The organism is Nocardia halotolerans, assembly GCF_042650145.1.
Taxonomy (GTDB): Bacteria; Actinomycetota; Actinomycetes; order Mycobacteriales; family Mycobacteriaceae; genus Nocardia; species Nocardia halotolerans.
In genome coordinates this window covers 1-55,890 of sequence record NZ_JBHSDL010000030.1, presented here as the reverse complement: position 1 = coordinate 55,890, position 55,890 = coordinate 1, and the positions used below count along the sequence as shown (strand labels likewise).

58 protein-coding genes (1 of these 58 only partly in view) are annotated in these 55,890 nt (G+C 68.5%); 19 read left to right on the top strand and 39 right to left on the bottom strand.

Going from position 1 to position 55,890, the window contains the following annotated elements:
- A protein-coding gene (locus tag ACFO5K_RS23610; protein WP_378567122.1) for an acetaldehyde dehydrogenase (acetylating) crosses the window boundary here: on the bottom strand, positions 1-153 show its beginning. Its footprint begins 753 nt before the window's first position; only the first 153 of its 906 coding nucleotides appear in the window; it begins with the start codon at positions 151-153; its stop codon lies beyond the left edge, outside the window.
- A 19-nt stretch (positions 154-172) separates the two neighbouring features.
- A complete protein-coding gene (locus ACFO5K_RS23605) occupies positions 173-958 on the bottom strand; it encodes a 2-keto-4-pentenoate hydratase (RefSeq protein ID WP_378567119.1) in 786 nt (261 codons plus the stop codon).
- Between the two features lie 123 nt (positions 959-1,081).
- Between ACFO5K_RS23605 and kstD the strand changes: the two genes are divergently transcribed.
- Positions 1,082-2,764: a 3-oxosteroid 1-dehydrogenase gene (gene kstD / locus ACFO5K_RS23600; protein ID WP_378567116.1), complete on the top strand. Its 1,683-nt coding sequence runs from the start codon at positions 1,082-1,084 to the stop codon at positions 2,762-2,764.
- Between the two features lie 46 nt (positions 2,765-2,810).
- A complete protein-coding gene (locus ACFO5K_RS23595; RefSeq protein WP_378567113.1) occupies positions 2,811-3,671 on the top strand; it encodes a MaoC/PaaZ C-terminal domain-containing protein in 861 nt (286 codons plus the stop codon).
- A gap of 76 nt (positions 3,672-3,747) precedes the next feature.
- On the opposite strand, the gene ACFO5K_RS23590 is transcribed toward ACFO5K_RS23595, so the two are convergent.
- From ACFO5K_RS23590 to zapE, 6 genes are all read right to left on the bottom strand, one after another.
- Positions 3,748-4,206 carry a hypothetical protein gene (locus tag ACFO5K_RS23590; RefSeq protein WP_378567110.1) on the bottom strand — a complete coding sequence of 153 codons (459 nt, stop codon included), beginning with the start codon at positions 4,204-4,206 and terminating at the stop codon, positions 3,748-3,750.
- Positions 4,203-5,477, bottom strand: coding sequence for a DUF58 domain-containing protein (locus ACFO5K_RS23585; protein ID WP_378567107.1), 1,275 nt, complete (start codon positions 5,475-5,477; stop codon positions 4,203-4,205). The genes ACFO5K_RS23590 and ACFO5K_RS23585 overlap by 4 nt, the downstream gene beginning before the upstream one ends.
- On the bottom strand, positions 5,474-6,436 hold the full coding sequence (locus tag ACFO5K_RS23580; RefSeq protein ID WP_378567104.1) for an AAA family ATPase: 963 nt from the start codon (positions 6,434-6,436) through the stop codon (positions 5,474-5,476). The genes ACFO5K_RS23585 and ACFO5K_RS23580 overlap by 4 nt, the downstream gene beginning before the upstream one ends.
- A 17-nt stretch (positions 6,437-6,453) precedes the next feature.
- A complete protein-coding gene (locus ACFO5K_RS23575) occupies positions 6,454-6,972 on the bottom strand; it encodes a hypothetical protein (protein ID WP_378567101.1) in 519 nt (172 codons plus the stop codon).
- Positions 6,969-7,904 (bottom strand): DUF4129 domain-containing protein, encoded by a 936-nt coding sequence (locus tag ACFO5K_RS23570; RefSeq protein WP_378567098.1) that lies wholly within the window; start codon positions 7,902-7,904, stop codon positions 6,969-6,971. The genes ACFO5K_RS23575 and ACFO5K_RS23570 overlap by 4 nt, the downstream gene beginning before the upstream one ends.
- Positions 7,905-8,043: 139 nt before the next feature.
- Positions 8,044-8,982, bottom strand: a complete 939-nt coding sequence (gene zapE / locus ACFO5K_RS23565; RefSeq protein ID WP_378567095.1) for a cell division protein ZapE — start codon at positions 8,980-8,982, stop codon at positions 8,044-8,046.
- A 67-nt stretch (positions 8,983-9,049) separates the two neighbouring features.
- Between zapE and ACFO5K_RS23560 the strand changes: the two genes are divergently transcribed.
- Positions 9,050-9,619, top strand: a complete 570-nt coding sequence (locus ACFO5K_RS23560) for a TetR/AcrR family transcriptional regulator (RefSeq protein WP_378567092.1) — start codon at positions 9,050-9,052, stop codon at positions 9,617-9,619.
- A 58-nt stretch (positions 9,620-9,677) separates the two neighbouring features.
- On the opposite strand, the gene ACFO5K_RS23555 is transcribed toward ACFO5K_RS23560, so the two are convergent.
- The 8 genes from ACFO5K_RS23555 to ACFO5K_RS23520 all read right to left on the bottom strand — a co-directional run bounded on the left by ACFO5K_RS23555 (position 9,678) and on the right by ACFO5K_RS23520 (position 18,515).
- The gene (locus ACFO5K_RS23555; RefSeq protein ID WP_378567089.1) at positions 9,678-10,109 is read right to left on the bottom strand and encodes an NUDIX domain-containing protein; all 432 of its coding nucleotides are present in this window, start codon (positions 10,107-10,109) and stop codon (positions 9,678-9,680) included.
- Positions 10,110-10,174: 65 nt separating this feature from the next.
- The gene (locus tag ACFO5K_RS23550; RefSeq protein WP_378567086.1) at positions 10,175-11,311 is read right to left on the bottom strand and encodes an alkaline phosphatase PhoX; all 1,137 of its coding nucleotides are present in this window, start codon (positions 11,309-11,311) and stop codon (positions 10,175-10,177) included.
- Between the two features lie 110 nt (positions 11,312-11,421).
- Positions 11,422-12,639, bottom strand: coding sequence for a lipid-transfer protein (locus ACFO5K_RS23545; RefSeq protein WP_378567083.1), 1,218 nt, complete (start codon positions 12,637-12,639; stop codon positions 11,422-11,424).
- Positions 12,636-13,058, bottom strand: a complete 423-nt coding sequence (locus tag ACFO5K_RS23540; protein ID WP_378567080.1) for a MaoC family dehydratase — start codon at positions 13,056-13,058, stop codon at positions 12,636-12,638. Before ACFO5K_RS23540 ends, ACFO5K_RS23545 begins: the two co-directional genes overlap by 4 nt.
- A 121-nt stretch (positions 13,059-13,179) precedes the next feature.
- Positions 13,180-14,166, bottom strand: a complete 987-nt coding sequence (locus ACFO5K_RS23535; protein WP_378567077.1) for a bifunctional MaoC family dehydratase N-terminal/OB-fold nucleic acid binding domain-containing protein — start codon at positions 14,164-14,166, stop codon at positions 13,180-13,182.
- Positions 14,163-15,326 (bottom strand): acyl-CoA dehydrogenase family protein, encoded by a 1,164-nt coding sequence (locus tag ACFO5K_RS23530; protein WP_378567074.1) that lies wholly within the window; start codon positions 15,324-15,326, stop codon positions 14,163-14,165. The genes ACFO5K_RS23535 and ACFO5K_RS23530 overlap by 4 nt, the downstream gene beginning before the upstream one ends.
- Complete coding sequence (locus tag ACFO5K_RS23525) at positions 15,311-16,390, bottom strand: acyl-CoA dehydrogenase family protein (RefSeq protein ID WP_378567071.1); 1,080 nt, start codon at positions 16,388-16,390, stop codon at positions 15,311-15,313. The genes ACFO5K_RS23530 and ACFO5K_RS23525 overlap by 16 nt, the downstream gene beginning before the upstream one ends.
- A gap of 4 nt (positions 16,391-16,394) precedes the next feature.
- Positions 16,395-18,515: an acyl-CoA dehydrogenase gene (locus tag ACFO5K_RS23520; RefSeq protein WP_378567068.1), complete on the bottom strand. Its 2,121-nt coding sequence runs from the start codon at positions 18,513-18,515 to the stop codon at positions 16,395-16,397.
- 153 nt (positions 18,516-18,668) lie between these two features.
- Here ACFO5K_RS23520 and kstR point away from each other — a divergent pair, with 153 nt between their 5' ends.
- From kstR to ACFO5K_RS23485, 7 genes are all read left to right on the top strand, one after another.
- Positions 18,669-19,283, top strand: a complete 615-nt coding sequence (kstR, locus tag ACFO5K_RS23515; protein ID WP_378567065.1) for a cholesterol catabolism transcriptional regulator KstR — start codon at positions 18,669-18,671, stop codon at positions 19,281-19,283.
- Positions 19,284-19,483: 200 nt separating this feature from the next.
- Positions 19,484-22,078 (top strand): trehalose-phosphatase, encoded by a 2,595-nt coding sequence (gene otsB / locus ACFO5K_RS23510; protein WP_378567061.1) that lies wholly within the window; start codon positions 19,484-19,486, stop codon positions 22,076-22,078.
- 608 nt (positions 22,079-22,686) lie between these two features.
- A complete protein-coding gene (locus tag ACFO5K_RS23505) occupies positions 22,687-23,550 on the top strand; it encodes a metal ABC transporter solute-binding protein, Zn/Mn family (RefSeq protein WP_378568289.1) in 864 nt (287 codons plus the stop codon).
- A gap of 92 nt (positions 23,551-23,642) precedes the next feature.
- A complete protein-coding gene (locus ACFO5K_RS23500; protein WP_378568287.1) occupies positions 23,643-24,404 on the top strand; it encodes a metal ABC transporter ATP-binding protein in 762 nt (253 codons plus the stop codon).
- The gene (locus tag ACFO5K_RS23495) at positions 24,404-25,270 is read left to right on the top strand and encodes a metal ABC transporter permease (protein WP_378567058.1); all 867 of its coding nucleotides are present in this window, start codon (positions 24,404-24,406) and stop codon (positions 25,268-25,270) included. The genes ACFO5K_RS23500 and ACFO5K_RS23495 overlap by 1 nt, the downstream gene beginning before the upstream one ends.
- Positions 25,271-25,410: 140 nt before the next feature.
- The gene (locus ACFO5K_RS23490) at positions 25,411-26,583 is read left to right on the top strand and encodes an acyl-CoA dehydrogenase family protein (RefSeq protein ID WP_378567055.1); all 1,173 of its coding nucleotides are present in this window, start codon (positions 25,411-25,413) and stop codon (positions 26,581-26,583) included.
- Positions 26,584-26,642: 59 nt separating this feature from the next.
- Positions 26,643-27,446: an enoyl-CoA hydratase/isomerase family protein gene (locus ACFO5K_RS23485; protein ID WP_378567052.1), complete on the top strand. Its 804-nt coding sequence runs from the start codon at positions 26,643-26,645 to the stop codon at positions 27,444-27,446.
- A 2-nt stretch (positions 27,447-27,448) separates the two neighbouring features.
- Here the strand turns inward: ACFO5K_RS23485 and ACFO5K_RS23480 are convergent, their stop codons facing one another.
- The 6 genes from ACFO5K_RS23480 to carD form a co-directional block, all read right to left on the bottom strand.
- A complete protein-coding gene (locus ACFO5K_RS23480) occupies positions 27,449-27,727 on the bottom strand; it encodes a DUF4190 domain-containing protein (protein WP_378567049.1) in 279 nt (92 codons plus the stop codon).
- A 775-nt stretch (positions 27,728-28,502) separates the two neighbouring features.
- Complete coding sequence (gene rlmB, locus ACFO5K_RS23475; RefSeq protein ID WP_378567047.1) at positions 28,503-29,486, bottom strand: 23S rRNA (guanosine(2251)-2'-O)-methyltransferase RlmB; 984 nt, start codon at positions 29,484-29,486, stop codon at positions 28,503-28,505.
- Positions 29,486-30,889 carry a cysteine--tRNA ligase gene (gene cysS, locus ACFO5K_RS23470; protein WP_378567044.1) on the bottom strand — a complete coding sequence of 468 codons (1,404 nt, stop codon included), beginning with the start codon at positions 30,887-30,889 and terminating at the stop codon, positions 29,486-29,488. Before cysS ends, rlmB begins: the two co-directional genes overlap by 1 nt.
- A gap of 119 nt (positions 30,890-31,008) precedes the next feature.
- Complete coding sequence (ispF, locus tag ACFO5K_RS23465; protein ID WP_378567041.1) at positions 31,009-31,476, bottom strand: 2-C-methyl-D-erythritol 2,4-cyclodiphosphate synthase; 468 nt, start codon at positions 31,474-31,476, stop codon at positions 31,009-31,011.
- A complete protein-coding gene (gene ispD, locus ACFO5K_RS23460; RefSeq protein ID WP_378567038.1) occupies positions 31,473-32,231 on the bottom strand; it encodes a 2-C-methyl-D-erythritol 4-phosphate cytidylyltransferase in 759 nt (252 codons plus the stop codon). The genes ispF and ispD overlap by 4 nt, the downstream gene beginning before the upstream one ends.
- 1 nt (position 32,232) lies before the next feature.
- Entirely contained in the window at positions 32,233-32,721 is a 489-nt protein-coding gene (gene carD / locus ACFO5K_RS23455; RefSeq protein WP_019044685.1) for an RNA polymerase-binding transcription factor CarD, read from the bottom strand.
- 351 nt (positions 32,722-33,072) lie between these two features.
- On the opposite strand from carD, the gene ACFO5K_RS23450 reads away from it, so the two are divergent.
- Positions 33,073-33,768 carry a hypothetical protein gene (locus ACFO5K_RS23450; RefSeq protein WP_378567035.1) on the top strand — a complete coding sequence of 232 codons (696 nt, stop codon included), beginning with the start codon at positions 33,073-33,075 and terminating at the stop codon, positions 33,766-33,768.
- Between the two features lie 107 nt (positions 33,769-33,875).
- Complete coding sequence (gene radA / locus ACFO5K_RS23445; protein ID WP_378567032.1) at positions 33,876-35,276, top strand: DNA repair protein RadA; 1,401 nt, start codon at positions 33,876-33,878, stop codon at positions 35,274-35,276.
- A 145-nt stretch (positions 35,277-35,421) separates the two neighbouring features.
- Here the strand turns inward: radA and ACFO5K_RS23440 are convergent, their stop codons facing one another.
- Both ACFO5K_RS23440 and ACFO5K_RS23435 read right to left on the bottom strand, forming a co-directional pair.
- On the bottom strand, positions 35,422-36,102 hold the full coding sequence (locus ACFO5K_RS23440; RefSeq protein ID WP_378567029.1) for a hypothetical protein: 681 nt from the start codon (positions 36,100-36,102) through the stop codon (positions 35,422-35,424).
- An 82-nt stretch (positions 36,103-36,184) separates the two neighbouring features.
- On the bottom strand, positions 36,185-36,808 hold the full coding sequence (locus ACFO5K_RS23435; protein ID WP_378567026.1) for a carbonic anhydrase: 624 nt from the start codon (positions 36,806-36,808) through the stop codon (positions 36,185-36,187).
- A gap of 91 nt (positions 36,809-36,899) precedes the next feature.
- On the opposite strand from ACFO5K_RS23435, the gene ACFO5K_RS23430 reads away from it, so the two are divergent.
- Positions 36,900-37,781 (top strand): A/G-specific adenine glycosylase, encoded by an 882-nt coding sequence (locus ACFO5K_RS23430; protein ID WP_378567023.1) that lies wholly within the window; start codon positions 36,900-36,902, stop codon positions 37,779-37,781.
- Between the two features lie 15 nt (positions 37,782-37,796).
- Here the strand turns inward: ACFO5K_RS23430 and ACFO5K_RS23425 are convergent, their stop codons facing one another.
- A complete protein-coding gene (locus ACFO5K_RS23425) occupies positions 37,797-38,567 on the bottom strand; it encodes an alpha/beta fold hydrolase (RefSeq protein WP_378567020.1) in 771 nt (256 codons plus the stop codon).
- 53 nt (positions 38,568-38,620) lie between these two features.
- Here ACFO5K_RS23425 and ACFO5K_RS23420 point away from each other — a divergent pair, with 53 nt between their 5' ends.
- The 4 genes from ACFO5K_RS23420 to ACFO5K_RS23405 all read left to right on the top strand — a co-directional run bounded on the left by ACFO5K_RS23420 (position 38,621) and on the right by ACFO5K_RS23405 (position 40,631).
- Positions 38,621-38,944 (top strand): antibiotic biosynthesis monooxygenase family protein, encoded by a 324-nt coding sequence (locus ACFO5K_RS23420; protein WP_378567017.1) that lies wholly within the window; start codon positions 38,621-38,623, stop codon positions 38,942-38,944.
- A 227-nt stretch (positions 38,945-39,171) separates the two neighbouring features.
- A complete protein-coding gene (locus tag ACFO5K_RS23415) occupies positions 39,172-39,372 on the top strand; it encodes a CbtB domain-containing protein (RefSeq protein WP_378567014.1) in 201 nt (66 codons plus the stop codon).
- Entirely contained in the window at positions 39,363-40,142 is a 780-nt protein-coding gene (locus ACFO5K_RS23410; RefSeq protein WP_378567011.1) for a CbtA family protein, read from the top strand. The genes ACFO5K_RS23415 and ACFO5K_RS23410 overlap by 10 nt, the downstream gene beginning before the upstream one ends.
- A gap of 36 nt (positions 40,143-40,178) precedes the next feature.
- Entirely contained in the window at positions 40,179-40,631 is a 453-nt protein-coding gene (locus tag ACFO5K_RS23405; RefSeq protein ID WP_378567008.1) for a hypothetical protein, read from the top strand.
- 52 nt (positions 40,632-40,683) lie between these two features.
- Here the strand turns inward: ACFO5K_RS23405 and ACFO5K_RS23400 are convergent, their stop codons facing one another.
- Positions 40,684-41,121: an OsmC family peroxiredoxin gene (locus ACFO5K_RS23400; RefSeq protein WP_378567005.1), complete on the bottom strand. Its 438-nt coding sequence runs from the start codon at positions 41,119-41,121 to the stop codon at positions 40,684-40,686.
- A 79-nt stretch (positions 41,122-41,200) separates the two neighbouring features.
- Entirely contained in the window at positions 41,201-41,647 is a 447-nt protein-coding gene (locus ACFO5K_RS23395; protein ID WP_378567002.1) for an SRPBCC family protein, read from the bottom strand.
- A gap of 241 nt (positions 41,648-41,888) precedes the next feature.
- Between ACFO5K_RS23395 and ACFO5K_RS23390 the strand changes: the two genes are divergently transcribed.
- Together ACFO5K_RS23390 and ACFO5K_RS23385 are read left to right on the top strand one after the other, a co-directional pair.
- On the top strand, positions 41,889-43,205 hold the full coding sequence (locus tag ACFO5K_RS23390) for a sensor histidine kinase (protein WP_378566999.1): 1,317 nt from the start codon (positions 41,889-41,891) through the stop codon (positions 43,203-43,205).
- 88 nt (positions 43,206-43,293) lie between these two features.
- The gene (locus tag ACFO5K_RS23385; RefSeq protein WP_378566996.1) at positions 43,294-43,752 is read left to right on the top strand and encodes a DUF1877 family protein; all 459 of its coding nucleotides are present in this window, start codon (positions 43,294-43,296) and stop codon (positions 43,750-43,752) included.
- Positions 43,753-43,843: 91 nt separating this feature from the next.
- Here ACFO5K_RS23385 and ACFO5K_RS23380 read toward each other — a convergent pair whose 3' ends face one another.
- The 12 genes from ACFO5K_RS23380 to ACFO5K_RS23325 form a co-directional block, all read right to left on the bottom strand.
- Positions 43,844-46,411, bottom strand: a complete 2,568-nt coding sequence (locus ACFO5K_RS23380) for an ATP-dependent Clp protease ATP-binding subunit (RefSeq protein ID WP_378566993.1) — start codon at positions 46,409-46,411, stop codon at positions 43,844-43,846.
- Between the two features lie 266 nt (positions 46,412-46,677).
- Positions 46,678-47,613 carry an esterase/lipase family protein gene (locus ACFO5K_RS23375; protein WP_378566990.1) on the bottom strand — a complete coding sequence of 312 codons (936 nt, stop codon included), beginning with the start codon at positions 47,611-47,613 and terminating at the stop codon, positions 46,678-46,680.
- 79 nt (positions 47,614-47,692) lie between these two features.
- Complete coding sequence (locus ACFO5K_RS23370) at positions 47,693-48,286, bottom strand: anthrone oxygenase family protein (RefSeq protein WP_378566987.1); 594 nt, start codon at positions 48,284-48,286, stop codon at positions 47,693-47,695.
- 127 nt (positions 48,287-48,413) lie between these two features.
- Positions 48,414-49,034, bottom strand: coding sequence for an FHA domain-containing protein (locus ACFO5K_RS23365; protein WP_378566984.1), 621 nt, complete (start codon positions 49,032-49,034; stop codon positions 48,414-48,416).
- A 76-nt stretch (positions 49,035-49,110) separates the two neighbouring features.
- Positions 49,111-49,473 (bottom strand): histone-like nucleoid-structuring protein Lsr2, encoded by a 363-nt coding sequence (locus ACFO5K_RS23360; RefSeq protein ID WP_378566981.1) that lies wholly within the window; start codon positions 49,471-49,473, stop codon positions 49,111-49,113.
- Positions 49,474-49,588: 115 nt separating this feature from the next.
- Complete coding sequence (lysS, locus tag ACFO5K_RS23355; RefSeq protein WP_378568285.1) at positions 49,589-51,055, bottom strand: lysine--tRNA ligase; 1,467 nt, start codon at positions 51,053-51,055, stop codon at positions 49,589-49,591.
- Positions 51,056-51,174: 119 nt separating this feature from the next.
- Positions 51,175-51,606: a rhodanese-like domain-containing protein gene (locus tag ACFO5K_RS23350; protein WP_378566978.1), complete on the bottom strand. Its 432-nt coding sequence runs from the start codon at positions 51,604-51,606 to the stop codon at positions 51,175-51,177.
- Positions 51,606-52,196: a cysteine dioxygenase gene (locus ACFO5K_RS23345; protein WP_378566975.1), complete on the bottom strand. Its 591-nt coding sequence runs from the start codon at positions 52,194-52,196 to the stop codon at positions 51,606-51,608. Before ACFO5K_RS23345 ends, ACFO5K_RS23350 begins: the two co-directional genes overlap by 1 nt.
- A 162-nt stretch (positions 52,197-52,358) precedes the next feature.
- The gene (locus ACFO5K_RS23340) at positions 52,359-53,141 is read right to left on the bottom strand and encodes a type III pantothenate kinase (protein ID WP_378566973.1); all 783 of its coding nucleotides are present in this window, start codon (positions 53,139-53,141) and stop codon (positions 52,359-52,361) included.
- A gap of 19 nt (positions 53,142-53,160) precedes the next feature.
- Complete coding sequence (gene panD, locus ACFO5K_RS23335) at positions 53,161-53,580, bottom strand: aspartate 1-decarboxylase (RefSeq protein ID WP_378566970.1); 420 nt, start codon at positions 53,578-53,580, stop codon at positions 53,161-53,163.
- Between the two features lie 14 nt (positions 53,581-53,594).
- Entirely contained in the window at positions 53,595-54,551 is a 957-nt protein-coding gene (gene panC / locus ACFO5K_RS23330; RefSeq protein WP_378566967.1) for a pantoate--beta-alanine ligase, read from the bottom strand.
- On the bottom strand, positions 54,551-55,501 hold the full coding sequence (locus ACFO5K_RS23325) for a Rossmann-like and DUF2520 domain-containing protein (protein WP_378566964.1): 951 nt from the start codon (positions 55,499-55,501) through the stop codon (positions 54,551-54,553). The genes panC and ACFO5K_RS23325 overlap by 1 nt, the downstream gene beginning before the upstream one ends.
- Positions 55,502-55,890 lie beyond the last annotated feature (389 nt).

Here is a 55,890-nt window from a genome sequence, read left to right as displayed (position 1 = left end):
ACCGAGCCCACTTGCGCGCTTCAACCCCTCGGAGTCGGGGTCGATGCCGATCATCCAGCGCGGCTCGATCTTGTCCGAACGCAACAGCTTGTACAGCAGATCGGTGCTGATATTGCCGGACCCCACGATCGCGGCGGTGACTTTACTGGTCACGGAATACTCCTAGGGAAGGTCAGCTGAAACGCAAACGGACCGAACCGAGTCCGGTGAATTCGGCGTGGAAGTCGTCGCCGGGGCGGGCGTCGATGGCGCGGGTGCAGGAGCCGGGCAGCACGATGTCACCGGCTTTGAGCCGCACACCGAAGGTCGCGACCTTGCGCGCCAGCCAGGCCACCGCGATCACCGGGTCACCGAGGACCGCGTCGCTGCGGCCTTCGGCGACGATCTCACCGTTGCGGGTCAGGACCGCGTCGATGGCGGTGATGTCGATATCGGCGGGGGCGACGCGTTGTTTGCCGAGGACGAATCCGGCCGAGGAGGCGTTGTCGGAAATGGTGTCGGCCAACCCGATCTGCCAATCGGTGATCCGTGAATCGATCAGCTCGATCGCGGGGGCGTAGGCGACGGTCGCGGCCAGCACGTCGGCTTCGGTGCAGTCCTGGCCGGGCAGGTCCTTGCCCAGGACGAACCCGACCTCGACCTCGACGCGGGGCAGCAAATACCGGGAGGTGTCGACGGGGACGTCTTCGAACACTTCCATCTCGGCGAGCAAGTGCCCGTAGTCGGGTTCGTCGACGCCCATCATCTGCTGCATCGCCTTCGACGACAGCCCGACTTTGTGCCCGACCACCTGGGCGCCGTCACGCAGCCTGCGCTGGATGTTGAGCAACTGGATCTCGTAGGCGTCGACCACGTCGATCCCGGGGTACCGGTCGACCAGCGGCGACACAGCCCTCCGGTCGTGTTCGGCGCGCGCCAGTTCGTCGGCGATCTCACTCCGCTGCGCGTCGGACAGCACGGGTACCTCCTGGGAAATCTGCTCGGCTGGACAGCCAAACTGTAACCGGTTTCGGAGCTGAATATCTGCTCTTCTTCCAGACAACATAGCGCAACCGCGCCCTGATTCTATAACGTGTTCTACATGAGTGATCGGGAATACGATGTGGTGGTCGTCGGTAGCGGCGCCGCCGGAATGACCGCCGCCCTCACCGCGGCGCACCACGGGCTGAGCGTGGTGGTGCTGGAGAAGGCCGCCCACTACGGCGGGTCGACGGCCCGGTCCGGCGGTGGCGTCTGGATTCCGGGGAACAAGGCGCTGCTCGCGTCGGGTCGCCCGGACGATCGTGAGGACGCGCGCACCTACCTGCACAGCATCATCGGCGATGTGGTGCCCGCCGAGAAGATCGACACCTACCTCGATCGCGGCGCCGAGGCGTTCGACTTCGTCCTCGAGCACAGCCCGCTGAAGATGAACTGGGTACCCGGCTACTCCGACTACTACCCCGAGGCGCCGGGCGGTCGCGCGTCCGGACGTTCCTGCGAACCGAAGCCGTTCAACGCCAAGGTGCTCGGTGCCGAGCTGGCCCACCTGGAACCGGCGTACGCCAAGGCCCCGCTGAACGTGGTGGTGACCCAGGCGGACTTCGTGCGGCTCAACCTGATCCGCCGCCACCCCAAGGGGATCATGCGCGCCATGCGGGTCGGGGCGCGCACCTACTGGGCCAAGTTCACCGGCAAGCACCTGCTCGGGATGGGTCAGGCGATCATCGCCGCGCTACGCAAGGGCCTGCTCGATGCCGGGGTGCCGGTGCTGCTCGACACCCCGCTCACCGAACTGGTCCTCACCGACGGGCGGATCACCGGAGTCAAGGCCGTGGCCGACGGCGAACCGGTGACCTTCACCGCCCGCTACGGCGTGGTGCTGGGCAGCGGCGGATTCGAGCACAACGCCGATATGCGCGCGAAGTATCAGCGTCAGCCGATAACCACTGAGTGGACCACGGGGGCCGCGGCCAACACCGGTGATGGCATCGTCGCGGGTATGGCAGCGGGCGCGACGGTCGGGTTCATGGAGGACGCCTGGTGGGGTCCGACGATCTTCAAGGGCGGCAAGCCCTGGTTCGCGCTGGCCGAACGCAATCTGCCCGGCACCATCATGGTCAACGATCGCGGCGAGCGGTTCGGCAACGAGTCGGCACCCTATGTCGAGGCGGTGCACACCATGTACGGCGGTGAGTACGGTCAGGGCGCGGGCCCGGGCGAGAACGTGCCGGCCTGGCTGGTGTTCGACCAGCGCTACCGCAATCGCTACATCTTCGCCGGCCTGCAACCGGGACAACGGTTCCCGTCGCGCTGGCTGGAGAACGACAACATCGTCAAGGCCGACACCGTCGAAGAGCTGGCCGCCCGCATCGGCGTGCCCGCCGACAAACTCGGCACCACGGTGGAACGCTTCAACGGTTTCGCGGCCGCGGGCAAGGACGAGGACTTCGGCCGCGGCAACAGCCACTACGACCGCTACTACGGCGATCCCACCGTGAAACCCAACCCCTGCCTGGCCGAGATCTCCCAGGGCCCGTTCTACGCGGCCAAGATCGTGCCCGGCGACCTGGGCACCAAGGGCGGCCTGGTCACCGACACCGCCGGACGGGTACTGCGCGAGGATGATTCGGTGATCGATGGTCTCTACGCCGCGGGCAACAGCAGTTCCCCGGTGATGGGCCACACCTACGCGGGCCCCGGCGCCACCATCGGCCCCGCCATCACCTTCGCCTACCTCGCGGTGCTCGACATCGCCGCGAAGAAGAAGGCGCCCACCGCATGATGCCCCGTATCGCCCACACCTTCCGAGTACTTCGCAGGAGTTAGACATGCCCATCGACCTTCAGACCGCACTCGGCGCGGAATTGCCCGCGCGCGAGTTCAGCTGGACGCCCACCGACGTGCAGCTCTACCACCTCGGCCTCGGCGCGGGCGCGCGTCCGACCGATCCGGCCGAACTGACCTACCTCGACGACGACACCCCGCAGGTGTTGCCGAGTTTCGCGACGGTGGCGCCGACGCTGGGGGAAACCCGCCCGCCGAAGGTGAGCTTCCCCGGCATCGAGATCGACCTGGCGAAGGTGGTGCACGGGACGCAGGAGGTGGTGGTGCACCGGCCGATCCCGGCGGCCGGCAAGGCGGTGTCGACCGGCCGGATCGCCGAGATCTGGGACAAGGGCGCGAATGCGGTGATCGTGCAGGAGCACACCGTCACCGGGTCCGACGGCGAGCCGTTGTGGACGGTGCGGTCCTCGATCTTCGCCAAGGACGAGGGCGGCTTCGGCGGCGAGCGCGGTCCGAGCACCAAGGCCGCGCTCCCCGACCGGTCCCCCGACGCGGAGCTCATCACCGCGACCCTGCCGCAGCAGGCCCTGCTCTACCGCCTGTGCGGCGACCGCAACCCGCTGCACTCCGACCCCGCATTCGCCGAGGCCGCAGGCTTTCCCGCACCGATCCTGCACGGCCTGTGCACCTACGGCATCGTCTGCAAAACCCTCACCGACGCGTTCCTCGACGGCGACGCCACCCGAGTAGGCGCCTTCCGAGCCAAATTCGCCGGCGTCCTGTACCCCGGCGAAACCCTGCGCATCAAAGCCTGGCGCGAAGGCGGCACCCTGACCGCCACCGCCACCGCCATCGAACGCGCCGACGCCCCCGTCCTCGCCGACGTCACCCTCCACATCAACTGACTGGACAAATGGTCACCAGGCTCTGGTGGTGGCATCGGCCGAGAGCCGAGAACCACCAGAGCCTGGTGATCTTGTTCTATTCGACGCCTACGTCGGCGGGGGCCCGGGTGGAGCGGGTGTGGGGGGTCAGGGCGGGGAGTAGGAGGGCGTAGGTGGCGACTATGAGGAAGGGGGCGGCCAGGGGGGCCCAGGCCAGTTCTGCGGGGATGAGGGCTGCGGTGGTGGCGGCGATGGTGAACAGGAGTGCGCCGCCTACGGAGGGGATGGTGGTGGGGACGACGCCTTCGGGGGCGTGTAGGACGGCGGCGTTGAGTAGGTAGGTGGTGGCTACCAGGCCGGTTGCGGCGGCGGCGATCACGCCGGTGTCGGCGAAGGCCAGCGCGGCGATGGTGATCAGGACCGCGCCGACCGAGGCCGGGCGCCACCACCAGCTCCCGACGACGAAGCCCAGGGCGGGCACGCCGAGGATCGGGTTGATCAGGGCGACGGCGGTGACGAGCAGCAGGCCGGCGAGCAGCGCGAGGAATCTGGTCATCGGCGTACCCTCACCGTTCGGCGGTGTTCGGGCAGCAGGCGCATGGCCTGATCGAGGCGGGTGTCCTCGGGCCAGGCGATGATGTCGACGCCGACCGTACCCATGTCGCGATACATCGAGGCCCGCTCGAGCTGCCACATCTTGGCCATCGTCGGATCCAGGCCCTCCTCGAACGGCGTACCGCGCAGGACGTCGACCGCGACCACCACGTGGCCGCGTTTGCGCAAGTCGATCAGGGCGAGCGCGAACTGGGTGTCGAGCAGGGTGGAGAACGCGACGATGATCGCACCGATCGGGACGGCGGCGTGCGGGGCGAGAGTGCCGGTGTGGTCGACGTGTTCGTCGCCGACCCCGAGCACGGTGTCGACGATCCGGTAGAACTGCCTGCGCCCGATATCGGGGCGCAACCAGCGCGGCGACTCCCCCAGACAGACCACGGCGGTGCGGTCACCGGCCTGCAAGGTCGACTGCACCACCTGCGCCGCACCGCGCACCGACAGCTCCAGCGAGGCGGTGGCCGGGCCGGGCGCCTGCTGCGAAGTATCGACCAGCACCACCACGTCGGCGGACCGATTGGTGAACCGTTCAGTGACGTAGAGCCGGCCGCGGCGCGCGCTCACCGGCCAGTTCACCGTGCGCAGCTGATCGCCCGGCGCATAGGCGCGGATGTCGGCGTATTCCACGCCGGGGCCGTGCTTGCGGGTGAGGTGGGTACCGATCCGGTCGGGAAGTTCGGTGCGCGGCATCCGCATCCGCTGTGGGTCGGCGATCGGGTACACGTACAGCTTGGCCGCGGGCAGTTCGGCGGTGGCCACCGCGAGCCCGGCCGGACTCAGCGCCGTCACCCGCACCTGCACGGGGTAGCGACCCCACCGGTCGGCGGTGAGCGCCAACCGCATGCCCGCGGGCGCGCCACCGGAGTCGTGGGCCTCTTCGACCTCGAGTCCGAGGCCCGCCAGCGGCAGTGCCCGCATCCGCAGCAGAGCGTGCCCGCTCTCGACGAAAGCCACCGCGTTGCAGCTGACCGCCTCGGTCTCGAAGCAGCGCACAGTACCGCTGCCGTCGACCTGGATGCGGGTGGGCGCCTGCTGCCAGGGCGCGGTGACCAGCACACCCAGCATCGGTGCGGCGAAGACCACCAGCTGCCACTGTCCACGCAACACCGCGACGACCAGGGCGACGGCGGCGCACCCGGCGAGGATGAACACCAGCGGCGCGGGCCGCCAGCGCAGGTCGACCTCGACCGTTCTGGATTCGTCGCGGTGCTTCATGTGCTCGTGGCGCGGGGCACCGGTAGCCGGCGTAGCAGTTCGGTGATCACGTCTTCACCGCGGATGCGGCGCACCCACATCTCCGGGCGCAAGGTGATGCGGTGGGACATGGCGGGCACGGCGAGGGCCTTCACGTCTTCGGGGATCACATAGTCGCGGCCCAGCAGCAGCGCCCTGGCCCGCGACATCTGCACCAGATCGAGTTCGGCGCGCGGACTGGCACCGACCTCCACCTGCGGGTGGCTGCGCGTCGCCGAGGCCAGCGCCACCACATAGTTCACGACGTCGGGGTGCACGGTGACGAACTCGACCGACTGCCGCATCTCCATCAGCCCGTGCGCGTCGACCACCTGGCCCACCTGCGGTGGCACGGAGCCGCGTTCGAGGCGGCGCCGGATCATCTGGGTCTCGTCCTGCTCGGAGAGGTAACCCAGGCGCAGCTGGATGGCGAAGCGGTCGAGCTGGGCTTCGGGCAGCGGGTAGGTGCCCTCGTACTCGATCGGGTTGTCGGTGGCCAGCACCACGAACGGCTGTGGGAGCAGGAAGGTTTCACCGTCGATGCTCACCTGGCCCTCGGCCATCGCCTCGAGCAGCGCGGCCTGGGTCTTGGGTGGGGTGCGGTTGATCTCGTCGGCGAGCAGGACATTGGTGAACACCGGCCCGCGGCGGAAATTGAAACGGCCCGACGACATGTCGTAGATCGTCGAGCCGAGCAGGTCGGCGGGCAGCAGGTCCGGTGTGAACTGCACGCGGGTGAAGTCCAGGCCCAGCGCGGCCGCGAACGAGCGCGCGATCAGCGTTTTGCCCAGCCCGGGCAGGTCCTCGATGAGGACGTGTCCTCCGGACAGCACCGCGATCATGATCAGTTGCATCTCATCGCGCTTGCCGACCACGACTCGGCCCAGCTCCCGCAGTACGGCGTCGGAGCGCTGGACGGTCACGTTCAACGGCATTGTCATCGGTGGCCTCTAACCCCTCACATCGTCTGCAATCGGCGCAGGATCTCGTCCAGCGCCGCTTTTCCCGGCGCGCGACCCGTCTGGTCGCGCAACGACGAATTCGCCGGGTCCACCCAGCGCCACAGTTCGGTACCGAAGAGCAGCTGACCAGCGGCTTCGGTGGCTCTGCGGTTCTTGGCGACCCGCAGACCGGTGGACAATTCGAATTCCTTGGCCAGCAGGGGCCGCAGGTGGCGGTCCCAGTCGGCACGGGTGCCGTCGGCGCGCGCGATGAGCATGTCGGCGCGCGCGTGCCAGCGTCCGAGCATTTCGGCCGGCCCGTTGTCGATGTATTCGGTCAGCGGTTCCTCGCGGGCCACGCGGTGGCGCAGTGACCAGACCAGCATTCCCAGCGCCACCGCGACCGGCAACGCCACCGCGAGCAACAGCAGTTCACGGTTCAGCCGCACCAGGACGACCTCGATGAGCAGCACGGCGACGACCGCGGTCGCGATCACCGGACCGCGACCGGATTTCACCTCTTCGCCCGGATTCATGCCGGTACCAGCCGGTGCTGGAGGTCGGTGAGCACGATGCGCAGCAGTTGTTCGGCGCGCATGCGCTGCCATTCCAGCATCGAGTGCGGGCTGAACCGGGCTTCTTCGAACAACGCGACCAGCTCGCGGGCCGACGCGTCGTGCAGCGCACCGCTTTCGAAGGCGCGGGCCAGCACTTCCATCGGGGTGTCGGAGGCCTGCGGGCGGGCGGCGCTGTCGCTGGACAGGCCGCGTTCCATCCCCACGTAACAGGCGATGATCGCGGTGCGCGGGTCCTGGCCGGGCGCGTTCATCGCGGCCAGGCCCATTTCGGCGGCCCTGGTGAGCGAGTCGACCTCGCTGGGTGAGGGTGCGGGCGCCTCGGGCGCGGCGGCGGCCGGTGCGCGGCGGGCGGCGACCGCGACCGCGCACAGCCCGGCGATCGCGACCGCGATCAGCGCGATGGCCAGCCCGCCCGCGATGAGCAGCGCCGTCCCGGTGAGTTCGGTGGGCCCGGCGGTGGGCGCCGGGGCCGGGACGTCGGTGGGTGTGGGGACCGGACCGGAGCCTTCGGGCTGGGTCTCGGCGGCGGGGCGCATGGGCCGGGCACCGGGCAGCAGGAACAGGGCGGTGACCCCGGCGGCGAAGACCAGGGCCACCGTGGCGACGGCGATCGGCAGCAGCAGGGCCAGGCGGCGCCACTGCACGCGCGGCATGGCTTCGCGTTCGTGTTGCGGCATGGCCAGCGGGAGGCGATGCTGGCTGGCGATCACACCGGCCACCAGGATGACGATGGAAACCAGCAGCAATACCGGCATCACCGCGACCAGCAACGGTGACGGTGCGCCTGCGGCGGATTCGCCCGTGGCGCCAGGCAGTGTGCCCTGCAACGCGAACGTCGCAGCGGCTACCAGTGCGATCACGACGATCGCCCGCGGAATGGGCTGACTCACCCCGATCACTGCTTTACCACCAAACCCCAAGAGCCTGCACAAATCAGCCACATAGTTACACGTGGAGTGGTTCACTCGGGAGGAAATCGATACTTTCCAATTGCCTCCCCTTTATTGTCCTCCGGTGCTCGCGGCCCGGCTATGTCGCGCGCACGCTGCGCAGTTCCCCGAGCCGGCTCGCGGTGCGGGCCAGATGGGGTATCCCGGGGACGCCGGCGGTCAGTTCGTCCGCCGGTTCCGGGGCGTGGATGGTGAACGGCAGATCCGCGTCGTAGAGGATGTCGACGAGGTTGACCAGGCGCATGACCGGGTCGGGTTCGACCGCGCGCAACGGCGGGACCGCATGCAGTGTCCAGTGACCGAAACGGCTGGTCAGACGCAGGTAGTCGGCGGCGCTGGTCGGGGCACCGCACAGCTGCGCGAAGTCGAAGGCCGCCGCACCGGTGCCGGCGGTGCGCGCGCGGACCGTCCGGCCGGCGCCGAGATCCAGGTCGGTGCCCGGATCGGCGCTCGGCTCCCCCGCGCCGATCACGTAGCGGCCCGCCAGGAAGCCGCTGTCGCGGCGCGCGCCCAGGGTGCGGTAGTCGAGCGGCCCGTCGAGGGCGAGGACGTCGAGGTGGGCGAGGATGCGCTCGATCGTCGGCACGAACGCATGGTGGAACAGCGGGTTGGGCAGCAGGTCGGCGGGCGGATGGTTGGCGGTGACCACCAGGGTGCGGTGCTGGGCGAACAGGGTGTCGAGCAGGCGGGTGACGAGCCTGGCGTCACCGATGTCGTCGACGTGGAACTCGTCGAAGTACACCAGATCGGCATCGCCGAGCAGGGCGGCGACGGCCCGATCGATGGAGCCGAGCTCGTGGGTCGCGGTGTGCAACGCGGCGAAGAAGGCGTGGAAATGGAAGCGGCGCTTGCGCGACGACGCGACGTCGGCGAAGAACCGGTCGGCCACCGTCGTCTTGCCACGTCCGGGCCTGCCGTGCAGGTAGACGCCCCGGTGCCGCTTGCGCGGACGGCCCCGGCGGTCGAGCAGGGTCGCGAGCGTGTCGGCCGCCGTGCGCTGGGTTGGGTCGAGAATCATCCGATCGAACCTCCTGATCCTCTACAGTTGTAGAGGGCGGAAGTGTCCGACGGCAGAGAAGGTGACGATGTCCACAGACCGGCGCGCGCAGATCGTGACGGGAGCGATCGAACTCATCGCCACACGCGGCATCAGAGCACTCACCCACCGCGCGGTCGATACCGCACTCGACCTACCGCCAGGGTCGGCCTCGTACTACTTCCGCACCAGAAAAGCACTGGTAGAAGCGGTCGCCGACCGGATAGCCACCCGCTCGCGGGACGACTTCACCGCCGCCGGGTTCGCCCCCGACCCGGCGCGCCTCGCCCACGACATCGCCTGCTGGCTGGATCAGCTGCTCGCCCAGCGCCGCAACGAGCTGATCGCCCGGCACGCGCTGACCATCGAGGTGCTCGCCGACGCGGACCTGCACGCCCGCCTGGCCGGCAGCCTCTTCTCCCTCGACCGCGCCACCGAACTGTTCACCGCACTGGGCGCGGCCGAACCGCGCACGGTGGCCGGTGACTTCCTCGCGCTGCTGGAAGGGCTGGTGTTCGATCGGTTCGCCGGGTTGCGGGCCGGGTGCGCGGCGGGCACGGCCGACGGCGTCGCCCAGCTCACCCGGCCGCTGAGCACCTTCCTGCGCGAGTGGGAATGAGGCACCAGCGCACCGTCGGGCCGCCGAGCGGCTTCTCACGCGCCCGGTTGGGCGCCGTTTACGTATCGGGCCAACCGAATTCGGAATACGCGGTGCCGGGGAAAATTCCGAGCGCCGAATATTCGATCAGGTCGGTGGGGAGTTCATGAAGTGCAAACCATTGCAGCGCATAACATTTGTCAGGTTCACAATTGACAGGTTCGCCCTGCCAGCGATCGACGCGAAAGAACAACCCGAGGCGGGCTCCGCGGTCGGCGGCGGTCACATGGGCGACGTGGACCAGCCGCAGCGCGGCGGGGTCGATGTCGACGCCCACCTCCTCCGCGGCTTCCCGGACCGCGGCCGCCGTGGCCGATTCACCCACCTCCAGCTTCCCCGACGGCAGATGCCACCGATGGTCGAACTCGTCGCCGCTGCGGCGCAGGCTGAGCAGCAGCTGGTCGTCGCGGGTCAGCAGGAGGTGGACGTCGACCACATGGCGGGGCAGCACCCGACCGAGCCTAGGCAGCCGGGTGGACGGGGCCGCCATGCGGTCGACGACCGGTTCGACCTGCGTTACAGCGAGCGGCGGAACGGGCCGGTCACCTCGTAGGTGATGCCGCCGTCGTCGGTGCCGGTGGTGCCGTTCTGCGAGGAGAAGTACATCCGGGTGCCCGCGGGATCGAAGGCCACGCCCGCGATCTCGGAGTCGTCCTGGCCGACGATGCGCACGAACGGAGCGACGACATCGTCGGGGGTGATCACGCAGATCTCCATGTCACCGCCGTCCTCGGCGACGAACAGGTCACCGACGTGCGGGTCACCGGTGATGTTGTCGACCCCGGTGAGCGGGGCGTTGCCCGTGGTGTCGTCGTCGTAGACGGTGGCGAGCTGGTTGGTCGCGGCGTTGTAGGCCCACACCTTGTCGTCGCCCTTGGTGGTGAAGTAGCAGATGTCGTTGCGGTAGTAGGCGCCCTCGCCGCCGTCGAACCGCATCATGTTCTTCACCTGCTTGCGACACTTCTGCCCCTTGGGCTTCACGTCGGCCCAGGTCAGGTCGGTGGTGAGGACCTGCAGCCGGCCCGCGGACAGGTCACCCCAGACGGTGGGGGTGTAGCGGTAGAAGCCACCGTCGGGTTCGTCCTCGGTGAGGTAGACGACGTTGCGTCCGGTGTCGAAAGCCGCCGCTTCGTGGTTGAACTGGCCCATCGCCTCGTGGCTCACCGCGGGCTTCACTCCCCACGGGTCGGTCTCCCAGCACAGGCCCTTGTCGAACTCTTCGCAGGAGATCCAGGTGTTCCACGGCGACGCGCCGCCGGCACAGTTGTCGGTGGTGCCCGACAGGATGGGGTAGGCGCCGGTGATGTTGCCCGCCGCGTCGAACTTCACCGCGCTCACCCCACCGGCGCCGTTGCCCAGTTCGGCGTTGGACACATAGATCCAGCCGGAACCGTCGGCGAAGCAGGCGCCGCCGTCGGGCGCGCCGTGCCACACATGGCCGGTACCCGGCACCAGTTCCCCGGTCCGGGCGATCACCCGGCTGGTGAACCCCTGGGGCAGCATCAGGCCGTTGCCGTCGGCCGCCAGCAGGTCGCCGTACGGGCTGGGGCCGCTCTTGGCCGGGTAGGCCAGTGCGCGGTGCCCCAGGGTGAAGCTCAATGCCACCGAACCGGCGCCGACCACAGCCGCTTTCAGAAATCCTCGTCGCTGCACAGCGTCGTCCCTTCCCTCATCGTCGCCCGTCACCGACGGGCGGTGCGAGGGACCATAGGGACGGCAGGAAACGATGGAGCATCGGGAAAGCGTCCGGGGAAGAAACTGCGTCAGGCGGTGAGTACCAGTCCCGAGGTCGGCACGCCGGTGCCGGCGGTGACGACGATGCGTTCGAGGTCGGTGACCTGGTTCACCGAGGTTCCACGGATCTGGCGGACCGCCTCGGCGATGCCGTTCATGCCGTGGATGTAGGCCTCCCCGAGCTGCCCGCCGTGGGTGTTGAGCGGCAGCCGCCCGCCGAGTTCGATGGCACCGTCGGCGATGAAGTCCTTGGCTTCGCCGCGGGCGCAGAAGCCGAGTTCTTCGAGCTGCATGAGCACGAAGGGGGTGAAGTGGTCGTAGAGCACGGCGGCTTGCATGTCGGCGGCGCGCAGGCCGCTCTGGGCCCAGAGCTGGTCACCGACCAACCCCATTTCGGGCAGACCGGTCATGGCGTCGCGGTAGTAGCTGGTCATCACGTACTGGTCGGCGCCGCTGCCCTGCGCCGCGGCCGCGATGATCGCCGGGCGTTGCGGGAGGTCGCGGGCGCGTTCGGCACTGGTGACCACGATGGCGACACCACCGTCGGACTCCTGGCAGCAGTCGAGCAGGTGCAGCGGTTCGGCGATCCAGCGTGACTGCTGGTGCTGTTCCAGCGTGATCGGCTTGCCGTGGAAGAACGCGTGGGGATTCACCGCGGCGTGTTTGCGGTCGGCCACCGCCACGGCCCCGAAATCGGCACTGGTAGCGCCGGTGACGTGCATGTACCGGCGCGCGACCATCGCCACCTGCGCGGCCGGGGTGCCGAGTCCCTGCGGATAGGCCCAGCCCGCGTCGATGCCCGAAGAAGTGGGTGCGGCGGCCAGCGCCGGTGAGAACTGCCCGAACCTGGCGCCGGACCGTTCGTTGAACGCGCGGTAGGCGACCACCACATCGGCGACGCCGGTGGCCACCGCCATCGCCGCCTGCTGCACCGTGGCGCACGCCGCGCCACCGCCGTAACCGATGTGACTGAAGAACTTCAGGCTCGGGATGCCGACCGCCCTGGCCACGGCGGCCTGGGTGTTGGTGTCCATGGTGAAGGTGGTCAGCCCGTCCACGTCAGCGGGCGTGAGACCCGCGTCGGCCAGCGCGGCGCTGACAGCCTCCGCGGCCAGCCGCAATTCGCTGCGGCCGGAGTCCTTGGAGAAATCGGTGGCGCCGATGCCGGCGATGGCGGCGCGACCGGACAGGCTGTTGCGCTCGCGCGCCGCGTCGGGGCGCGCGGAACCGCTGGATGGCGTGCTCATTTCGACTCCAGATCCGGAATGGTGATGACCGCGGTGGCCGTGATGTGTTCGCCGAGGCTGTCGCGGCCGCGCACGTCGATGGTGAGCTGCGTGCCCTCGACCGCGGTGACCGAACCCGAAAGGGTCAGGGTGTCACCGGCGTACAGCGGTACGCCCAGGCGCAACGCGATGGACTTCACCAGTGCGCGCGGGCCCGCCCAGTCGGTGACGAAGCGCTGTACCAGGCCGGTATCGGTGAGGATGTTGACGAAGATGTCGTCGGATCCCCGCTGTACGGCCTTGTCGCGGTCGTGGTGCACATCCTGGAAATCCCTGGTGGCCAGGGCGGTGCTGATCACGAACGTCGGGTCGGCGTGGATCACCAGCTCGGGCAGGACTGTTCCCGCCGGACACGCGGCCGGATCGATGGAGGTCGTCACTGAATGGTCCCTTCCCTACGGTCGGAGCGAGTCGGTGGCGCGATCCGGCCGGTCGCGCGTAGTCGAGTACGACCGCTGCGCAGCCGCACGGCAGCGCTGCCTGCGCCGATGTTCAGAACAGTCACCGGGTGGCCTGCCAGTAGGGCAGAACCGTGCCGTCGGTGAGCTTTTCGAAGGCGGCGCGCACCGGGAGGTCGATGCTCACCTCGGCCGGGTCGATACCGCGCAGCTCGCCGAGCATCCGCACACCCTCGTCGAGCTCGACCAGGGCCACCACGAACGGCAGGTCCCGGCCGGGCACCTTCGGCGCGTGGTGCACGACGAAGCTGAACACCGTGCCGGTGCCCGCGGCCACCACATAGTCGGTGAGCTCGGACTTGTCCTGCCACAGCGCCGGTACCGGCGGGTGACGCAGGGTGCCGTCGGGCAGACGTTGGATACGCAGCTCACCGACTTCGGTGCCGGCCCAGAAGAACTCGGTGTCGCGTGAGATCACCGGGCCCACACGATCCGCCGGGGCGACCGTGTGCCCCTGGTCGGCAGCGGCCTCGGTGGGGTTCGCGGTCACCGTACCGGGCGCGAATTTCAGGATGCGGAACAGCATTTCAGTGACCACCTCGTCACCGACGCACCAGGTGGTGGTGAAGGTGAGGAACCAGCCGTCACCGAGCCCGGTGCGCTTGGGGCCCTTGAATTCCGAGAGCCGGCTGGTGACGGTCACCTCCTCGCCGGGGCGCAGGTAGCGGTGGTAGGTCTGTTCGCAGTTGGTGCCGACGACGGAGGTGTAGCCCGCGTCGTCGAGCAGTTGGGTGGCCAGGCCCAGCGGGTCGTCGGCGGTGCGGACGCCGTGCAGGCCGTTCATCGTCCACACCTGCGCCATGGCGGGCGGGGCGACGATGCCGGGATGACCGGCGGCCCGGGCGGCGGCGTCGTCGACATAGATCGGGTTGGTGTCGCCGATCGCCTCGACCCAGTTGTTGATCATCGGCTGGTTCACCGGGTCGCGACCGGCCCGCGGCGCGGACGGCCCGCCCGCGGCCAGCTTCGACAGTGCTTCTGGAATCTGTTCTGGGGTGACACTTTCCGGCACGCCCGGCTCCTTGCTCATCGGGGCACGCGCGGCAGTTCCAGGCCGGCCGAGGCCACCAGTTCGCGCATGATCTCGTTGACGCCGCCGCCGAAGGTGACGACGAGGTTCTGTTTGGTGCGCCGGTCCAGCCAGCCGAGCAGTTCGGCGGTATCGGATTCGGCGGGGTCGCCGTAACGGCCGACGACCTCCTCCACCACCCGGCCGGCGTCCTGCAGCGCTTCGGTGGAGAAGATCTTGGTGGCCGAGGCGTCGGCGATCACGGTGTTCTGTGCGGCGGCCGGGTCGGCGGCGGCGACCTGCCAGTTCAGTAGCTCGTTGAGCCGCACCATGGTTCGCACCCGGCCAAGCGCCCGCCGCACATCGGGCTCCTCGAGCAACCGGTGCGCGGCCGACCAGTCGCGCAGGCGGTTGTAGAGCTGCTCGATCTTGCCCGAGGGGCCCAGGCTGACCCGCTCGTGGTTGAGCTGGGTGGTGATCAGCCGCCAGCCCCGGTTCTCCTCGCCGACGAGCATCTGCGCCGGCACCCGCACGTCGTCGAAGTAGGTGGCGTTGGTGTGGTGGGCGCCGTCGCAGGTGATGATCGGCGTCCACGAGTAACCGGGATCCGAGGTGTCGACGATGAGGATCGTGATCCCCCGGTGCCGGGATTCGACGGTGCCGGTGCGACAGGCCAGCCACACGTAGTCGGCTTCGTGCGCGCCGGTGGTGAAGATCTTCTGACCGTTGACGATCCAGTCGCCGTTGTCGTCGCGCACCGCGGTGGTGCGCAGGGCGGCCAGATCGGTGCCCGCCGACGGCTCGGAGTAGCCGATGGCGAAATGCAGGTCACCGGCGAGGATTCCGGGCAGGAACTTCTTCTTCTGTTCCTCGGTGCCGTACTTCTGCAGCGTGGGGCCGACGGTCAGCAGGGTCACCAGCGGCAGCGGCACATCCGCGCGCACCGCCTCGTTGAAGAAGATCTGCTGTTCCATCGGGCCGAAACCCTGGCCGCCGAATTCCTTCGGCCAGCCCACGCCCAGCCAGCCGTCCCGGCCCATCCGGCGCACCACCTCGCGGTAGGCGTCGCCGTGCCGGTCGGTGGCCATGGCCGCGGCTTCGGCCGGGGAGATCAGGTGAGCGAAATAGGAACGCAATTCCTCGCGCAACCGCCGCTGTTCGGCGGTCAGATCGATGAACATCTTGCCCCCAGGAGGTCGAGCCGCAGGTCCGCGCCGCCGAGCATGCGGGCGAGATCTTTGGCCTGTGAGTAGTAGCGGTGCATCGAGTGGGTGATATCCACACCCAGTCCACCGTGCAGGTGATGACATTTCTGCATGGCGCGCGGAACTTCGGCGGCGGCCCAGTAGGCGAGCACGTCGAGGTCTTCGTCGATGCGGTGCTGATGTTCGGGCGACGGATCGGTCTGGGCCAGCGCCCAGCAGGCCGATTCCGCGGCCACGTGCAGGGTGCGCGAGACCACGTACAGGTCGGCGATCTGCTGGGCCACGGCCTGGAATTCGGCCAGCGGCCTGCCGAACTGTTCCCTGGTGCGCACGTGTTCGGCGGTGAGCGTGATCGCGCCCTTGAGCAGTCCGTCGGCCACCGCGCCGATGGTGGCCAGCGCGTGGCGGTGCAGGGTGGGCAGTACGTCGGGCAGCAGTTGCTCGGCCGGGATCTCGACCTCGTCGAGTACCAGCGTCGCCTCCGGAGCACCCGCCGAGCCCGCGACCGCGATGACTTCGAGTCCCGGCGTCACCGCCTCGACCAGCGCGACACCGGCGTCGGTGGGCACCAGGATCCAGCGCGCCTGCTCGGCGTAGAGCACGCCGGACTTGCGGCCGGTGATGCGCACCGTCTGCCCCGTTCGCACGGCCTTGGTGGCCGGTGCGGTGGTGAACGGCGCGCCCGGCTCGTTGAGGGCGGCGGTGAGCACGATGCCCTTGCCGACCTCGGCGAGTACCCGCTCGGCCAGCTCGTCGGACAGCGCGCCCAGCAGTGGCAGCACGCCGAATCCGAAGGTCGGCAGCGCGGGTACCGCCACCGCGTCGGTGGCCAGCTCCATGAGCAGGGCCGACACTTCGAGCAGGCCCATGCCGTCGCCACCGAAACGCTCGGGTACGGGGACCGCGAGCAGGCCGGAGTCGATCAGGCTGGGCCACAATTCCATGTCGCGGGCCCGCTCACGTTCGAGCAGGCTCACAACCACCTCGGCTACAGCGTCGGCGCTTTCGTCGCGGGTGAAGTCCACGGCGTCCTCCCTCATCGAGCTAACTGTCCGCATCGCGCGGCAGGCCGAGAATCCGTTCGGCAGCCACGGTCAGCAGGATCTGCTCGGTACCGCCCGCGATGGACAGACAGCGTGTGAGCAAGAATTCTTTCAGAACGTCACTGTCCAGGGAACCTTCTTCGCCGGAAAGTTCCAGGGCGCATTCGGCGAGCTCCTGCCGGTGCCGGACACCGACGAGTTTCCGGACGCTCGCCTGGGCTCCCGAGTCGACTCCGGCCATTGCCGCCTCCGCGATTCGCTGTTCCAGCAACGAACCAGCAACCGAGGAGGTGATCAGCTCGCCGAAACGGTCTTCCCGCAACTCTGTTCCCCACCCGCTGGGCGGGAAACGGTCGATCAGCGCCTCCAGGGCGCCGCCGATGCCGCCGCCACCCATCGCGACCCGCTCGGCCGACAGCGTGGTGCGCGCGATCTTCCAACCGTTGTTCAGCGCACCGACCAGGCAATCGTCGGGCACGAACACATCATCGAGGAAGACCTCGCTGAACCGCTCCTCACCGGTGATCTGCACCAGCGGGCGCACCTGCACGCCCGCGGCGCGCATGTCCACCAGGAAGTAGCTGATGCCGCGATGCTTGGCGGCCGCCGGATCGGTGCGCGCCAGGCAGATGCCCCAGTTCGCGGTCGACCCCAGAGAGGTCCACACCTTCTGACCGCGCAGCACCCAGCCGCCGTCGACCCGCTCGGCGGTGGTGCGCAGTGCGGCCAGATCGGAGCCGGCGCCGGGTTCGCTGAACAGCTGGCACCAGATCACCTCACCGTGCAGGGTCGGCCACACGAAACGGTCGATCTGGTCCGCGGTGCCGAAGCGCAACAGCGTGGGCACGGCCCAGCCCGCCACGGCGAGGTCGGGGGTTTCCAGCCCGGCGCGGCGCAGTTGCTCGGCGATGCGCAGACACGTCATCGGGTCGGCGTCGCGCCCGTAGGGCTTGGGCCAGTGCGGCATGACCATGCCCGCCGTCACCAGGGCGCGCGCCTGCTCCTCGGGAGCGAGCGCGGCGACAGCGGCGATCTCTGCGGTCAGCGCGCTGTCGTCCACCGCGTCGCCCAGTACCCGCGCGGCGCCGGTGGTGCGGCGCTGTCCGGCCCTGGTGAGCTCGGTGACCCGGGCCCGCCAGCGCGCCGACCCGCCGAGCAGCTGGCGCAGGGAGCTGGCGCGGCGCAGGTAGAAGTGCGCGTCGTGTTCCCAGGTGAAGCCGATACCGCCGAGCACCTGGATGGCGTCCTTGGCGGTGTCGACCGCGGCGTCGAGCGCGGTGGCCGCGGCCACGGCGGCGGCGATGGGCAACTCCGCGGCACCCTCGTCGATCGCGGCGGCGGCGTCGGCGGCCACGGCGCGAATCAGCTCGGTGCGGCACAACATCCACGCGCACAGGTGCTTGATCGCCTGGAAGCTGCCGATCGGCTTGCCGAATTGTTCACGGACCCTGGCGTATTCGACCGCGGTGCGCAGACACCAGCCCGCCACCCCGGCCAGCTCGGCCACCGCGAGGGCGACGAACAGATCGGTGACATCGGCCGCCGGCGCGAAAGCGTGCTCCGGCGCGACAACCACCGCGCTCGCGCTGACCTCGGCCACCGGCATGGTGAGATCGCCGCCGGACTGCGGGGTGATCGTCACCGCCGCAGCGGGTATCAGCAGCCAGCGAACCCCGTCGCCGGTATTCGCGGGCACCAGCACCTGCGTCTCGGCGTCGGCGCCGTAGACGAACCGCCAAGTGCCCGTGACGGTCCAGCCCCGTGCGTCGGAACCGACCGCCGAGGCATCCGGTTCGCCGGGGACGGCGACGCCACACGGTGTGCCGTCGACCACACCGCCGGTGATGATCCCGGCCAGCGCGGTGGCCAGCACCGGACCGCCGACCAGGTCGTCGGCGGTCTGTTCCAGCAGCACGGCCAGATCGGCGACCGTGCCGCCCAATCCGCCGTGATCTTCGTCGAGCGCGACCTGGAACAGGCCGAACTCGGTCAGTGCGGGCCAGTACTCGCGCCAGCTTCCGGCGCCGCGAGCCCGCGTTGTTGCAATCGGCGCGACCGAACCCGCCCAGCTCCGCAGCGACTCCGCGGCGGCTTTGTGCTCGTCAGTGGTGGCGATGGTCACAAGAAAATCCGCCCTTCCGGCGTGGTTCCCACTCCTAGAACATGTTCTAATATCTGGGGCCGGTATAAGTCAAGAGACCTACACTGGCGGATGCTCCAGGCGCACTCCGCGTGCAGCTCGACCGAAACAGAACTCAGCGAAAGGGTTTCCACGATGGACAGTCCCGCCCCCACGCCCACCGTGACCACGCTGTCCGAGGACGAGCTGAGTTCCAACGCCCAGCGCGAGCGCCGCAAGCGCATCCTCGACGCCACCCTCGCGCTGGCCTCCAAAGGCGGCTACGACGCCGTGCAGATGCGCGCGGTCGCCGAACGCGCCGACGTCGCCGTCGGCACCCTGTACCGCTACTTCCCGTCCAAGGTGCACCTGCTCGTCTCGGCGCTGGCCAGGGAGTTCGAGCAGTTCGAGGGCAAGCGCCGGCCACTACCCGGCGACGGCCCGTCCGAGCGCATGCACGGCCTGCTCACCCAGATCACCCGGATGATGCAGCGCGACCCGCTGCTCACCGAAGCCATGACCCGCGCGTTCATGTTCGCCGACGCCTCGGCCGCGGTGGAAGTGGACCGGGTCGGCAAGGTGATGGATCGCGTGTTCGCCCGGGCGATGAGCGACGGTGAACCCGACGACCGCCAGCTGGCCATCGCCAGGGTGATCTCGGATGTGTGGCTGTCGAACCTGGTGGCCTGGCTCACCCGGCGCGCGTCCGCGACCGACGTCACCGAACGGCTCGAGCTCACCGTCGACCTGCTGCTGGGCGATCGCGGATAGTTAGCCCACCGTCCCGACGCGCCGTGACCTCGAAGAACAGGTCGGCCAACGCCGGGCGGAAGTCCGAAATTTGCCGCGAAGTCGCGAGCGGCGGCCGACATCCACCGCCGAACACTCCCCGCGCCGCCGACCCGGCAGAGTTGACGCAGTATTGTTTTTCGCGCCCCCTGAACAACTCCTCCGATCACTAGGTTGGATGCGTGAGCGCACAGGAATTGCCCATGGATGTCCGCCGTGCACTGGCGTCGGCCGCGCGCGTGCCACGGCTGCTGGTTGCCTCGGACTACGACGGGACCATCGCCCCGATCGTGTCCGACCCGGCGAAGGCGTTTCCCCAACGGGAATCGGTGAGCGCGCTACGCGCGCTGGCCGGACTCGCCAATACGACTGCCGCGGTGATCTCCGGGCGGGCACTGCGAGATCTGGCCGCCCTGTCCCGGTTGCCCGTCGAGGTACAGCTGATCGGCAGCCACGGCTCGGAATTCGACGTGGGCTTCGTGCACGCGATCGACAACGACGCCCGGCAACTGCTCACCGAGATCAATGCCGCGTTCCGGCAGATCGCCGCCGACAACCCCGGCGTGGCCGTGGAGATGAAACCGGCCAGTGCCGCACTGCACGTGCGCAACGCCGCTCCCGAAATCGCCAGGCGCGCAATCGATGCCGTGCGCCACGGCCCGGCGTGCTGGGTGGGCGTGCAGGTCACCGAGGGTAAAGCGGTGATCGAACTCGCGGTGATCCCGACCGACAAGGGCACCGCCCTCGACACCATCCGCCACCAGGAGAGCGCCTCGGCCACGGTGTTCTTCGGTGACGACGTCACCGACGAGAAGGCGTTCCGGGTGCTCTCTGGCCCCGACGTCGGCATCAAGGTCGGCGACGGCGAAAGCCTGGCCAAGCTGCGGGTGGCCTCCACCGAGGACGTCGCACGCGCGCTGGCGTTCCTGGTCGAAGAGCGGCGCACCTGGCTGGCCGGGGCGAGCGCGCCCCCGATCGAGCGACTGAGCATGCTGGCCAGCCCGCGTTCGGTCGCCCTGCTCACCCCCGACGCGACGGTCACCTGGTTCTGCCACCCCGAACCGGATTCGGCGGCGGTGTTCGCGCACCTGCTCGGCGGCGCGGCGGCCGGGCATTTCAGCGTGACGCCGGAGCGGGCCAGTCTGCCGCTGTCGCAGCGCTACGTCGACGGCACGATGACCGTCGAAACCCGTTGGTCGAGCCTGCAAGTGGCCGACTACCTGCCCCACGACGTGGCACCCAACCGCACCGACCTCACCCGCGTGATCACCGGCACCGCGAAGGCCGTCGTGGATTTCTCCCCGCGCCCGGAATTCGGTCAGGTGCCGGTGAAGATCGAAATGGTGCGTGGCGGGCTGCAGGTGAGCGGCACCAACGACCCGATGGTGCTGCGCTCCCCCGGCGTCGAGTGGGAGATCCTGTCCGACGGCATCAACGAGCAGGCGCGCGCGGTGGTCGATCCGTCCACCGGCCCCGTCCTGCTCGAACTGCGATGCGGCACCGCCGACCTCGCGCCCTCGATGACGCCGGAACCGCAACGCCGCCAGCTCGCCGAACAGTACTGGCTGCAGTGGGCGTCGAGCCTGCAACTGCCACCGCTCAAGCCTGACCTGATGAAGCGTTCGGCGCTCACCCTGCGCGGACTGGTCCACCGCCCGTCGGGGTCGATCCTGGCCGCGGCCACCACCTCGCTGCCCGAGGACATCGGCGGCGTACGCAACTGGGACTACCGCTACTGCTGGCTGCGCGACGCCTCGCTCACCGCCCAGGCCCTGGTGCACCTCGGCTCGCTCACCGAGGCCGAGGAATTCCTCGACTGGGTACACAAGGTGCTGCTCACCCTGCCCGGACCCGAACGCCTGCACCCGCTGTACACCATCTACGGCGAGACGCTGCCCCCGGAAGCCGTCATCGACCTGCTGCCCGGTTACGCCGGGTCGCGGCCGGTCCGCGTGGGCAACGCCGCCAACATGCAGGTGCAGCTCGACGTGTTCGGTCCGATCGTCGACCTGATCACCACGATGGCGCGTGAACGCGAACGCCAGGGCATCATCGACCCCGCCAAGGCGCTGCCCGACGCCGACTGGGAACTGGTGCACGCCATGGTCTCGGCGGTACAGCGGCGCTGGACCGAACCCGACCACGGCATCTGGGAGATCCGCGGCAACCCCCGCCACCACGTGTACTCCAAGGTGATGGGCTGGCTGACGATCGAACGCGCGCTCGCCCTCGCCGAACGCTTCGACCGCGTCGCCGACCCGGAGTGGGCCTCGTTGCGCGACACCATCGCCGACGAGGTGAAGACCAAGGGCTGGAACGACGAGGTGCAGTCCTACACCGCCGCCTACGACGGCACCGACCTCGACGCCGCCACCCTGCACATCGGCCTGAGCGGCCTGATCGACCCCGACGACCCGCGTTTCGCCGCGACCGTGGTGGCCACCGAAGCCGAACTGCGCAGCGGCGCGACGGTGTACCGCTACCACCACGACGACGGTCTGCCCGGCGGCGAAGGCGGCTTCCACCTGTGCGCCGCCTGGCTGGTGGAGGCCTACCTGCTGATCGGCAGGCGCTCCGACGCCGAAGCGCTGTTCACCCAGCTCGTCGACGTCGCGGGGCCGACGGGCCTGCTCAGCGAGGAGTACGACCCGGTCGCCGAACGCTCCCTCGGCAACCACCCACAGGCCTACAGCCACATCGGCCTGCTGCGCTGCGCCCAACTACTGAGCGAGCAGATCCGCCTCCCCGTGACTTCGGGCTCACCCGCCTCCCCGTGACTTCGGGCCGGACTCAGGTGCGGGGAGGTTTGGGGAGGCGGCAAGCTTCGCGTTCGTGGGTGGGTCAGCCGCTGGCCGGTGAGTTACCCATGTGCTCACCTGCTGCTCCGCGACGTTGCGCCCGGCTCGGGTGCGTGGAGGCCGCGGAAGCGGCAAGCTTCGCGTTCGTGGGTGGGTCAGCGGCTGGCCGGTGAGTTACCCATGTGCTCACCTGCTGCTCCGCGACGTTGCGCCCGGCTCGGGTGCGTGGAGGCCGCGGAAGCGGCGAGCTACGCGTTCGTGGGTCGTCGTCAGCCCGTGCCGGGTGGGTTACCCAGGTGCTCACCCGGGTGCTCTGCGGCGTCACGCCGGACTCATGCGCTTGTCGCCCGAGGCGGCTGGCCGGGCCGAGAGGCGGCGAGCTACGCGTTTGCAGGTGGGCGGGTTGTGCTCGGTGAGTTGCCTATGCGCTGGTGGCACGGGGCGTAGTTTTGCGGCCTCGTGTACAGGTCGGCGACGGTCCTGCTAATCTAAAACGGTAACGATTTCCATTATGATCTGGGGCACAACTGTGTGCACCTGATCGTGCATCGCCCCAGGAGTACCGCGTGAACAGTCGATTCGCCCGCATGTGTGCCGGTCTCACGGCGGGAGCGGTGGCCGCGGTCGTGCTCACGGCCTGCGGCGGCAGCTCCACCGAATCCGATACGCCATCGATCGTCGCCTCCACCGATGTGTGGGGCTCGATCGCGAGCGCGGTCGCCGGGACGGACGCACAGGTGGATTCGATCATCACCGACCCCGCCGCCGACCCGCACTCCTTCGAGACCTCCGCCACCGACACCGCCAAGATCAGCGACGCCGACCTGGTGGTGTTCAACGGTGGCCACTACGACGAGTTCATCGAGCAGGCCATCTCGGGTAAGGACAAGCGCACCGTCGAGGCGTTCGAGCAGCGCACCGACAAGAGCGACGACAACGAGCACGTCTGGTACGACATCACCACCGTCGCCGCCGTCGCCGACCGCATCGCCGCCGAACTCGGCGAGATCGACGCCCCCAACGCCACCGCCTACACCGAGCGCGCGGTCACCTTCAAGAACCAGCTGATGGGTGTCAGCGCCATCACCGGCGCCATCGCCACCCAGTTCCCCGGCTCCCCCGTCGCCCAGTCCGAGCCGCTGGCGCACTACCTGCTCGTGGCCGCCGGTGCGCAGGACAAGACCCCGCACGAGTTCCAGGAAGCGATCGAGCAGGAGACCGACCCGGCCCCGGCCGCCGTCGCCGCCACCCGCGACCTGATCACCGGCAAACAGGTGAAGGCACTGATCTACAACGTGCAGACCCAGGGCAAGATCACCGAAGACCTGCGCGCGGCCGCCCAGACGGCCGGCATCGCGGTGGTCGAGGTGTCGGAAACCCTGCCCGAGGGCGTCGACTACGTCCAGTGGCAGACCGCCAACGCCCAGGCGCTCGCCGCGGCACTGCGCTGACCGTGTCCGGGCCGATGACCGAGACCACCGCGCTGCCGCAGACCGCGCGCCCCACCCGGGCCGACGCGGCGATCAGCCTCGACTCGGCGACCATGTCGTTCGGCGATCGCACCCTGTGGCGCGACCTCGACCTCGAGGTGGCCCCGGGTGAGTTCATCGCCGTCCTCGGCCCCAACGGCTCCGGCAAGACCTCGCTGCTGCGGGTGCTGCTCGGCCGGCTCGGGCTGAGCTCGGGCAGCGCGCGGATCGCGGGCAAACCGGCTCGCGTGGGCCATCCGGGCATCGGTTACATCCCGCAACAGAAGACCATCGACTCCGGTGTACAGCTACGCGGCGTCGACCTGGTCGGTCTCGGGGTCGACGGGCATCGCTGGGGACTGGGCTGGCGTCGGCGCGGCGAGCGGGCGAAGAAGGTCGACGCCGCCATTGAGGCGGTCGGCGCCCAGCGCTTCGCGCACGCCCCGCTCGACACACTCTCCGGCGGCGAACAGCAGCGGTTGCGGGTCGCGCAGGCCATGGTGGGCGACCCCTCGGTCCTGCTGTGCGACGAACCGCTGCTGAGTCTGGACCTGGCCAATCAGCGGATGGTCGCCGAACTCGTCGACCGGCGCCGCCGCGAGCACGACACGGCGGTGCTGTTCGTGACTCACGAGATCAATCCGATCCTGCCGCTGGTCGACCGGGTGCTGTACCTGGTCGACGGTGAGTTCCGGGTGGGCACACCCGAGCAGGTGATGACCTCGGAAACGCTGTCGGAGCTCTACGGCACCGAAGTCGAGGTGCTGCGGGTCCGTGGCCGGCTGGTGGTCGTCGGCACCGGCGACGACATGGACGCGCTGGGCGGAACCGCCTGATGGACAAGCTCACCAAGGTGCTGGAACAGATGTTCGCCTTCGGCACCACCGCCGACCTGCTCAGCTACGACTTCGTGCAGCAGGCCCTGCTGGCCAGCGCGCTGCTCGGCTTGCTGGCCGGATTGATCGGGCCGCTGATCGTCAGCAGGCAGATGTCGTTCGCCGTGCACGGCACCAGCGAACTCTCGCTCACCGGCGCGTCGGCGGCCCTGCTCGCCGGAGTCGGCGTCGGACTCGGCGCGATCGCCGGTTCGGTGGTCGCCGCCGTGCTGTTCGGCTGGCTCGGCTCGCGGGCGCGCGAACGCGACTCGGTGATCGCGGTGGTGCTCTCCTTCGGACTCGGCTTGTCGGTGCTGTTCCTGTGGCTGGCCCCCGACCGGGCCGGATCCAAGTTCTCACTGCTCACCGGCCAGGTCGCCAGCGTCGGCTACGACGGCCTCGCGCTGCTGCTCACCTGCTCGGCGGCCGTGCTCGCGGTACTCACCGTGGTGTACCGGCCGCTGCTGTTCGCCAGCACCGACCCCGAGGTCGCGATCGCGCGCGGGGTGCCGGTGCGGGCGCTGTCGGTGGTGTTCGCGGTGCTGCTCGGCATCACCGCCGCCTTCGGTGTGCAGATCGTCGGCGCGCTGCTGGTCCTCGCCCTGCTGATCACCCCCGCCGCCGCGGCCGCGCAGATCACCTCGAGTCCGCTGCGGGCCACCGTGCTGTCGGTGATCTTCGCCGAGGTGGCTGCCGTGGGCGGACTGCTGCTGTCGCTGGCGCCCGGGGTGCCGGTATCGACTTTCGTCACGGGTATCTCGTTCACGATCTACCTGGTGTGCCGCGTCATCGGCCACCGCAATCGGCAACTCGCACCCGCTCGCTGACCTCCCCCGCACCTCCGTGCGAAACCCGCGGCCGGCACGCTCTCGGCTGCGCAGCGGCTTCGGCTCAGCGCCCGAGAAAAGACCACGAACACAACGCCGAGAACCCAGCGGCGCCGGCACGCATGATCCAGTATTCATTCATGATCGATTTTTCTGTGCCGGAGGGCCTCACGGCACTACGTGACCGGGTGCGCGACTTCGTCACCGAGAAGATCGTGCCCTTCGAGCGCGATCCACGGCTCACCGCGCACGGTCCGAACGACGAACTGCGCGCCGAACTCGTCGAACTGGCCCGCGCCGAAAACCTGCTCACCGTGCAGGCGCCGGTGGAGTACGGCGGCCTGGGACTGAGCCATGTCGAACAGGCCCTGGTCTACGAGGCAGCCGGGTGGTCGACGCTGGGGCCGGTCGCGATGAACTGCGCCGCACCCGACGAAGGCAACATGTACCTGCTCGGCAAGATCGCCGACCCCGAACAGATCGACCGGCATCTGATGCCGATGATCCGCGGCGAACAGCGCTCGGTGTTCGCGATGACCGAACCGGACGGGGCGGGCTCGGACCCCGGCCAACTGCGCACCGAGGCGGTCTTCGACGGCGAGAATTTCGTGATCAACGGCCGCAAATGGCTGATCACCGGTGCCGACGGTGCCCAGACCTGGATCATCATGGCCCAGCTCGCCGAGAACCCGCACCTGCCCGCCGGGCCCACCCTGTTCCTCGCCGAAGCCGGCGACCCCGGCATCGTGATCGAGCGGATCATGAACACGATGGACCGCAACTACGTCGGCGGCCACGCGGTGGTGCGATTCGAGAACCTGGCCCTGCCCGCGACCGCGGTCCTCGGGCGCACCGGCCAGGCCATGCGCTACGCCCAGCTGCGTCTCGCACCCGCCCGGCTCACCCACTGCATGCGCTGGCTCGGCGCCGCCGCCCGCGCCCAGCACATCGCGATCGACCACGCGCGCACCCGCACCGCGTTCGGCAAGCCGATCGGCGAACACGAGGGTGTGTCGTTCATGCTCGCCGACAACGAGATCGCCCTGCACCAGTGCCGGCTCACCATCTGGCACACCTGCTGGCTGATGGACCAGGGCCAGCAGGCCAGGCACGAGTCGTCGATGGCCAAGAGTTATGTCTCCGAGGAACTGTTCAAGGTCACCGACCGGTGCGTGCAGGTGCTCGGCGGCATCGGGATCAGCGACGAGACGGTGATCGAGATGCTGTTCCGGGACATGCGCGCGTTCCGCCTCTACGACGGGCCCACCGAAGTGCACAAGTACGCCATCGGCAAGCACCTGCTGCGAGAGTGAACACCGACCACGCGCCCGCCCCCCGCGCCGATGCCGGCTCGCTAGTACCATTCGGACCCATGAGTTCGGAACTGCTCGTCGATGTCTCCGCCGGCGTTGCGGTGCTCACGCTCAATCGTCCCGCCCAGCAGAACGCGGTCACCCCCCGGATGGCCACCGAGCTCAGCGCCGCGCTACACCGCTGCGACATCGAGGACGCGATTCGCGCCGTGGTGATCACCGGAACCGCCCCCGCGTTCTGCGCCGGCGCCGACCTCTCCGCGCGAGCGGGTGAGGCCAGCGCCACCCTCGAGCCACCGCCGTGGCAGGTCCGTAAGCCGGTGATCGCCGCCGTGAACGGGCACGCGGTGGGTATCGGCCTGGCCTTGGCCCTGCAATGCGACCTGCGCTATTTCGCCGACGACGCCGTCTACGGACTGAACCAGGTGCGGCGCGGGGTGCTCGCCGACGGCTACGCGCACTGGACGGTGCCGCGCCTGGCCGGGATCGCCAATGCCGCCGACATCATGCTCACCGGACGCACCTTCGACGGCGACGAAGCCAAGTCGATGGGCCTGGCCAACGCCAGCCTGCCCGCCGGCGAAGTGCTGCCCACCGCGCTGGCCGTGGCCCACGACCTCGCGAGTGGCCCCGCACCGCTGCCGGTCGCACTGACCAAACGGCTGATCTGGGAGAGCCTGGCCATGACCCCAGCCGTGGTGGGCCAACTCGAGTCCGAACTGAACGCGCACGTGACCAAGAGCATCGACGGTGGCGAGGCGATGACGGCGTTCAAGGAGCGTCGCCAGCCGAACTGGACCGGCAGCATCAGTGAGGAATGGCCCGCCTGGGACGCCCCCGGCGAGCGCCCCGGCCTGGACTGAGTTCAGAAGTTCCCGTTGCAGGACCCCGCCAGATACAGCAACGCGAACAACACCATCATGATGGTGCCGATGATGCCGGCGATATAGCCGATGAGCACCTGCACCCGCCCACTGAGCGCACCGTAGGAGTCATCGATCTCGTTGAGCGCCCGCTTGCCCAGCGTCCACGCGATGGGCCCGAAGATCCCACAGCAGAACGGACTGAGCAGCCCGAGCACGAGGATCATGTTGGCCTGCGGGTGCTCGACCGTTTCGCCGATCGGTTGATTAGGGATCGCCACGCACCGAATTGTACTGCGCAGGAGGACCCCTGACGCCGCTCTACGCGCGCAGACCCCCAACTCGAACCCCCCGGCACCCCAAGACAACCGAGCGAGCATTCGGCACCACCACATCCGAATGCGGCCTGCCACCCCAGCACCATCCGCCAGCCCACCGCAGCCTTCCGGCACGGGGTAGTCGTGCAATTCACCGTTCCCGAATCAGAAACTGACCGTCAGCAGCCCGATTACGCCGACCGACCGCTCAACACCACTGAGCCCGCCATCGACCGCACTCCGAACCACCCGGCCTCCCCGGAGCGCACCACTCTCCCGCACTCCCAGCGGCCCGGCACCACCGAAGTGCGCCACCCTCCCGCACTCCCAGCTGCCCGGCACCGCTGGAGCGCGCCACTCTCCCGCACTCCCAGCGGCCCAGCACCACCGAACTGCGCCACCCTTCCGCACTCCCAGCCGCCCGGCACCACCGAACTGCGCCACCCTCCCGCACTTCGAATCACCCGGCCTCCCCGGAGCGCGCCACTCTCCCGCACTCCCAGCCCCGCCCTCCCCGACCTCGAGGAGGGGACGCCGCGAAGCGGCGTAGCGGCCCGGCCGCGAGTTAGTCGCCGTTGCGTCCGCGGCACAGCCGCCAGCAACGGCGGCTAACTCGCGGCCCCCAGGGGCCGCGCTCGAGCGCGCCAGCGCTCCAAAAACACAGCCCACACCGTTCCCCAACACCACACACCAAATCCCCCGGGCCCCGCCAACAACACGGCACCCCACCTACAGAACCTCAGCCCAGCCGACGCTGCCGAGCAATATCAGCAAGCACCACACCAGCCGCAACCGAAGCATTGAGCGACTCAACCGGCCCAGCCATCGGAATACTCAAAATCGAGTCACAGGTCTCACGAACCAGCCGCGAAAGCCCCTTACCTTCAGACCCGACCACAACCACCGTCGGCACACTCCCGTCGAATTCGTCGAGGGCAGTGTCGCCACCCGCGTCGAGCCCGACGATCTGGATACCTTGGGACGCCCAGTCCTTCAACGTCCGGGTGAGGTTGGTAGCCCGGGCAACGGGCAGCCGCGCGGCAGCACCGGCACTGGTGCGCCATGCCACCGCGGTGACGGCGGCACTACGACGCTGCGGAATAACCACACCTTGACCGCCGAACGCGGCCACCGAGCGGATCACCGCGCCGAGGTTGCGCGGGTCGGTGATGTTGTCCAGGGCCACCAGCAGCGCAGGTTCGGCGGTGGACTTGACCCGGTCCATCAGGTCGTCGGGGTGGGCGTAGCGGTACGGCGGCACCTGCAGGGCCACGCCCTGGTGCATACCGTTGGCGCTCAACCGGTCCAGGTCGGTGCGCGGCACCTCGAGGATGGAGATCCCCAGGTCGGCGGCGCGTTGCACGCTTTCGGAGAGCCGGTCGTCGTTTTCGGTGCCGACGGCCACGTACAGCGCGGTCGCGGGTACCTCGGCGCGCAGGCATTCCAGCACCGGGTTACGGCCGAGTACCAACTCCGGGCCCTCGTCGGACTTGCGTCCGGCGCGTGGCACCCCGGACTTGCCGGTGGGTCGGCCCTGCGCCGCTTTGGCTTTGGCCGCGGCGGCGGCCCGTTTGGATGCGGGGTGCTTGGTGCGTTCGACCGCGGGCGGGGTCGCGCCCCGGCCTTCGAGGCCGCGACGGCGCCTGCCGCCGGAGCCGACGACGGCACCCTTCTTGGTGCCGCCCTTCCTGATCGCTCCGCGTCGCTGTGAATTGCCTGCCATCAGTTCGCCTTTCCGCTAGCTGCGCCCAGCGACCATTCCGGCCCCTGCGGGGTATCGGTGACTTCGATACCCGCCGCGATGAGCCGATCCCGTGCGGCATCGGCTTCTGCCCAGTTCTTCTCCGCGCGTGCGTTCGCCCGGCGATCCAGCTCGGTGCGGATCAGCACGTCGAGCGCGCCGAGCGCCGCCGAGTTGTCGGCGCCGCGGTACCAGTGTTCGTCGAGGGGGTCGACGCCGAGAATGCCCAGCATCGCCCGGACCTGGCCGGCCAGTTCCACCGCGGCTTCGAGCGCACCCGATTCCAGCACCCGGTTGCCCTCGTGCACCACATTGTGGATTTCGGCGAGTGCTTTGGGTACCGCCAGGTCTTCGTCGAGGGCGGCGGCGAAGGTGTCGGTCCATTTGCCGACCGGCACCGCACCGGCCCGGTCCAGCACCCGCTGTACGAAGGCCTCGATGCGCTGGTACGACGAGACGGCGTCGTCGAGTGCTTTGTCGGAGTATTCGAGCATCGACCGGTAGTGCGCGCTGCCCAGATAGAATCGCAATTCCACCGGGCGCACCCGGGTGAGCACATTGGGCACCGACAGCACATTGCCGAGCGATTTCGACATTTTGTCCCCGCCGAGGGTGACCCAGCCGTTGTGCAGCCAGTATCGCGCGAAACCGTCACCTGCCGCCTTGGACTGGGCGATTTCGTTCTCGTGGTGCGGGAAGACCAAATCCAATCCGCCGCAATGGATATCGAATTCGGACCCGAGATAGAACTCGGCCATCGCGGAGCATTCCAGGTGCCAGCCGGGGCGACCGGGGCCCCAGGGCGACGGCCAGCTCGGCTCGCCCGGCTTGGCGGCTTTCCACAGCGTGAAATCGCGGGGGTCACGTTTGCCGCGGGTGGGGGTTTCGCCCTGGTGCACATCGTCGAGTTTGTGGCCGGACAGTTCGCCGTAATTCGGCCAGCTCAGCACGTCGAAATAGACATCGCCGCCGACGGCGTAGGCGTGCCCGCGCTCGATCAGCCGTTCCATCAGACCGACCATCTGGGTGATGTGGCCGGTGGCGCGGGGTTCGGCTGAGGGCGCCAGCACACCGAGGGTCTCGTAGGCGGAATCGAACGCACGCTCGTGCGTGGCCGCCCATTCCCACCACGGTCGGCCCGCTTCGGCGGCTTTGCTCAGGATCTTGTCGTCGATATCGGTGACATTGCGGATGAACTGCACGTCGTAGTCGTGGGCCAGGAGCCAGCGGCGCAGCACGTCGAACGCGACACCGCTGCGCACGTGACCGATATGCGGCTGCCCCTGCACAGTGGCCCCACACAGATACACCGAGGCACGGCCGGGGACCAGCGGGGTGAATTCCCGCATGGTCCGCGTGTCGGTGTCAAAAAGGCGCAAGGTCACGGCATTCGATCCTAGTCGGTGGGATGACGGTGGGGATGACCGGCCGGTTCGTGGCCGGTCGCGATTGTGCTGCGACGCGATGATGCGATCGCGGCGGGGAGTTTCGTACCCGTGACGGGCTACGAACACGCCTCTAACAAACAGGTGGCGATCGCGGCGACACCCTCACCGCGCCCGGTCAGGCCGAGCCCGTCGGTGGTGGTGCCCGACACCGAGATCGGCGCGTCGAGCAGTTCGCCGAGAACCTTTTGCGCCTCGGTGCGGCGGGGGCCGATCTTCGGACGGTTGCCGATCACCTGCACCGCGGCATTGACGACTGCGTAGCCTTCTTCGGCGAGCAGCCTACGCACTTCGGTGAGCATGGCGGCACCGGTGACATTCGCCCACTCGGGGCGGCCGACACCGAACACGGCGCCCACGTCACCCAGCCCCGCGGCTGAGAGCAGCGCGTCGCAGAGGGCGTGGGCGGCGACGTCGCCGTCGGAGTGGCCGGCGCAGCCGTCGGCATCGGGAAACAGCAGCCCGGCCATCCAGCACGGACGACCCGGCTCGATGGGGTGCACGTCGCTACCGATACCGACTCTCATCGGAGGACCGCCTGCTCGGCGGCGGTCGTGGTGTCGCTGGACCGACCCGCCCGGTCGGAAGCCGCGCCGTCGGCCAAGAGCGCTTCGGCCAGGCGCAGGTCGAGTGGAGTGGTGATCTTGAAGGCCAGCGGGTCGCCGGGGACCGTTCGCACGGCGGTGCCGAGGCGTTCGACCAGGCCGGCGTCGTCGGTGGCGCCGACCTCGGTGGCGTAGGCGCGGCGCAGGAGTTCGGCTCCGAAGCCCTGGGGCGTTTGGATGGCGCGCAGGTGCGCGCGGTCGGGAGTGCCGGTGACCACGCCGGTGTCATCGACCGATTTCACGGTGTCGACGACCGGTAGGGCGGGTACGACAGCCGGACTACCCGCGTGTAGCTCGGCGGCCACCCGCGCGATGAGTTCCGGCGGGGTGAGCGCGCGAGCGGCGTCGTGTACGAGGAAATGTCCGGCGTCGGGCGCGGCCGCGATGCCGGCGCGCACCGAATCGGTGCGCTCGGCGCCACCGGCGACCACCTGCACCGGCACAGGGGGCATCGAACCGCCGGTCAGCGAGGTGGTGGACAGCAGTGTGGACGCGACGTCGACCAGTTCGGCGGGCACGACGACGACAACCCGGTGCACCGCACCGGACGCGATCAGCCCGTCGACGGCCAGCCGGACCATAGGTGTGCCGCCGACCGGAACGAACGCCTTCGGGGTGGTTTCACCCAGACGCACGCCACGACCGGCGGCAGGGACCAGTGCTACAACAGGTCGCACTCTAGGAAGCCGCGGCGAGGACCTCGTCGAGCAGCGATTCGGCCTTGCCGTCGTCGGTGCCCTCAGCGAGCGCGAGCTCACCGACGAGAATCTGACGAGCCTTGGCCAGCATCCGCTTCTCACCGGCGGACAGGCCACGGTCCTGCTCACGACGCCACAGGTCGCGAACCACTTCGGCCACCTTGTTCACATCGCCGGAGGCGAGTTTCTCGAGGTTGGCCTTGTAACGGCGGGACCAGTTGGTCGGCTCCTCCGTGTGTGGCGCGCGCAGCACCTGGAAGACGCGGTCGAGACCTTCCTGGCCGACGACGTCGCGGACGCCGACGTATTCAGCGTTCTCCGCGGGAACCCGAACAGTCAGGTCGCCTTGTGCGACCTTCAGGACCAGATACTCTTTCTGCACACCCTTGATGGTGCGAGTCTCGATAGCTTCGATCAGCGCCGCTCCGTGGTGGGGGTAAACGACGGTGTCTCCGACCTTAAAAATCATGTGTCCCGTGCCCCTTTCGATGTTCACAGTTTAACATGCGACTCGGTAACGGCGCGATCAACTGTGCAGGTCAGGGCCACAACGAGCCGATCGTAGGGGTTGACAACACAGAATTGTTGTGCATTGTGTTGTGGCAGAACGGGTTAACTGCCAGCACAGGGCCCGGTATTCGCGCCGCGCGCACCCGGCATCGATGCGGCAACCCCGCTCGAGACGCCGAACCGTTACTTCCGGTCCCGCGCGTCGCGAGCCCGGGCGCCACGCGCGCGAAGCGAACTACTACGCTGCCTAGTTACTACCCTTCGCCCCCGGTGGGGACGGAGTGAGCCCGGTCGACATGGAGGACAAACCGTGACTGCCCTGAAAGCTGTGACCGCCCCGTCGGCGCGACGTCGCATGGTGACGGTTGCCGCGCTCGCCGCTGCCGCGGGCCTCGCCCTGACCGGCTGCAGTGCCGGCCAGCACACCCAGACCTCGTCGCAGGCCCCCGCGATCAACGGCAACAACGCCGACATCGGCGCCATCGCGCTGCGCAACGTGCACATCGTGTACCCCGAGTCCGCCGACGGCCACGGCAAGGGCGGCAAGGCCGCGCTGGCGCTGACCATCGTGAACAGCAGCGAGACCGTCACCGACGAGCTGACCAGCGTGAGCACCGACCTCGGCCCGATCACGATCACCCCGCCCGGTGGCGACGGCAAGTTCGAGCTCGAGCCGCAGCAGACCGTGGCGGTCGGCCCGGTCGCGGCCGACGCGGCCCCGGCCGGCGACGATCACCACGACACCACCCCGGCTGCCCCGACCAGCGCCGCGGCACCCACCACCGCGGGCGGCGACACCCCGTCCCTGGATCCGCAGGCCGAACCGGCGAAGATCGAGATCGACGGCCTGGCCGAGGAGATCACCCCCGGCCTGACCTACTCGGTGACCTTCAACTTCAAGGACGCGGGCACCGTGGAGGTGGCCGTCCCGGTCGACGCCGCCGACGCCGAACGCATCGAGAACGACATGTCGGGCCCCGCGCCCGAGGGCGCGGGCGGTCACTGACACCACCCGCCGAGCAAGCCGTCGCGATCCGTCGCGGCGGCTTTCTCTTTGTCGGCACGCTTGTTGTCGGCACGTTTGTTGTCGGCCCCGATCCGTAGGGTGCGCGTGTGGCCAAGACCAAATCAGTCTTCCGATGCACCTCGTGCTCGCACGAGGTGTCCAAATGGGTTGGCAAATGCCCCGATTGCGGCGCCTGGGGCACGGTCAACGAGGTGGCCGTCGCCGCGAGTGCCGCGGCTCCCGGCCGACGAGCCATGCTGCCCACCACGGCGGCCGCGCCGCTGTCGCAGATCGACGCCAAGGTCACCCAGGCCAGGTCGACGGGCGTGAGCGAGCTCGACCGGGTACTCGGCGGCGGGGTGGTGCCCGGCTCGGTGGTGCTGCTCTCCGGTGAACCGGGGGTCGGCAAGTCGACCCTGCTGCTCGAGGTCGCCTTCCGCTGGGCCGCCCAGCGCACCGAGACCGCGCTGTACGTGACCGCGGAAGAGTCGGCGGGCCAGGTGCGATTACGCGCCGACCGTACCGGCGCGGTGCACGACCGGGTGTATCTGGCCGCCGAATCGGACCTGTCGATCGTGCTCGGGCACGTGGAACAGGTGCGCCCGTCGCTGCTGGTGGTCGACTCGGTGCAGACCATGCTGGCCCCGGAGGTGGACGGGGTGATCGGCGGTGTCACCCAGGTGCGCGCGGTGACCGCGGCACTCACCTCACTGGCCAAGGCGACCGGGATCTCGGTGCTGCTGGTCGGCCATGTCACCAAGGACGGCAATGTGGCCGGGCCGCGCACCCTCGAGCACCTGGTGGACGTGGTGCTGCAGTTCGAGGGCGACAAGAACTCCTCGCTGCGCATGGTCCGTGGCATCAAGAACCGCTTCGGCAGCGCCGACGAGGTGGGCTGTTTCGAACTGCACGAGGACGGCATCGCCTGCGTCGACGATCCGTCCGGGCTGTTCCTGCACCACCGCGCCGATACGGTGTCCGGCACCGCGGTGACCGTGGCGATGGACGGTAAGCGCCCGCTGGTCGCCGAAGTGCAGGCGCTCACGGTGAAGACCGAGATCCCGCAGCCGCGGCGCGCGGTGAGCGGGCTGGACTACAACCGGGTCGCCATGGTGCTGGCCGTGTTGCAGAGCCGGGGCCGGGTGTTCCTCGGCAAGCACGACGTGTACGCCGCCACCGTGGGTGGCATGCGGCTGCTGGAGCCGACCGCCGACCTCGCGATCGCCTTGGCCATCGCCAGCGCCGAGGCCGATGTCGCGCTCCCGGCGGGTTGGGTGATTCTCGGTGAGGTCGGCCTGGCCGGCGAGGTCCGCAAGATCACCGGGCTCACCCGCCGCCTCGCCGAAGCCGAACGGCTCGGTTTCACCACCGCCCTGGTACCGCCCGGTTCGGAGCAGACCAAGATCGGTTCCATGCGCATTCACGAGGTCGGCGACCTGCGTTCGGCATTACGTCTGGCCGGTCTCCGCAAATCCCGCGCAGCCAGGGAACCGGTCGGCGTGGAATAACTCCGGCAAACGCCGCTTTTCGGCCTCCACCAGGCAATGGTGTGCCAATCACCATTGACAGTTACGCCGATCTTGCGAACCCTGCAAATCGACCGAACTCGAACATGTGACCTACGGCGCACCCGCACAATATCGCGCGCGAGGCTCAATCAGCCAGGTTGAACGGCTCGGCGGCACTGCGGATCGCCCCGAGCTCGGCGACGACCATGTAGGCGCCGGCCGGCACCGGCAACCGTTCGCCGGCGCATTCGGGCTGCGAGGTGGTGCCGAACCAGGTGCCCTTGTACGACAACTGCTCACCGGCCGCGAGCGTCTTCATCTCCGGCGGTCCCGGTGGGTTGCAGTCGTTGCTCGCCCAGAGCCTGCGCTGCCCGTCGAGGGTGTAGACGAGGAACTGCGGCCCCGGACCGAGGTCACGCGAGCACGGCGCCGAGGAGATATTGGTGATGACGGTCCCGAACCCCGGCTGGTCACCGACCCGGTAGGTGGGCTGGTTCACCGTCACCTTCAGCGCCAGCGACTGGTCGCTGCACGGCACGGCCGCGGGTTCCTCGGTGTCGGACGTGGTCGCCGCCGCCGAGCTGCTGGACTCCGCACTGCTGGTCGCACTACTCGTCTCGGACACACTCGTGCTCGATTCCGCCGCCGTCGTCGTCGTCGACGAGGTGACCTCGGCGGCCGCCTCGGTACCGCCGGAATCACCGCCGCGCGCCACCATGGTGACGAGCCAGATCACGATCGCGAGCGCGACGACGACGACGCCGATGGCGAGTGCCCGGCGACGCCAGTAGATCTCGGGTGGCAGCGGTCCATTCGGTTCCAGCACGCCTCAACGGTAAGCGCAGCTCGCGGGGGCGCGCTCGATGACCTCGGCGTGTCGGGGCCCGAAACCAGCTCGGCGGCCTGGTTCAGGCCTCTTCGCCGATATTTCCGACCACCTTGCGCAGGTGCGCGCGACCGTCGTCGAGCCGGTAGGTGACGCTGGCGATCGCCAACTTACCGCTGTTGACCCGTTCGGCGATGATCATCGACCGCTCCATGAGCAGTTTGCTGGTTTCCACCACGTGGCGCGCTTCCATCTCGTCGACCGTGCTGAGCCCTTCGCGGCGTCCGAGCAGGATCGACGGGGTGACCTTCTCGACGATGCTGCGGATGAATCCGCCCGGCACCGCCCCACCGTCGAGCGCGTCGATGGTCGCTTTGACTGCTCCGCAACTGTCGTGGCCGAGCACCACGATCAGCGGCACGTTCAGCACTTCCACGCCGTATTCGATGGAGCCGAGCACCGAGGGGTCGACGACGTGGCCGGCGGTGCGCACCACGAACATGTCGCCGAGGCCCTGGTCGAAGATCAGTTCCGCGGCCACCCGCGAGTCGCCGCAACCGAACAGGATCGCATGCGGGTGCTGGCCGTCCACGAGCTTGGCACGGTCGGCTGCGCCCTGATTAGGATGACGCAGGGTGTCATTGACGAAGCGCTCATTGCCTTCGCGGAGCGACTTCCAGGCGCTTATCGGATTGGAACCAGGCATACCGACCATTGTGCACAGCGTATTGGGTTACCAGCGAGTCCGCCGCGTTACGCACCGGGAACGATTGCCTGGCAGAAGCGGAACGGAAACAGTGAGTATCGACACCGAAGCCCTGCTGGACTGGTTCACCGACACGGCCAGGGACCTCCCGTGGCGCGGGCCCGAAGCGAGCGCCTGGCACATTCTGATGAGCGAGATCATGCTGCAGCAGACACCGGTGGTGCGCGTGGAACCGATCTGGCGCGAGTGGGTCGCCCGCTGGCCGGTGCCCTCGGCGATGGCGGCGTCCTCACAGGCGGAGGTGCTGCGCGCGTGGGGCAAACTCGGGTACCCGCGCCGGGCACTGCGGTTGCACGAGTGCGCGCGGGTGCTGGCCGCCGAGCACGGTGACGTGGTGCCCGCCGATGTCGACGTGCTGCTGAGCCTGCCCGGTATCGGCGCCTACACCGCCCGCGCAGTGGCCTGTTTCGCCTACGGTCAGCGGGTCCCGGTGGTCGACACCAATGTTCGGCGGGTCGTCGCCCGTGCCGTCCACGGACGTGAACCGGGCAACCCGTCGGCCCGCGACCTCGCCGAGACCGCGGCCCTGCTCCCCGTTCCGGTCCCCCGCGCCGCGAAATTCTCGGCTGCCCTCATGGAACTGGGCGCCCTGGTGTGCACCGCCCGCAATCCCGGCTGCGCCCGCTGCCCGCTGCCCACCTGCGCGTGGGTCGACGCGGGCAAACCCGCCGCCACGGTGGCACGGAAAGTGCAGAAGTACGAAGGCACCGACCGCCAAGCTCGCGGCCGGCTGCTCGACGTGCTGCGCGACGCCCCGGGCCCGGTCGAACAGGTACGCCTGGACCTGGCTTGGACCCGAGACCCCGGCCAGCGGGCCCGCGCACTCGATTCACTGCTGGTCGACGGGTTGATCGAGCAGACCGATGACGGATTGTTCGCGCTGGCCGGCGAAGGTGGTGGCGGGGCGGCATAACGCCCACACGCGCCGCTACGCCGAGGCGCCCGTCGGCCGCGTTGTCGACCCGAGGCGGCGCAGGAACCTGCTCACGTGTTCGCGGTAGATTTCGGCTTGTTCGTCGTGCACGAGGTGCCCGGCTCCGGCGACCCACACGTACTCGGCATCCGGGTGCGCCTCGGCCATCGCCCGCATCTGGCCGGGTGGCGTGATGGTGTGCTCGCCCTCGATGAGCAGCGCGGGGACTTCCAGCGCCTGCCATTCGGCCCAGAAGTCGCGGGTGCCCCATTCCTCGGAGATCGCGCGGAAAGTGTCGACCTCGCCGTGGAGGCGGTAACCGTCGGCCGTCGCGGTGAACGCCCGCAGGAAATATCTGCCCGCTACCGGTCCGAAGTAGTCCAGGACCGCTTGCTCACCGGCGAACGGTTGCGGCCAGGAGTGGATCAGTTCGGCCCAGTGTGCGGCGGTGCGACCGGTGAAGTCCGGGGCGATGTCCTCGACGACGATCCCGCGTACCCGCTCGGGGTGGGTGGCGGCGAAGACCCAGCCGTGGATGGCGCCCATCGAGTGCCCGACGATCACCATCGGCTCGGTGATCACGGCGGTGTGCTCGGCCAGGTCGGCGACGAACGCCTCGGTGGTGAGCTCAGCCGGTGGTCTGCGCCCATGACCCGCGGCGTCAACGGTGTACACATGCCCGAATTCGCGTAACCACGACACCTGATCGCCCCAGGTCCGCGCGCTGCCCATCAAACCGTGCAGCAGTAGAATCGGGACCCCTGCCCCACCTTCGTCGTACAACACCCTGCTGATTCTGCCCTAACCCGCCGCGCCGGCCGTCGCCATAGACTCACCTCATGGCTGTTGTGAAGATCAATGCGATCGAGATCCCCGAGGGCGCGGGCCCCGAACTGGAGAAGCGGTTCGCCGCTCGCGCACACGCGGTGGAGAACTCCCCCGGTTTCCTCGGTTTCCAGTTGCTGCGCCCGGTGGCCGGCGACAACCGGTATTTCGTGGTGACACAGTGGGACTCGGAGGAATCCTTCGCCGCGTGGCGCGACGGTCCGGCCCGTGCCGCGCACGCCGGACCCGGTGGTGCGGGCGAGCGCCCCAAGCCGGTGTCCACGGGTGCGTCGCTGCTCGAGTTCGAAGTCGTCCTCGACGTGCCCGCGAAGTCCTGACGGCGGCGTTTCCGCTGGACATGCCGGTGCCACTATTGACGTGCACGGTCGCCGACTGTCACAGTTCGGGGGAAAACATGTGAGGGTGCGCGGTAATTCCGGTGAGATTCCGGAGCGGTCGCGCCACTGTATTCCCGTACCGGGTTCCCGGTGCCGGAGAGCCAGACACCGGCACCTTCGCGCCACCGCTTTCGATCGTGGGACGCGTATCCCTGAGGAGGACCCGAATGGCCATCGCGCATTCACCCAGCCGGTCTACCGGCCTGGACACCCTGGCAACCGTGCTCGTCACGGCCGGTGTCGTACTGTCCGCACTGCTCGCCCTGTACCTGGTCGGTTTCGATCAGGGGGCCCTCTCGCGTAGCGGGATGTTCCTGCACGAGCTGATGCACGACGGTCGTCACCTGCTGGGCGTGCCGTGCCACTGACCGGATCACTGAAGTCTCTGCTGTTGCGCGGCCTGCTGGCCGGTTTGATCGCCGGTCTGCTGGCCGCCACGGTGGGATTGTTCGTCGGCGAACCGCATATCGACGCGGCGATCGCCATCGAGGAAGCCGGTTCCGGCGGACACTCGCACGGGCAGGAAGCCACGGGACATTCGCCTGGGGACGAAGAGGAAGCGCTGGTCAGCCGGTCCGGCCAGAAGGCGGGACAGTTCCTGGCGCTCGGCCTGGCCGGAATGGCCTTCGGCGCGCTGTTCGCTTCGGCACTGAATGTGGCGCGCCGTTTCACGTCGCTGACCGGGCCCCAGTTGTCGCTGGCCGCCGCGGGTTTCGCGTGGGCGGCGATCGTGGCGGTGCCGTTCTTCAAGTACCCGGCCAATCCTCCCGCGGTCGGCGACCCGGAGACCATCAACGAGCGCACCTGGCTGTGGCTCGCGGTCGTCGTCCTGGGTCTGCTCGCTGTGGCCGCGGCGATCGCGGCATTCCGGGCGTTGGCCGGTCAGCTCGCGACGTTGCGGTTGATCGCCGGTGTGGCCGCGTTCGTGCTGGTCGTCACGGTCGGATATGTGCTGTTGCCCGGCGTGAACGAGGTGTCCGAGGACTTCCCGGCGACCCTGCTGTGGCAGTTCCGGGTGGCCTCGCTGACCGAAACCACCACCCTGTGGGCGGCTTTGGGGCTGGCCTTCGCCGCGCTCACCGAATTCGGTTCGCGCCGTAGCACTGCGGTAGCAGTCGGCGTCACTACCGCGGTGTGATCCTGCGCAGTACCCCCGAAAGGCAGTGTCGGTGTCATGACCGACACTGCCTTTTCTGTTCCCGTGGTCCGACCCCGCGCGGTGAGCGTGGCCTTCGGCGGGCTCGTCACCGCGCTGGCCGCCGGTGTCGCGGAAGGACTGTTGCGGGCCGTGCGCGGTGGCACCGAGTTCGGCGCCACCGCAACGGGTTTGCTGCCGCGGCTGGCCATCTACCTGATCGTGCTCGGCGTCGCGCTCTACATGGCCAACGGCAGCCGGGTGGCGCGGGCGCTGCTCACCGTCGGCATCGGCGTGGTCGGGCTGGTGTCATTGATCATCGAGCCGCTGGCGGTGGTGCTGTCGACCGACGACTTCGGTGCCTTGTTCAACGGCCTGAGTCCCAGCTCTACCGTGCTGGCGGGCTGCCGGGCGGTGCACATCCTCGCCGTGGTCGTCGCGATCCCGGCCATGTACACGCCCGCCGCTCATCGCTGGTTCACACAGCGGTGAGCACCGGCGAGATCGTGCGGAACGACCGTTCCCACGATGACGCCGGTGCTGCTCAGGAAAGGCCCGCGTCGAGTTCGACTTCGGCCACACCGGCGAGCGCCTTGCTGACCGGGCAACCGTCCTTGGCCGCGTTGGCGGCGGTGTCGAAGGCCTGCGCGTCGATGCCGGAAACCGTCGCGCGCACGGTCAGCTTGATCTTGCTGATCCGGAAGCCACCGGCGGGGTCGGGGCCCAGCGTCACATCGGCGGTGACGTCCAGGTTCTCCGGCGTGCCGCCGGCATTGGCGATCTCGGCCGACAGCGCCATCGAGTAGCACGACGAGTGCGCCGCGCCGATCAGCTCTTCCGGGCTGGTCCCCTCGGCGGTGTCGGCGACGCGCCGGGGGAAGCTCACATCGAACTTGCCCGCGCCGGAGCTGGCCAGTTCGACCTGTCCGGAACCATCCTCCAGTCCGCCTGCCCAGAGAGTACGTGCGCTACGAGTCGGCATTTCGATCCTTTCGGTTCGGGTGTGGTGTGTTCGCTGACGAACCTACGTGACCTGACCGGCGCGCAGCTGACAACCGCGCTCAGACAGCCTCGCTGGTGACTTCGTCGAGGCGCTCGAGTTTGTCCGGCCAGACCTGTTGGTGCAGGTCGCGAATGGCGGCGGTGGGGAAACCGGAGTGGCGTAGACGCACGCGGATGCCGCGCGGTTGTTTCAGGAACTCGGCGGCGACAACGGTCTCGACACCATCGGTCGCGGCCGTGACCCAGGTGAACTCGATGCGGCGGTTCGGCTCGAGCGCCAGGATGCGGCCGTAGTGCGGATTGCGCTTGTCGGCCGAGCCGGTGTCGAAATAGAGGGGCTCGCCGGGGGCGGGTCGCAGGCGGACCGATCCGGGAACCGCCAGCCACAGATCGAGGCCTTGGATCCAGGCCGCGTAGAGCAGACTGGGCGAGGCCTGCATCACGCGTTCGACGGTGAGCTCGTGGGGCCGCGTGGACAGGTCCGGGGGGCGAACTGGCTGGTCCATCAGCCGACCTTACCGGTCGCGACCGGCTCGAGCCCGCATCGGGTGTGCGACAGCGTCACTCGGGTTCGGTGACGCGCGCGAGCACGATGCCGCCGAGGTTCAGCGCCAGTGCGCGCACTTCGTCCCGCGGCGTCTTCAGTGATACGCCGTGCGGACTACGGCACGCGGAATACCGGCGTGCGGAGCGAAATACGTGTGTAGGCCGACGCGGGTGGTGGGCACACACAATAGGGTTGGTCGGGTGGGAGCGTCTGCGAAGTGGGAGCGTGGCTCGGTCGTTCAGGACTGGGGTCTGGCGGTGGTGGTCGCGGTAATTCAGCTGGTTGGCAGTTCGGTGGCGAATTCGCAGCAGACCGGGGTGCGGTCGCTGGACGCGTTCGCGTACCTGCTGTTGCTCGCCGGGCCCGTCGCGCTCGGCTTCCGGCGGCGGCTACCCGAACCGGTGCTGGCGGTGACCTTCCTGGCCGCGGTGGCCTACGTGCTGGGTGACTACGGGTACGGGCCGGTTGTGCTGTCGCTGGTGATCGCATTCCTCACCGCCGCTGTCACCGGTCCGCGCCGGCGCACCTACCCGGTGGTCGCCGCCGGATACGTGCTGATGGTGTGGCCGTTGCCCGCGCTGCTGGGACGACACACCGACGCGTGGCAGATCTTCGGGCTGCTGGCCTGGACGGCGCTGCTGGTCGCGATCGCCGAGGGGGCGCGGCAGCGGCGCGCGGTGGTGCTCGCGCGCACGCAGCGGGCCGAAGCCGCCCGCCGCGACGAACAAGCCCAGCAGGCCAGGGCGGCTTCGGAGGAACGGCTCGCCATCGCCCGCGAACTGCACGATGTGCTGGCACACAGCCTTTCGCTGATCAACGTCCAGTCCTCGGTGGCGCTGGAACTCTTCGACCGCAAACCACAGCAGGCCGCCGCGGCCCTGGCCACCATCAAGACCACCTCGAAAGAATCGCTGACGGAGGTGCACACGCTGCTGCACGCGATCCGCAGCGGCGCCACCGTCGCACCGGAATACCCGGAGACCGAAGCAGTCGAGCCCGTGCCCGACACGCGGTCCGAACCGGCACGACCCGAACCCGCGCGGCCCGCCCCGCGTACGCCCACCCCGACCCTCGACGACCTCGATGCGCTGCTCGAAGGCACCCGCACCACCGGCCTCGACGTCGACACCAAGATCATCGGCACACCCAAGAAGCTGCCGAGCGTGATCGACGTGGCCGCGGCCCGCATCATCGGGGAATCGCTGACCAACGTGGTGCGCCACGCGCCCGGCTCGACCGCCATGATCACCCTGCGGTACACCCCGCAAACGGTCGACATCACCGTCGACAACACCCGCCCCACGGGCACGGCGGTGCGCACCGGGATCGGCGGCAACGGCATCATCGGCATGCGGGAACGCGCCCATGCCCTCGGCGGGGCGCTCACCGCCGGCCCACGACCCTCCGGTGGCTTCCGGGTGGCGGCCAGACTGCCCGCCCGCCCCGCCGGTTCGGTCGACGACGGGTCGACCGGAGCACGCTCGAAGCCCGCCGAAGGCGCCGAGGCCACCGCATGAGAGATGCCAACTCCGCCCACACACCGGTGACCAGCCCACGAAAGGACGCGCCAAGATATCGCCAAGCCGCTGTTCGTAGGTTGCTCCCATGGGCCCAGTTCTCGCATTCCACCGCATTTCCGACGACGACGCCGCGCGCATCACCGCTGATGCCGAGGCCGCGTTCGACCTGATCGACCAGCTCGACCGGGAAGGTGAACCAACCGGCGACATCGACAAGGCGTGGGACGGCCTGCGCTACCTGCTGTCCGCCGCGAACATCGACCTGGACCTCTACGGCGACCTGGATCCTTGGGCAGGTGACAGCGACACACGGGTCTGGACCGCCACTCAGGTCGCCGCTGCCGCCCACACCCTGACAACGACCCCCTACCGCGTCCTCGACGAACATTTCGACCCCGTGGCCATGGACGACGCAGACATCTACCCCGAAATCTGGGATACCGACTTCTGCCGCGCATATCTCCGGGAGCACTACGAATCGTTGAGCGCGTTCTTCGTGTCCGCCGCCGAGCGGAATTCGCAGGCGGTCGCGATGTTCCACTAGCCGAACCACTGACTGTTCCGTCGACCGGCCACTGCTGACAACGAAGAAGCCCGCCTCCGAAATCGGAGGCGGGCTTGTTCGGTTGAGCTGACTACTCCCCGGAAGCCGCGGTGTCGGGGGCGGTGCCCTCGGCAGCTCCGGTCAGGACGACCTCGGGCTTGTCATCGCCCGCGGGAGCCTTGGTGAGGCTGGTCTTGCCGGTGAAGGTGAACTTGGCGTCTTCACCGAGTCCTTCGCCGTTCCAGCCCTCCACGTCGACCGTGATGGTCTGGCCGGCGCCGATCTCACCGAAGAGGATCTTCTCCGACAGCTGGTCCTCGATCTCGCGCTGGATCGTGCGACGCAGCGGGCGCGCGCCCAGGACCGGGTCGAAACCACGCTTGGCGAGCAGGCTCTTGGCCTGGTCGGTGAGCGTGATCGCCATGTCCTTGTTCTTCAGTGCCTTGGCGACGCGCTCGATCATCAGGTCCACCATCGTCACGATCTGCTCACTGGTGAGCTGGTGGAACACGATCACGTCGTCGATGCGGTTGAGGAACTCGGGCCGGAAGTGCTTCTTCAGCTCGTCGTTGACCTTGAGCTTCATCCGCTCGTAGTTCGAGCCCTCGATGTTGGACTGGGTGAAGCCCAGACCGACGGCCTTGGAGATGTCGGAGGTGCCCAGGTTCGAGGTGAAGATCAGCACGGTGTTCTTGAAGTCGACCGTACGACCCTGACCGTCGGTGAGACGGCCGTCCTCGAGCACCTGCAGGAGGGTGTTGTAGATCTCCTGGTGCGCCTTCTCGATCTCGTCGAACAGCACCACCGAGAACGGCTTGCGCCGCACCTTCTCGGTGAGCTGACCGCCCTCTTCGTAGCCCACGTACCCGGGAGGAGCACCGAAGAGCCGCGAAGCGGTGAAGCGGTCGTGGAACTCGCCCATGTCGATCTGGATGAGCGCGTCGTCGTCGCCGAACAGGAAGTTCGCCAGCGCCTTGGACAGCTCGGTCTTACCGACACCGGACGGACCGGCGAAGATGAACGAACCCGACGGACGCTTCGGATCCTTCAGGCCGGCGCGAGTGCGGCGGATCGCCTTGGCGACGGCCTTGACGGCCTCCTCCTGGCCGATGATCCGCTTGTGCAGCTCGTCCTCCATGCGGAGCAGCCGGGTGGTCTCCTCCTCGGTGAGCTTGAACACGGGGATACCGGTCCAGTTGGCCAGCACCTCCGCGATCTGCTCGTCGTCGACCTCGGCCACGACGTCCAGGTCACCGGAACGCCACTGCTTCTCGCGCTCGGCGCGCTTGGCGACGAGCTGCTTCTCCTTGTCGCGCAGGCGCGCGGCCTTCTCGAAGTCCTGCGCGTCGATCGCGCTTTCCTTCTCGCGGCGGGCGTCGGCGATCTTGTCGTCGAACTCGCGCAGGTCCGGCGGCGCGGTCATCCGGCGGATGCGCATGCGCGCGCCCGCTTCGTCGATGAGGTCGATCGCCTTGTCCGGCAGGAACCGGTCGTTGATGTAGCGATCGGCCAGCGTGGCGGCGGCGACGAGAGCACTGTCGGTGATGGAGACCCGGTGGTGCGCCTCGTAGCGGTCGCGCAGACCCTTGAGGATGTCGATGGTGTGCTCGACGGTCGGCTCGCCCACCTGCACCGGCTGGAAACGGCGTTCCAGGGCGGCGTCCTTCTCGATGTACTTGCGGTACTCGTCGAGGGTGGTGGCGCCGATGGTCTGCAGCTCACCGCGGGCCAGCTTCGGCTTCAGGATCGAGGCCGCGTCGATGGCGCCTTCGGCAGCACCCGCGCCGACGAGCGTGTGCAGCTCGTCGATGAACAGGATGATGTCGCCGCGGGTGTTGATCTCCTTGAGCACCTTCTTCAGGCGCTCTTCGAAGTCACCGCGGTAGCGGCTGCCCGCGACCAGGGAACCCAGGTCGAGGGTGTAGAGCTGCTTGTCCTTGAGGGTCTCGGGGACCTCGCCGTTGACGATGGCCTGCGCCAGGCCCTCGACGACGGCGGTCTTACCGACACCGGGCTCACCGATCAGCACCGGGTTGTTCTTGGTGCGCCGCGAGAGCACCTGCATCACGCGCTCGATTTCCTTCGAGCGACCGATGACGGGGTCGAGCTTGCCTTCCAGGGCCGCCTGGGTGAGGTTGCGGCCGAACTGGTCGAGCACCAGCGAAGTGGACGGTGTGCCCGCCTCACCACGCGGGCCGGCACCCTCGACGGGTTCCTTGCCCTGGTACCCGGACAGCAGCTGGATGACCTGCTGACGAACCCGGTTGAGGTCGGCGCCGAGCTTGACCAGCACCTGGGCCGCAACGCCCTCACCCTCGCGGATGAGGCCGAGCAGGATGTGCTCGGTACCGATGTAGTTGTGGCCGAGCTGCAGCGCCTCGCGCAAGCTCAGCTCCAGCACCTTTTTGGCACGCGGAGTGAAGGGGATGTGACCGGACGGCGCCTGCTGGCCCTGCCCGATGATCTCCTCCACCTGGCTGCGCACACCCTCCAGCGAGATACCGAGAGACTCCAGCGACTTCGCCGCCACGCCCTCGCCCTCGTGGATCAACCCAAGCAGGATGTGCTCGGTGCCGATGTAGTTGTGGTTGAGCATCCGGGCCTCTTCTTGGGCCAGGACAACGACACGCCTCGCGCGGTCGGTGAACCTCTCGAACATCGCTCCCTCACTCTCCTGCTCCGACATTCTGGCAACAGACGCCGCTGTGTGCTCGGTACAACCTGGGGCGCCGGAGGCGACAACTGTCGCCGTCAGCCTGCCATGAAGCCCGGGGGTTGCGGCCCCCACCATCCACTCTAGTTGGCAGGGGATTCCGCCGTCGCCGCTCCACCCTATTGGGGACCGGTGACAACTTGGTCATTCACTCACAACGCGCACGTCGCGGCATTCGTTTCCGATCGAGTTTTGCCGACAGCGAAATCGGGTCAGCCGGTGAACGGTGGCACGAACTCGCAGGGCACCGATACCTGTCTGACCGGGTCGAGGGCGTTGAGGACGTGACCTGCCGCACGCGGACTGCCCGCGATGGCCAGGTGCTCGGAGAAGTCCTGGGCGCACCCGTCCTGCACGACGATCGAGGTGGCGTTGGGTGCGGCGACCGTTCCGGAGGTGTGCGGGACCACCAGTTCGTCGATCGCGGAGACGATATTGGTGTAGGTGACACGCGGGTGATACACGCCGTCGGCGTTGAGCGCGGCCATGAACGGTGATCCGGAGAACAGCTGTCCACAGGCCTGGCACAGCGAGGAGGTGACCGCGTCGAAGGCCGGTCCGGCACCGAGGGCGCGGCTGAAGTGGGCGATGTCGCCGGCGCCGAAGGCATTGGTGCCCAGCCAGGGCGGGGCGATGCCGACGAGCTTGCCCACCTTGTCGGCGCCGCCGAGCCGCTTGATGTAGTAGTTGCCGACGATATTGCCCTGCGAATGGGCGAGCAGGTCCACCCGCTGGGCGCCGGTACGCGCGAGCACACCGTCGATGAAAGCGGATACCTCGGCCGCGCTCTGTTCGATCGGCCGCATCCCGCCGATCGCCGAGACCGGCCACGGCAGACCGTAGGCGCCGTAGGTGAGCGCGAAGACGCAGTAGCCCTCGTTGGCCAGCAGCGGGGCGTACACACCCCAGTTCGTCTGCGCGCCGCCGCCGGTGCCGTGCAGCAGGACGACGGGGTCGGGGTGTTCGGGCGAGGGGACGCAGTACGGGTCGTCGGCGCCGGGCAGCGCGCCGCCGGGTTCGATCAGCTCCGGGGCGATGCCCGCGAAGAAGTTGTAGTCGACCGGATGGGGTGCGGCGGCGGCCGGACCGGCCCAGCTCAGCAGGGCGGCGGCGGCCAGTACCAGCAAAGATCTCGAACTACGTCGCATGAAACGACTCCTCACTAGAACGTGTTCCACTCATCATGGAACACGTTCCAGTGATCGCGTGGCACTATCGCCCGGGTACTCAGCGGCCCTGATTCACCGAGAAATACGGTGCATCGCCGATGTGCCGCGAAACCGACTGCCCCGCAACGCCATCGGCGGGCGCCGCAACCGACTTGCCCTGCTGCACACCAGCGGCGAACAGCGCGCCACACAGCACGAGGAACGCCGCGGTGTGCACAACAGCGCGCACGATGTTCCAGCGCACCCACGCGGCCTCGAAATCAGCGCGCACGGAAGCGGCTTCGGCAAGCGCGGCCGGATCCCCCGCCGCGGCCAGCGCGTCGTTGAGCGGGACGTTCACTCCCGCGGTGACGGCGAAGGCGATCACATTGAGCGCCAACGCGACCGCGATCCAGACCAGGGTGCCGCGCTGATCCCGGCCCAGGTGCAGTGCCCCGGCCAGCGCCGTGAACCCGACGGTGCCGAGGAACCCGAACATGAACCAGGGGTTGATGATCACCACGTTGATCTTCTGCATGACCTCGATCAGCGTGCGGTCCCCGGTACGGGCCAGGGCGGGCAGCACCGAGATCGCGTAGGCGTAGAACACTCCGGCGATCAGGCCCGTGCTGAGCACCGCGAGCACCAAGGCGGCCATCCGAATTGCGAACATGGGGTTGTCTCCTGACTCGTGTCCGGAGCTCGGTGAGCTGCGCTCCGGTGATACGAGTAAGTCAACCGCCCCACCGCCGAGGCCGACATGGTTCAGACGCTCGGGCACCTACGCGAGCGTCGCGGCGTCACAGGTCGTGGTCGGAGATCAGCCCGCTCTGGATGGCCAGCCCCGCCAACCGGGTGCGCTTCTGGTTCTGCGGCAGGTTCTCCACACCGAACTTCGCGAACAGGGCGCGCAGGTGGGTCTTGATCGCGTCGATCGACAGGAACAGTTCCTCGGCGATCTGCTGATTCGATGCGGGGGTGGCGAACCCGGTGCCGTGTTTGTACGGGCGGCACAGCGCGACCAGCACCGCGCGCTGGGTATCGGTGAGCGAGCGCATCGTCGGAATCGAGGCGGAGGAGGTGTGGGTGGCATCGTCGACGACGCCGCCGAAATCGAAGAAGTGCAACAGGGTGGTGCCGACGCGGATCCGGTCGCCGGGACTGAGCCGGCGCCGGCCCACCAACCGCTCACCGTTGACGAAGGTGCCGTTGCGCGAGAGACCGTCGTCGACGATGGTCCAGTGCGCACCCAGGTATTCGATCGCGGCATGCAGCCGAGAGACTTCGGCGTCCCAGCCGAGGACCAGGTCGGCTTGTACGTTGCGGCCGACGGTGATTCGCTGTCGGCCGGGGTCCAGGGGCAACTCGTACTGGCGCCCGGTGTCGTCGGTGTACCGAAGGAAAGAGCTCACCGGGACCATGATTCTATCTTTCCCGAGCCGGTGCGGACCGGGTCGGCGGGGCCGCGGACGACGCGGCCCCTACCTGACCGTCAGCTCAGTTCTTGCCGACCTCTTTGTTGTAGGCCTCGGTGATGTCGGCCGAGATACGACCGCGCGCGGAGACCTTGTGACCCTTGCGGCGGGCCCATTCACGAATTGCCGCACTCTGCTCGCGGTCCATGGAAACGCGGCTCTTGCCCGCCGGTGCGGGAGCGCCTGCGGCCTTGGTCCGGCGACGGCCACTCACGCGACGCGCGTTGGCGACCCACTCGTCCAGGCCCTCACGCAGGCGCGCCGCATTTGCCTCCGACAGATCGATCTCGTACGAAACCCCATCGATAGCGAACTCGATGGTCTCGTCCGCGATGGACTCACCGTCGACATCGTCGATCAGGCTAACGGTGACCTTCTTTGCCATGAGATGAACGTCCTCTCGAAATCGTGAAGCCTGCCTCCAGGCCGAATACCCGAGGCAAGAATACCCCGAAATACAAATTTTCCAACACGAGGCCTTCGCCCCGCGAATTCACTGGTCAGCGACTACTCGGGCGCACAATCGGGAACAGGATCGTTTCCCGGATTCCCAAACCGGTGAGTGCCATCAACAAGCGATCGATTCCCATACCGGTTCCGGTGGTCGGCGGCATGCCGTGTTCCATCGCGGTGAGGAAGTCTTCATCGAGCACCATCGCCTCGTCGTCACCGGCCGCGGCCAGCCGCGCCTGGTCGACGAAGCGTTCGCGCTGGATCACCGGGTCGACCAACTCCGAATAGCCCGTGGCCAACTCGAAGCCGCGAACATACAGATCCCACTTCTCCGTCACACCCGCCTTGCTGCGATGTTGACGTGTCAGCGGTGAGGTCTCCACCGGGAAGTCACGCACGAAAGTCGGCGCGTAGAGCTTGTCGCCGTACGCATGTTCCCATAGTTCTTCGACCAGTTTCCCGTGGCCATAGCCCTTGCCCGCCGGAATTTCCAGACCGACCCGTTCGGCGAGCGTCAGCAATTCCTCGACAGTGGTTTCCGGAGTCACCTCCACACCGATCGACTCCGACAGCGACGGATACATCTCGACCGTCGTCCACTCGCCACCGAGATCATATTCGGTACCGTCGGCGAGGGTCACCACCAGGGTTCCGAATGCCTCCCGAGCGACTTCCTGGATCAATTCCCGAGTCATCGTCGCGGAGTCGTCGTAGGTGCCGTAAGCCTCGTAGGTTTCCAGCATCGCGAACTCGGGAGAATGAGTCGAGTCGGCGCCTTCGTTGCGGAAGTTGCGGTTGATCTCGAAGACCTTCTCCAGGCCGCCCACCACACAGCGCTTGAGGAACAGCTCCGGCGCGATACGCAGGAACAGCTCCATGTCCAGCGCATTGGAGTGGGTCACGAACGGGCGCGCGGCGGCGCCACCGTGGATGGTCTGCAGCATCGGGGTCTCGACCTCGAGGAAGCCACGGCGCTCGAGCGCGGCACGCAGCGCACGCACCACGTTCACGCGGGTCCGCGCCATTTCCCTGGCCTCGGGACGCACGATCAGGTCGACATAGCGCTGCCGGACCCGCGACTCCTCGTTCATCTCCTTGTGCGCCACCGGTAGCGGACGCAGCGACTTGGCTGCCATCGTCCACGAGTCGGCCATCACGCTCAATTCGCCGGTGCGCGAGGAGATGACCTCACCGTGCACGAAGACGAAGTCACCCAGGTCGACATCGGCCTTCCAGGCGGCCAGCGCGTCGGCGCCCACACCGTTGAGGCTGATCATCGCCTGCAGCTTGGTGCCGTCGCCCTCCTGCAAGGTGGCGAAACACAGCTTGCCGGTATTGCGCACGAAAATGACGCGACCGGCGATACCGGCCTGTAGCCCGGTCTGGGTGTCGGGTTCCAGATCCGGGTAGGCCGCGCGAATTTCGGCCAGTGTGTGGGTGCGCGGCACAACCACCGGATAGGCGTCACCACCCCCCTCGAGCAGCCGTTCGCGCTTGTCCCGGCGAATCCGCATCTGCTCGGGGACATCGCTGTCCACGGCGGAACTGACGGCGCGGCCGGTCTCGGCGGAGTTAGGGGTGCTCACATCTGATAACAGTAGCGTGCACCGAAAAGGGATTTGCGCGCTGCCCTTTACAACGAAGCCAGCGACTCCAGTTCCCGGGCGAAGTGCGGCACTCCCACGCCCATCGTGAGCATCCCGGCCGACTTCACCGCCTGATAACCGCCGATCAGATCGGTTGCGCGGCGCAAACCCAACTCCTGCAGGGCTGCGGCGGCCAAACTCGAGGTGTAGCCCTCCGAGCAGAAAATGATCCACTCCACATCCTGGTCCACGGCCAGCGACAACCGCGCCGAGGAGGTGGGATCGAGCCGCCATTCCAGCACATTGCGCTCGATCACCAGCGCACCCGGCAGCGAACCCTCACGCACCCGCTGCGCGGCCGGCCGGATATCGACCAGGATCGCACCCCTGGCCAGTGCGGCGGGCACGTCGTACACATAGAGTCGGCGCAGTTTCGCGCGGGCGTTGTCGAGCATCTGATCAATCGCCGAGCGGCTCATCACAGGTCACCTTCGGGCTGGTCGGTCAGGACGGTCTGGGTGCGGCGCAGGGTGCCGTGCTCGGTCACCGCGTAATACGACATCGCCGACAGCGGCGGCGAATAGGCGTGCACGCTCAACGTGGGATCGAGCGGACCGACGAATTCGGTTCCGGCAGGTGCACGCACCACATCGTGCACCCAGCCGATCGGGAACGAAGCCTGATCTCCCGCGACCAGTGTGCGTTTGCGCAGTTGTCTGCCATTCCAACGGAATTCGGAAAGCGCGCCGCTGAGCACGGTCAGCGCGCCCAGCGAGCCGGCGTGATCGTGTAATTCCGTGGATTTGTCCGGAGTCCAGCTGATCAGCCAGACATCGACTTCGTCGTCGGCGACCAAGCGTGCGGCCCAGCGCTGTTCGCGCGGCCAGTGGCCGTCGGCGGGCAGCAGGTGGTCGTAGCGGCCGGCGAGGACGTCTTCGGCACCCTCGTCGGTGAGGCGCAGCAGGTCGGCGGGCCGTAACCGGGTGGGGAGAGCAGAGGCGACCGCGCGGTCCGGCGATGGTGGGTATCCGTCACGAACGGGCGACGGGGCGAGGACGGAAGAACGCATGAGCGCATCTCCAGGAGGGTGAGAACGGTCGAGGGGGAAACGTCAGCCTCGAACGGTCGAGGCAGGTCAGCCTCGACAACACTCCTGGGTGCTCACACGGAAATACACAGGCGCGAGTTTAGCAGCCACCGACGCCGGATCGGCAAGCCCGTGAGTCACAGGTCACTTCTTGTTGCGCTCGTACACGTGGCGCAGGCCGGTGAGGGTGAGGTGCGGTTCGTGCTGGTCGATGGTCTCCGATTCCGGCACGATCAGCGGCGCCCCCGCACCGGTGGCCACCACGGTGACATCGGTACCGGCGAAAGCGTCGAATTCGTCGCGGAAACGGTCGACCAGACCGTCGACCAGGCCGGCGAAACCGAAGATCGCACCGGACTGGATGCATTCCATGCTGTTCTTGCCCAGCACCGAACGCGGCCGGGCCAGCTCCACCCGGCGCAAGGCGCTGCGCTCCACCAGCGCCTCGGTGGACACCTCGACGCCCGGCGCGATCACCCCGCCGAGGAACTCCCCCTTGGCCGAAACCAGGTCCACACAGATCGCGGTGCCGAAATCGACCACGATCGCCGGGCCACCGAACTGACGCAACGCGGCCAGGCAGTTGACGATGCGGTCGGCGCCGACCTCCTTGGGGTTGTCCACCAACAGCGGGATACCGGTGCGCACACCGGGTTCCACCAGCACATGCGGCACATGGGCCCAATAGCGCGCCAGCATGATGCGCAACTCACGCAACACCGGCGGCACCGTCGACAGCGCCGACACACCGGCCACCTGGTCGAGGTCGGCACCGACCAGACCGCGCACCTGCATGGCGAACTCGTCAGCGGTGATCAATGGGTCGGTGTGGATCCGCCAGTGCCGCACCAGTTTCGAATGCTCACCGCTGCCGGCGAACAAACCCAGTTCGATACCGGTGTTGCGGACATCGATCGTCAGCAGCATGCGCGCAGCCCCGCCGCGATCAAGCGAGCGTGAGTGAGCGTGGTGAAGTGAGACCCGAACCCGCCGGGGCATGAGCCGGATCCGAACCCAGCTCCACGCGACGGTTGCGGTCGTCGACGAAGACCACCTTCGGGGCGTAGTCGCGCAGTTCGGCCTCGTCGAGCTGCCCGTAGGCGATGAGGATGACCAGGTCGCCGGGGTGCACCAGGTGCGCGGCGGCACCGTTGATGCCGATCACCCCCGAGCCGCGCTCACCGGCGATCACATAGGTCTCGAGGCGGGCGCCGTTGTCGATGTCGACGATGCAGACCTGCTCGCCCTCGAGCAGATCGGCGGCGTCGAGCAGATCCTGGTCGACGGTCACCGAACCCACATAGTGCAGGTCGGCATGGGTCACCGTGGCGCGGTGGATCTTCGACTTCATCATGGTGCGCAGCATCGGCTTCGCCTTTCTCAGAGCGCCTGCGAGGCAGGCAGGGAGTTCGCGTCGGGGTGCCCGTCGAGCTGGGCGCCCAGGACGATGGGAGCGTTGTCGATCAACCGGGTGTCCCCGACCTTGGCCGCAACGAGCAGCCGGGCGTTGCCCGCGGCCTGGACCGGGCCCAGGTTGGCATCACGCAGTTCGAGATAGTCGACGTCGATACCGTCGACCGAGTCGAGCACCGCTTGCGCCGCCGCCACGACCGCGTCGGCGCCCAGGCCCGCGGCGTGCCTGCCCGCCACCAGCGCGGCCGAAAGGGCCAGCGCCGATTCCCGCTGCTCGGTATCGAGGTAGCGGTTGCGTGAGGACAGCGCCAGACCGTCGGCCTCGCGCACGGTCGGGAAGGCGACGATCCTGGCGTCGAAGTTCAGGTCGCGCACCATCTGCCGGATCAGCGTGAGCTGCTGATAGTCCTTCTCCCCGAAATACGCCTCGGAGGCATGGGTGATCTGCAGCAGTTTGGCGACCACGGTGAGCATGCCCGCGAAATGCGTCGGACGGCTGCCGCCCTCGAGTTCGGCGCCCAGCGGGCCGGGCTGCACGGTGGTGCGCGGACCGTCCGGGTACATGTCGTGCGCCGACGGCGCGAACACCAGGTCCACACCTTCGGCGCGCAGCAGCTCGAGGTCGGCGTCGAGGGTGCGCGGGTAGGCGTCGAGGTCCTCGTTCGCGCCGAACTGCAGCGGATTGACGAAGATCGACACGATGACGATCTGATTGGTGAGCTTGGCTTGGCGGACCAACTGCAGGTGACCCTCGTGCAGGGCGCCCATCGTCGGCACCACACCGATGGTGCGGCCCGCACCGCGCAGCGCCCTGGCCACGGTGGCCAGCACCTCGGGGTTGTGGTGCACGGTGAGCACGCCGGGCTTGAACGCGCCGGTCGCCCGTGCGCCGCCCTGGTGGTGATGCACTTCTCGGGGTTCCATCAGTGGCCTTTCTCGGCGAGCAGCTCGAGCAGAGCGGTATCGGACTTGGCGAGTTCGGCGGTACGCAGCGACATGGCGCGGTAGCCCGCGGCCAAGCGCTCGTCCAGCGACTCGAGTGCGGACAGGTGGGCGGCGACCGCGTCGACATCGCCGCGGGCCACCGGGCCGGTCAGCGCGGCACTGCCGCGGCGCAGGGCGTTGTCGAGGGCGGCCGAGACGAGCGGGCCGATGAGGCGTTCGGGCAGCCCGCCCGGCTGGTCGTCGACCACCGGCTGGCCGAGCAGGCCCGGACCGGACAGGGCCGCGCGCAGTGCGGTCACCGCGTCGACGAGCAGAGTGACCAGATGATTGCTGCCGTGGGCCAGGGCGGCGTGATAGAGCGTGCGCTGTTCCTCCGCCACCCGCACCGGTTCGCCGCCCATCTCGATCACCAGTGCCTGCGCGATGGCCTCACCGACCTCGTCGGCGGCGGTCACCCCGAAACAGGCGTTGGTGAGGCGGGCGATGTCCTCGTCGTGACCGGTGAAGGTCATCGCGGGATGGATCGCCAGGCCCAGCGCACCCTGGGCGGTGAGCGGCGCAAGCACACCCACACCGTTCGCACCGGAGGTGTGCACGACGATCGTGCCCGGGCGAACCACCCCGGCAGCCGCCAGCCCACGAACCAAGCCTGCCAGCTCGGCATCGGGCACCGCGAGCAACAGCAGTTCACTGCGCCGGGCGATCTCCTCCACCGGCAGGACCCGCGAATCGGGCAGGCGGGTGGCGGCCCGGCGCTTGGAGACATCGGAAATCGCGGCGACACCGAAGACCACATGGCCGGCTCGCTCGAGCGCGACACCCAGCGCCGAACCCACCCGTCCCGCCGAGACGATTCCCACCGTCAGTCGTGCGGGCGCTGGATCGACACCCGTGTTCGCGCCCGTGGAATTGACACTTCTCGAGGTCAACACTGTCCTCTCGATTGCGTTCCAGTCCCGCGAGGCGGGTACCGGACGATACGAGTCGAGGATAACGGGCGGTATGCGCGAGCCGCCACGGCCGCGCCCAGTGATCTACAGCACCGCCTCGCCGCAGCGGTCGGAGCCAGACGAGGGTCGACCGGACCGGACCGGGCGAACGGGGCCCGGCGAGCGAAGACCGAACCGAACCAGGTGAGCGCAGCCACACGGATGGGTTCGGGCGAGCGCAGCGGGAGCTGGCAGATTCGGGCGAGCGCAGCCGACCAGACAGGCTCCGGCGAGCACAGCCGACCAGACACGTTCCGGCGAGCACAGCCGACCAGACACGTTCCGGCGAGCACAGCCGACCAGACACGTTCCGGCGAGCACAGCCGACC

Coding starts and splice junctions, on each gene's coding strand:
- panC (WP_378566967.1), bottom strand. CDS start 54,551: ATGGAACCCCGAGAAGTGCATCACCACCAGGGCGGCGCACGGGCGACC.
- rlmB (WP_378567047.1), bottom strand. CDS start 29,486: ATGGCAGGCAATTCACAGCGACGCGGAGCGATCAGGAAGGGCGGCACC.
- lysS (WP_378568285.1), bottom strand. CDS start 51,055: ATGCGGATTCGCCGGGACAAGCGCGAACGGCTGCTCGAGGGGGGTGGT.
- ACFO5K_RS23490 (WP_378567055.1), top strand. CDS start 25,411: ATGATCGATTTTTCTGTGCCGGAGGGCCTCACGGCACTACGTGACCGG.
- ACFO5K_RS23575 (WP_378567101.1), bottom strand. CDS start 6,972: ATGAATCCGGGCGAAGAGGTGAAATCCGGTCGCGGTCCGGTGATCGCG.
- ACFO5K_RS23385 (WP_378566996.1), top strand. CDS start 43,294: ATGGGCCCAGTTCTCGCATTCCACCGCATTTCCGACGACGACGCCGCG.
- ACFO5K_RS23345 (WP_378566975.1), bottom strand. CDS start 52,196: ATGCGTTCTTCCGTCCTCGCCCCGTCGCCCGTTCGTGACGGATACCCA.
- carD (WP_019044685.1), bottom strand. CDS start 32,721: ATGATTTTTAAGGTCGGAGACACCGTCGTTTACCCCCACCACGGAGCG.
- ACFO5K_RS23530 (WP_378567074.1), bottom strand. CDS start 15,326: ATGTTCATCGATCTGACCGCCGAACAGCGGCGGTTGCGCGAGGAATTG.
- ACFO5K_RS23360 (WP_378566981.1), bottom strand. CDS start 49,473: ATGGCAAAGAAGGTCACCGTTAGCCTGATCGACGATGTCGACGGTGAG.
- ACFO5K_RS23380 (WP_378566993.1), bottom strand. CDS start 46,411: ATGTTCGAGAGGTTCACCGACCGCGCGAGGCGTGTCGTTGTCCTGGCC.
- ACFO5K_RS23595 (WP_378567113.1), top strand. CDS start 2,811: ATGCCCATCGACCTTCAGACCGCACTCGGCGCGGAATTGCCCGCGCGC.
- ACFO5K_RS23370 (WP_378566987.1), bottom strand. CDS start 48,286: ATGTTCGCAATTCGGATGGCCGCCTTGGTGCTCGCGGTGCTCAGCACG.
- ACFO5K_RS23560 (WP_378567092.1), top strand. CDS start 9,050: ATGTCCACAGACCGGCGCGCGCAGATCGTGACGGGAGCGATCGAACTC.
- ACFO5K_RS23525 (WP_378567071.1), bottom strand. CDS start 16,390: ATGAGGGAGGACGCCGTGGACTTCACCCGCGACGAAAGCGCCGACGCT.
- ACFO5K_RS23340 (WP_378566973.1), bottom strand. CDS start 53,141: ATGCTGCTGACGATCGATGTCCGCAACACCGGTATCGAACTGGGTTTG.
- ACFO5K_RS23365 (WP_378566984.1), bottom strand. CDS start 49,034: ATGGTCCCGGTGAGCTCTTTCCTTCGGTACACCGACGACACCGGGCGC.
- ACFO5K_RS23500 (WP_378568287.1), top strand. CDS start 23,643: ATGTCGTTCGGCGATCGCACCCTGTGGCGCGACCTCGACCTCGAGGTG.
- ACFO5K_RS23350 (WP_378566978.1), bottom strand. CDS start 51,606: ATGAGCCGCTCGGCGATTGATCAGATGCTCGACAACGCCCGCGCGAAA.
- zapE (WP_378567095.1), bottom strand. CDS start 8,982: ATGATTCTCGACCCAACCCAGCGCACGGCGGCCGACACGCTCGCGACC.
- ACFO5K_RS23535 (WP_378567077.1), bottom strand. CDS start 14,166: ATGAGCAAGGAGCCGGGCGTGCCGGAAAGTGTCACCCCAGAACAGATT.
- ACFO5K_RS23505 (WP_378568289.1), top strand. CDS start 22,687: ATGTGTGCCGGTCTCACGGCGGGAGCGGTGGCCGCGGTCGTGCTCACG.
- ACFO5K_RS23485 (WP_378567052.1), top strand. CDS start 26,643: ATGAGTTCGGAACTGCTCGTCGATGTCTCCGCCGGCGTTGCGGTGCTC.
- ACFO5K_RS23580 (WP_378567104.1), bottom strand. CDS start 6,436: ATGACAATGCCGTTGAACGTGACCGTCCAGCGCTCCGACGCCGTACTG.
- kstD (WP_378567116.1), top strand. CDS start 1,082: ATGAGTGATCGGGAATACGATGTGGTGGTCGTCGGTAGCGGCGCCGCC.
- ACFO5K_RS23400 (WP_378567005.1), bottom strand. CDS start 41,121: ATGCCGACTCGTAGCGCACGTACTCTCTGGGCAGGCGGACTGGAGGAT.
- ACFO5K_RS23395 (WP_378567002.1), bottom strand. CDS start 41,647: ATGGACCAGCCAGTTCGCCCCCCGGACCTGTCCACGCGGCCCCACGAG.
- ACFO5K_RS23405 (WP_378567008.1), top strand. CDS start 40,179: ATGACCGACACTGCCTTTTCTGTTCCCGTGGTCCGACCCCGCGCGGTG.
- ACFO5K_RS23375 (WP_378566990.1), bottom strand. CDS start 47,613: ATGCGACGTAGTTCGAGATCTTTGCTGGTACTGGCCGCCGCCGCCCTG.
- ACFO5K_RS23420 (WP_378567017.1), top strand. CDS start 38,621: ATGGCTGTTGTGAAGATCAATGCGATCGAGATCCCCGAGGGCGCGGGC.
- ACFO5K_RS23585 (WP_378567107.1), bottom strand. CDS start 5,477: ATGAAGCACCGCGACGAATCCAGAACGGTCGAGGTCGACCTGCGCTGG.
- ACFO5K_RS23495 (WP_378567058.1), top strand. CDS start 24,404: ATGGACAAGCTCACCAAGGTGCTGGAACAGATGTTCGCCTTCGGCACC.
- ACFO5K_RS23545 (WP_378567083.1), bottom strand. CDS start 12,639: ATGAGCACGCCATCCAGCGGTTCCGCGCGCCCCGACGCGGCGCGCGAG.
- ispF (WP_378567041.1), bottom strand. CDS start 31,476: ATGAGAGTCGGTATCGGTAGCGACGTGCACCCCATCGAGCCGGGTCGT.
- ACFO5K_RS23415 (WP_378567014.1), top strand. CDS start 39,172: ATGGCCATCGCGCATTCACCCAGCCGGTCTACCGGCCTGGACACCCTG.
- ACFO5K_RS23590 (WP_378567110.1), bottom strand. CDS start 4,206: ATGACCAGATTCCTCGCGCTGCTCGCCGGCCTGCTGCTCGTCACCGCC.
- kstR (WP_378567065.1), top strand. CDS start 18,669: ATGGACAGTCCCGCCCCCACGCCCACCGTGACCACGCTGTCCGAGGAC.
- panD (WP_378566970.1), bottom strand. CDS start 53,580: ATGCTGCGCACCATGATGAAGTCGAAGATCCACCGCGCCACGGTGACC.
- ACFO5K_RS23435 (WP_378567026.1), bottom strand. CDS start 36,808: ATGCCTGGTTCCAATCCGATAAGCGCCTGGAAGTCGCTCCGCGAAGGC.